Source organism: Herbiconiux dendrobii (assembly GCF_052048175.1).
GTDB lineage: Bacteria > Actinomycetota > Actinomycetes > Actinomycetales > Microbacteriaceae > Herbiconiux.
This window is the reverse complement of record NZ_JBLZQV010000004.1, coordinates 568,906-624,992: the sequence shown is the minus strand read 5'-3', so window position 1 is coordinate 624,992 and position 56,087 is coordinate 568,906. Positions and strand designations below refer to the sequence as shown.

The 56,087-nt window shown below is 71.3% G+C and carries 53 protein-coding genes, 1 tRNA gene and 1 pseudogene (2 of these 55 only partly in view); 37 read left to right on the top strand and 18 right to left on the bottom strand.

Annotated elements, in window-relative coordinates:
* The 16 genes from ACN4JJ_RS15730 to der all read left to right on the top strand — a co-directional run.
* Positions 1-520, top strand: the 3' portion of a protein-coding gene (locus ACN4JJ_RS15730; RefSeq protein ID WP_440710824.1) for an HAD-IIA family hydrolase. Its footprint begins 500 nt before the window's first position; the window shows 520 of its 1,020 coding nt (coding positions 501-1,020); its start codon lies off the left edge, out of view; the stop codon is at positions 518-520.
* 83 nt (positions 521-603) lie between these two features.
* A complete protein-coding gene (locus tag ACN4JJ_RS15725; protein ID WP_440710823.1) occupies positions 604-762 on the top strand; it encodes a hypothetical protein in 159 nt (52 codons plus the stop codon).
* A gap of 5 nt (positions 763-767) precedes the next feature.
* Positions 768-1,571 (top strand): TlyA family RNA methyltransferase, encoded by an 804-nt coding sequence (locus ACN4JJ_RS15720; RefSeq protein ID WP_440710822.1) that lies wholly within the window; start codon positions 768-770, stop codon positions 1,569-1,571.
* Positions 1,572-1,592: 21 nt separating this feature from the next.
* Positions 1,593-2,489: an NAD kinase gene (locus ACN4JJ_RS15715; protein ID WP_440710842.1), complete on the top strand. Its 897-nt coding sequence runs from the start codon at positions 1,593-1,595 to the stop codon at positions 2,487-2,489.
* Complete coding sequence (recN, locus tag ACN4JJ_RS15710; protein ID WP_440710821.1) at positions 2,482-4,203, top strand: DNA repair protein RecN; 1,722 nt, start codon at positions 2,482-2,484, stop codon at positions 4,201-4,203. The genes ACN4JJ_RS15715 and recN overlap by 8 nt, the downstream gene beginning before the upstream one ends.
* Positions 4,204-4,246: 43 nt before the next feature.
* Positions 4,247-5,683: a hypothetical protein gene (locus ACN4JJ_RS15705; RefSeq protein WP_440710820.1), complete on the top strand. Its 1,437-nt coding sequence runs from the start codon at positions 4,247-4,249 to the stop codon at positions 5,681-5,683.
* The gene (pyrG, locus tag ACN4JJ_RS15700; RefSeq protein WP_440710819.1) at positions 5,637-7,382 is read left to right on the top strand and encodes a CTP synthase; all 1,746 of its coding nucleotides are present in this window, start codon (positions 5,637-5,639) and stop codon (positions 7,380-7,382) included. Before ACN4JJ_RS15705 ends, pyrG begins: the two co-directional genes overlap by 47 nt.
* A gap of 1 nt (position 7,383) precedes the next feature.
* Entirely contained in the window at positions 7,384-8,019 is a 636-nt protein-coding gene (locus tag ACN4JJ_RS15695) for an NUDIX domain-containing protein (protein ID WP_440710818.1), read from the top strand.
* Positions 8,020-8,023: 4 nt separating this feature from the next.
* On the top strand, positions 8,024-8,956 hold the full coding sequence (xerD, locus tag ACN4JJ_RS15690) for a site-specific tyrosine recombinase XerD (protein WP_440710817.1): 933 nt from the start codon (positions 8,024-8,026) through the stop codon (positions 8,954-8,956).
* Positions 8,957-9,122: 166 nt separating this feature from the next.
* Positions 9,123-9,956, top strand: coding sequence for a ParA family protein (locus ACN4JJ_RS15685; protein WP_440710841.1), 834 nt, complete (start codon positions 9,123-9,125; stop codon positions 9,954-9,956).
* A gap of 4 nt (positions 9,957-9,960) precedes the next feature.
* Positions 9,961-10,809: a segregation and condensation protein A gene (locus tag ACN4JJ_RS15680; protein WP_440710816.1), complete on the top strand. Its 849-nt coding sequence runs from the start codon at positions 9,961-9,963 to the stop codon at positions 10,807-10,809.
* Complete coding sequence (gene scpB / locus ACN4JJ_RS15675; protein WP_440710815.1) at positions 10,799-11,443, top strand: SMC-Scp complex subunit ScpB; 645 nt, start codon at positions 10,799-10,801, stop codon at positions 11,441-11,443. The genes ACN4JJ_RS15680 and scpB overlap by 11 nt, the downstream gene beginning before the upstream one ends.
* Positions 11,443-12,291 carry a pseudouridine synthase gene (locus ACN4JJ_RS15670; RefSeq protein ID WP_440710814.1) on the top strand — a complete coding sequence of 283 codons (849 nt, stop codon included), beginning with the start codon at positions 11,443-11,445 and terminating at the stop codon, positions 12,289-12,291. The genes scpB and ACN4JJ_RS15670 overlap by 1 nt, the downstream gene beginning before the upstream one ends.
* Positions 12,288-13,382, top strand: a complete 1,095-nt coding sequence (locus tag ACN4JJ_RS15665) for a prephenate dehydrogenase (protein ID WP_440710813.1) — start codon at positions 12,288-12,290, stop codon at positions 13,380-13,382. Before ACN4JJ_RS15670 ends, ACN4JJ_RS15665 begins: the two co-directional genes overlap by 4 nt.
* A 68-nt stretch (positions 13,383-13,450) precedes the next feature.
* On the top strand, positions 13,451-14,119 hold the full coding sequence (cmk, locus tag ACN4JJ_RS15660; protein WP_440710840.1) for a (d)CMP kinase: 669 nt from the start codon (positions 13,451-13,453) through the stop codon (positions 14,117-14,119).
* The gene (gene der, locus ACN4JJ_RS15655; protein WP_440710812.1) at positions 14,109-15,677 is read left to right on the top strand and encodes a ribosome biogenesis GTPase Der; all 1,569 of its coding nucleotides are present in this window, start codon (positions 14,109-14,111) and stop codon (positions 15,675-15,677) included. The genes cmk and der overlap by 11 nt, the downstream gene beginning before the upstream one ends.
* A gap of 83 nt (positions 15,678-15,760) precedes the next feature.
* Here the strand turns inward: der and ACN4JJ_RS15650 are convergent, their stop codons facing one another.
* Both ACN4JJ_RS15650 and ACN4JJ_RS15645 read right to left on the bottom strand, forming a co-directional pair.
* Positions 15,761-16,747, bottom strand: coding sequence for an ROK family protein (locus tag ACN4JJ_RS15650; RefSeq protein ID WP_440710811.1), 987 nt, complete (start codon positions 16,745-16,747; stop codon positions 15,761-15,763).
* A 92-nt stretch (positions 16,748-16,839) separates the two neighbouring features.
* A complete protein-coding gene (locus tag ACN4JJ_RS15645; RefSeq protein WP_440710810.1) occupies positions 16,840-17,421 on the bottom strand; it encodes a TetR/AcrR family transcriptional regulator in 582 nt (193 codons plus the stop codon).
* 409 nt (positions 17,422-17,830) lie between these two features.
* Here ACN4JJ_RS15645 and ACN4JJ_RS15640 point away from each other — a divergent pair.
* A tRNA-Pro gene (locus ACN4JJ_RS15640) sits at positions 17,831-17,904 on the top strand.
* A gap of 108 nt (positions 17,905-18,012) precedes the next feature.
* On the opposite strand, the gene ACN4JJ_RS15635 is transcribed toward ACN4JJ_RS15640, so the two are convergent.
* Positions 18,013-18,609: a TetR/AcrR family transcriptional regulator gene (locus ACN4JJ_RS15635; RefSeq protein ID WP_440710809.1), complete on the bottom strand. Its 597-nt coding sequence runs from the start codon at positions 18,607-18,609 to the stop codon at positions 18,013-18,015.
* Positions 18,610-18,721: 112 nt separating this feature from the next.
* On the opposite strand from ACN4JJ_RS15635, the gene ACN4JJ_RS15630 reads away from it, so the two are divergent.
* Both ACN4JJ_RS15630 and ACN4JJ_RS15625 read left to right on the top strand, forming a co-directional pair.
* Positions 18,722-19,747, top strand: coding sequence for a zinc-dependent alcohol dehydrogenase (locus ACN4JJ_RS15630; RefSeq protein ID WP_440710808.1), 1,026 nt, complete (start codon positions 18,722-18,724; stop codon positions 19,745-19,747).
* On the top strand, positions 19,744-20,295 hold the full coding sequence (locus ACN4JJ_RS15625) for a hypothetical protein (RefSeq protein ID WP_440710807.1): 552 nt from the start codon (positions 19,744-19,746) through the stop codon (positions 20,293-20,295). The genes ACN4JJ_RS15630 and ACN4JJ_RS15625 overlap by 4 nt, the downstream gene beginning before the upstream one ends.
* A 34-nt stretch (positions 20,296-20,329) precedes the next feature.
* On the opposite strand, the gene ACN4JJ_RS15620 is transcribed toward ACN4JJ_RS15625, so the two are convergent.
* A complete protein-coding gene (locus ACN4JJ_RS15620) occupies positions 20,330-20,902 on the bottom strand; it encodes a TetR family transcriptional regulator (RefSeq protein ID WP_440710806.1) in 573 nt (190 codons plus the stop codon).
* 100 nt (positions 20,903-21,002) lie between these two features.
* Here ACN4JJ_RS15620 and ACN4JJ_RS15615 point away from each other — a divergent pair, with 100 nt between their 5' ends.
* The 3 genes from ACN4JJ_RS15615 to ACN4JJ_RS15605 all read left to right on the top strand — a co-directional run bounded on the left by ACN4JJ_RS15615 (position 21,003) and on the right by ACN4JJ_RS15605 (position 23,764).
* A complete protein-coding gene (locus ACN4JJ_RS15615; RefSeq protein ID WP_440710805.1) occupies positions 21,003-21,560 on the top strand; it encodes a cysteine hydrolase family protein in 558 nt (185 codons plus the stop codon).
* A gap of 67 nt (positions 21,561-21,627) precedes the next feature.
* The gene (locus ACN4JJ_RS15610) at positions 21,628-22,566 is read left to right on the top strand and encodes a 5'-3' exonuclease (protein WP_440710804.1); all 939 of its coding nucleotides are present in this window, start codon (positions 21,628-21,630) and stop codon (positions 22,564-22,566) included.
* A 70-nt stretch (positions 22,567-22,636) separates the two neighbouring features.
* On the top strand, positions 22,637-23,764 hold the full coding sequence (locus ACN4JJ_RS15605) for a glycerate kinase (RefSeq protein ID WP_440710803.1): 1,128 nt from the start codon (positions 22,637-22,639) through the stop codon (positions 23,762-23,764).
* Positions 23,765-23,933: 169 nt separating this feature from the next.
* Here ACN4JJ_RS15605 and ACN4JJ_RS15600 read toward each other — a convergent pair whose 3' ends face one another.
* From ACN4JJ_RS15600 to ACN4JJ_RS15575, 6 genes are all read right to left on the bottom strand, one after another.
* The gene (locus ACN4JJ_RS15600; RefSeq protein ID WP_440710802.1) at positions 23,934-24,773 is read right to left on the bottom strand and encodes an alpha/beta hydrolase; all 840 of its coding nucleotides are present in this window, start codon (positions 24,771-24,773) and stop codon (positions 23,934-23,936) included.
* On the bottom strand, positions 24,770-26,062 hold the full coding sequence (kynU, locus tag ACN4JJ_RS15595; protein WP_440710801.1) for a kynureninase: 1,293 nt from the start codon (positions 26,060-26,062) through the stop codon (positions 24,770-24,772). The genes ACN4JJ_RS15600 and kynU overlap by 4 nt, the downstream gene beginning before the upstream one ends.
* A 2-nt stretch (positions 26,063-26,064) precedes the next feature.
* Complete coding sequence (gene kynA / locus ACN4JJ_RS15590) at positions 26,065-26,913, bottom strand: tryptophan 2,3-dioxygenase (protein ID WP_440710800.1); 849 nt, start codon at positions 26,911-26,913, stop codon at positions 26,065-26,067.
* A 48-nt stretch (positions 26,914-26,961) separates the two neighbouring features.
* Positions 26,962-27,792 carry a PaaX family transcriptional regulator gene (locus tag ACN4JJ_RS15585; RefSeq protein ID WP_440710799.1) on the bottom strand — a complete coding sequence of 277 codons (831 nt, stop codon included), beginning with the start codon at positions 27,790-27,792 and terminating at the stop codon, positions 26,962-26,964.
* Between the two features lie 2 nt (positions 27,793-27,794).
* Positions 27,795-29,126 carry a flavin monoamine oxidase family protein gene (locus ACN4JJ_RS15580; protein WP_440710798.1) on the bottom strand — a complete coding sequence of 444 codons (1,332 nt, stop codon included), beginning with the start codon at positions 29,124-29,126 and terminating at the stop codon, positions 27,795-27,797.
* A gap of 184 nt (positions 29,127-29,310) precedes the next feature.
* A complete protein-coding gene (locus ACN4JJ_RS15575) occupies positions 29,311-32,733 on the bottom strand; it encodes a S8 family serine peptidase (RefSeq protein WP_440710797.1) in 3,423 nt (1,140 codons plus the stop codon).
* A gap of 221 nt (positions 32,734-32,954) precedes the next feature.
* Here ACN4JJ_RS15575 and ACN4JJ_RS15570 point away from each other — a divergent pair, with 221 nt between their 5' ends.
* Entirely contained in the window at positions 32,955-33,770 is an 816-nt protein-coding gene (locus tag ACN4JJ_RS15570) for an endonuclease/exonuclease/phosphatase family protein (RefSeq protein ID WP_440710796.1), read from the top strand.
* Positions 33,771-33,780: 10 nt separating this feature from the next.
* On the opposite strand, the gene ACN4JJ_RS15565 is transcribed toward ACN4JJ_RS15570, so the two are convergent.
* The 5 genes from ACN4JJ_RS15565 to ACN4JJ_RS15545 form a co-directional block, all read right to left on the bottom strand.
* Positions 33,781-34,404: an LOG family protein gene (locus ACN4JJ_RS15565; protein ID WP_440710795.1), complete on the bottom strand. Its 624-nt coding sequence runs from the start codon at positions 34,402-34,404 to the stop codon at positions 33,781-33,783.
* Positions 34,405-34,418: 14 nt separating this feature from the next.
* Positions 34,419-35,753, bottom strand: coding sequence for an LLM class flavin-dependent oxidoreductase (locus ACN4JJ_RS15560; protein WP_440710794.1), 1,335 nt, complete (start codon positions 35,751-35,753; stop codon positions 34,419-34,421).
* Between the two features lie 197 nt (positions 35,754-35,950).
* Positions 35,951-36,088: a hypothetical protein gene (locus tag ACN4JJ_RS15555; RefSeq protein ID WP_440710793.1), complete on the bottom strand. Its 138-nt coding sequence runs from the start codon at positions 36,086-36,088 to the stop codon at positions 35,951-35,953.
* 99 nt (positions 36,089-36,187) lie between these two features.
* Entirely contained in the window at positions 36,188-36,535 is a 348-nt protein-coding gene (locus ACN4JJ_RS15550; protein WP_440710792.1) for a hypothetical protein, read from the bottom strand.
* Between the two features lie 201 nt (positions 36,536-36,736).
* A complete protein-coding gene (locus ACN4JJ_RS15545) occupies positions 36,737-38,800 on the bottom strand; it encodes a DUF262 domain-containing protein (RefSeq protein WP_440710791.1) in 2,064 nt (687 codons plus the stop codon).
* A 132-nt stretch (positions 38,801-38,932) separates the two neighbouring features.
* Here ACN4JJ_RS15545 and ACN4JJ_RS15540 point away from each other — a divergent pair.
* The 8 genes and pseudogenes from ACN4JJ_RS15540 to ACN4JJ_RS15505 all read left to right on the top strand — a co-directional run.
* Positions 38,933-39,253, top strand: a pseudogene (locus ACN4JJ_RS15540) (hypothetical protein); the annotation flags it as partial.
* 32 nt (positions 39,254-39,285) lie between these two features.
* Entirely contained in the window at positions 39,286-39,843 is a 558-nt protein-coding gene (locus tag ACN4JJ_RS15535) for a hypothetical protein (protein WP_440710790.1), read from the top strand.
* Positions 39,844-39,936: 93 nt separating this feature from the next.
* Complete coding sequence (locus tag ACN4JJ_RS15530; protein WP_440710789.1) at positions 39,937-40,965, top strand: siderophore-interacting protein; 1,029 nt, start codon at positions 39,937-39,939, stop codon at positions 40,963-40,965.
* On the top strand, positions 40,962-41,996 hold the full coding sequence (locus tag ACN4JJ_RS15525; RefSeq protein WP_440710788.1) for a FecCD family ABC transporter permease: 1,035 nt from the start codon (positions 40,962-40,964) through the stop codon (positions 41,994-41,996). The genes ACN4JJ_RS15530 and ACN4JJ_RS15525 overlap by 4 nt, the downstream gene beginning before the upstream one ends.
* Complete coding sequence (locus tag ACN4JJ_RS15520; RefSeq protein ID WP_440710787.1) at positions 41,993-43,096, top strand: FecCD family ABC transporter permease; 1,104 nt, start codon at positions 41,993-41,995, stop codon at positions 43,094-43,096. Before ACN4JJ_RS15525 ends, ACN4JJ_RS15520 begins: the two co-directional genes overlap by 4 nt.
* Positions 43,093-43,896, top strand: a complete 804-nt coding sequence (locus ACN4JJ_RS15515) for an ABC transporter ATP-binding protein (protein WP_440710786.1) — start codon at positions 43,093-43,095, stop codon at positions 43,894-43,896. The genes ACN4JJ_RS15520 and ACN4JJ_RS15515 overlap by 4 nt, the downstream gene beginning before the upstream one ends.
* Before the next feature lie 64 nt (positions 43,897-43,960).
* Positions 43,961-44,983 (top strand): iron-siderophore ABC transporter substrate-binding protein, encoded by a 1,023-nt coding sequence (locus ACN4JJ_RS15510; protein WP_440710785.1) that lies wholly within the window; start codon positions 43,961-43,963, stop codon positions 44,981-44,983.
* A gap of 175 nt (positions 44,984-45,158) precedes the next feature.
* The gene (locus tag ACN4JJ_RS15505; RefSeq protein WP_440710784.1) at positions 45,159-45,416 is read left to right on the top strand and encodes a hypothetical protein; all 258 of its coding nucleotides are present in this window, start codon (positions 45,159-45,161) and stop codon (positions 45,414-45,416) included.
* A gap of 174 nt (positions 45,417-45,590) precedes the next feature.
* Here the strand turns inward: ACN4JJ_RS15505 and ACN4JJ_RS15500 are convergent, their stop codons facing one another.
* Positions 45,591-45,953 (bottom strand): metalloregulator ArsR/SmtB family transcription factor, encoded by a 363-nt coding sequence (locus ACN4JJ_RS15500; protein WP_440710783.1) that lies wholly within the window; start codon positions 45,951-45,953, stop codon positions 45,591-45,593.
* Positions 45,954-46,020: 67 nt separating this feature from the next.
* On the opposite strand from ACN4JJ_RS15500, the gene ACN4JJ_RS15495 reads away from it, so the two are divergent.
* Positions 46,021-46,929 (top strand): NAD(P)H-binding protein, encoded by a 909-nt coding sequence (locus ACN4JJ_RS15495; protein ID WP_440710782.1) that lies wholly within the window; start codon positions 46,021-46,023, stop codon positions 46,927-46,929.
* Between the two features lie 75 nt (positions 46,930-47,004).
* On the opposite strand, the gene ACN4JJ_RS15490 is transcribed toward ACN4JJ_RS15495, so the two are convergent.
* Positions 47,005-48,792: a DEAD/DEAH box helicase gene (locus ACN4JJ_RS15490; protein WP_440710781.1), complete on the bottom strand. Its 1,788-nt coding sequence runs from the start codon at positions 48,790-48,792 to the stop codon at positions 47,005-47,007.
* A 139-nt stretch (positions 48,793-48,931) separates the two neighbouring features.
* Here ACN4JJ_RS15490 and ACN4JJ_RS15485 point away from each other — a divergent pair, with 139 nt between their 5' ends.
* The 3 genes from ACN4JJ_RS15485 to ACN4JJ_RS15475 all read left to right on the top strand — a co-directional run bounded on the left by ACN4JJ_RS15485 (position 48,932) and on the right by ACN4JJ_RS15475 (position 53,585).
* Complete coding sequence (locus ACN4JJ_RS15485; RefSeq protein ID WP_440710839.1) at positions 48,932-51,583, top strand: phosphoenolpyruvate carboxylase; 2,652 nt, start codon at positions 48,932-48,934, stop codon at positions 51,581-51,583.
* 155 nt (positions 51,584-51,738) lie between these two features.
* Positions 51,739-52,416: a hypothetical protein gene (locus ACN4JJ_RS15480; RefSeq protein WP_440710780.1), complete on the top strand. Its 678-nt coding sequence runs from the start codon at positions 51,739-51,741 to the stop codon at positions 52,414-52,416.
* A gap of 128 nt (positions 52,417-52,544) precedes the next feature.
* Positions 52,545-53,585: a Gfo/Idh/MocA family protein gene (locus ACN4JJ_RS15475; protein ID WP_440710779.1), complete on the top strand. Its 1,041-nt coding sequence runs from the start codon at positions 52,545-52,547 to the stop codon at positions 53,583-53,585.
* Between the two features lie 102 nt (positions 53,586-53,687).
* Here ACN4JJ_RS15475 and ACN4JJ_RS15470 read toward each other — a convergent pair whose 3' ends face one another.
* Positions 53,688-54,320: a hypothetical protein gene (locus tag ACN4JJ_RS15470; protein WP_440710778.1), complete on the bottom strand. Its 633-nt coding sequence runs from the start codon at positions 54,318-54,320 to the stop codon at positions 53,688-53,690.
* A 165-nt stretch (positions 54,321-54,485) separates the two neighbouring features.
* Here ACN4JJ_RS15470 and ACN4JJ_RS15465 point away from each other — a divergent pair, with 165 nt between their 5' ends.
* Together ACN4JJ_RS15465 and ACN4JJ_RS15460 are read left to right on the top strand one after the other, a co-directional pair.
* Positions 54,486-55,154: a response regulator transcription factor gene (locus tag ACN4JJ_RS15465; protein ID WP_440710777.1), complete on the top strand. Its 669-nt coding sequence runs from the start codon at positions 54,486-54,488 to the stop codon at positions 55,152-55,154.
* Positions 55,151-56,087: the 5' portion of a HAMP domain-containing sensor histidine kinase gene (locus ACN4JJ_RS15460; protein WP_440710776.1), read on the top strand. Its footprint extends 674 nt past the window's final position; the window shows 937 of its 1,611 coding nt (coding positions 1-937); the start codon lies at positions 55,151-55,153; its stop codon lies off the right edge, out of view. The genes ACN4JJ_RS15465 and ACN4JJ_RS15460 overlap by 4 nt, the downstream gene beginning before the upstream one ends.

Genomic DNA, 56,087 nt, shown 5'->3' with positions numbered 1-56,087 from the left:
CTGGACGATTCCCGTGGCGCGCGGCATCGCACCGGGCAACGGCACGCTCGTCTCGGCCGTGCACACGGCCGTGGGGCGGCTCCCCGTGGTGGCCGGCAAGCCGGAGAAGACGATCTTCGAGGTGGCCAAGGACCGGTTCGCGGCCTCCAGCGCGGCCTTCATCGGCGATCGGCTCGACACCGACACGATGGGCGCCAAGCGGGCGGGGCTGCGCGCCATCCACGTGCTCACCGGCATCGACCGGGCGAAGCAGGTGCTCGCGGCTCCCAAGGGCTCGCGGCCCGACTTCATCCTCGAAGACCTGCGGCAGCTGTTCGAGCCGTACCCGGTGACCCAGCGCTCCAAGGACGGCTCGGAGACCTCGGTGGGCGACTCGGTGGTGCGGATGAACGGGCACGTGGTGCGGGTGGTGAAGGCCGGCAGCTCGTCGACCGATCTGCTGCGCGCCGGCTCTGCGGCCATCTGGGACTCCGGGCTGTCGATCCACGCGCTCGACGTCGATCCGGCACTGTACAGCTGAGGGCGAACAGCTGAGGGCGTACAGCCGGGTGCGATGCCGCCGCGGCCGACGGCCCTGTCGGGCGTCCGGGGTACGCTGAAGGAGTGAACACAGAACAGGTCGACAACGGCGATGCTCTGGTTTCGAGACTCCGGGTGATCCAAGAGCAGCCGCTCGACCAGCGTGCGACGGCCTACGCCCAGGTGCACGACGAGCTGAAGGCCCGCCTCGAGGGCGGAGACGCCTCGCCATCGGATGGGTAGCGCCGATGGGTAGCGCCCGGCTCGACGCCGTCGTGGCGGCGCGCGGATTGGCGCGGTCGCGCACACACGCGGCCCGGCTGATCGCCAACGGCTACGTGCGCGTGGACGGCGTGAACGTGGTGAAGGCCTCGTTCCCCGTCGAGGAGGCGCAGGAGGTGACGGTCGACTCGATCGACCGCTACGTGAGCCGTGGCGCGCACAAGCTGATCGCCGCGCTCGACGCCTTCCCGCAGGTGCGGGTGGCGGATGCGCTCGCACTCGACGCGGGGGCCTCCACCGGCGGCTTCACGCAGGTGCTGCTGGAGCGCGGTGCCCGACAGGTGATCGCGGCCGATGTGGGGCACGGGCAGCTCGATCCGATCATTCAGCGCGACCCGAGGGTGGTGGCGGTGGAGGGGTTCAACCTGCGCTACGCGACGGCCCAGACGGTGGCCGGGGCATCCGGAGTCGCGGATCCGGTCGACCTGGTGGTGGCCGACCTCTCGTTCATCTCGCTCGGGCTGGTGCTCGCGCCGCTGCAGGCCGTGGCGAAGCCCGATGCCGACTTCGTGCTGCTGATCAAGCCGCAGTTCGAGGTGGGGCGCACCGGCATCAAAGAGGGCATCGTGCGCAACGCCGACCTGCGCTCGGACGCGGTGACCAACGTCTTGTGGGCCGCCTACGACCTGGGGTTGTCCACAGGCGGCATCATTCCGTCCCCCATTGCGGGCACGGCGGGCAATCTGGAGTACCTGGTCTGGTTCAATCGGGAAGCCGGATCACATCCGACAGAATGGTTGGACCGAGTGGCCGAGATGACAGGAGCGTGACGCGTGCCGGATGAGCGATCCATGCTGGTGGTGCTGCACACCGGCCGCCGCGACTCCGTGCTCGCCGCGCAGAGCGTCTGCCGGCAGCTGCGCGACGCCGGGGTGACCCCGGTGGTGGCGCCCTTCGACGACGACGACAACGCCGAGGTGCTGGCCGAGCTGGGCGAGATCGCGCTGCTCGGCGAGGGCGTGTCGATGTTCGACCTCGAGCTCGTGATCGTGCTGGGCGGCGACGGCACCATCCTGCGCGCCGCCGAGATCGTGCGCGGCTCCGCCGTTCCGCTGCTCGGGGTGAATCTCGGGCACGTCGGCTTCCTGGCCGAGAGCGACCGCGAAGATCTGGCCGAGACCGTGAACCGTGCACTGGCCCGCGACTACGAGGTCGAGGAGCGGATGACGCTCTCGGTGCGGGTGAAGGTGGGCGATGAGGTCGTCTACGAGAGCTGGGCCCTGAACGAGGCCACCGTGGAGAAGGCCAGCCGCGAGCGGATGCTCGAGGTGGTGGTGGAGGTCGACGGCCGGCCGCTGTCGAGCTTCGGCTGCGACGGCGTGGTGATGTCGACGCCGACCGGATCGACCGCGTACTCGTTCTCGGCCGGCGGGCCCGTGGTGTGGCCGAGCCTGGACGCGCTGCTGATGGTGCCGCTCAGCCCGCACGCGCTGTTCGCGCGCCCGCTCGTGGTGGGGCCGGACTCGGCCCTCGCCGTGGAGGTGCTCGACCGCACCCAGGGCGGTGCGGTGCTCTGGAGCGACGGCCGCCGGATGTGGGACCTGCCGAAGGGCGCCCGCGTCGTGGTGCGCCGATCGCCGACGCCCGTCCGGCTGGCACGACTGCATCAGGCACCGTTCACCGACCGCCTGGTGCGCAAATTCAACCTGCCCGTGAACGGGTGGAGAGGGCCCAGCGACCGTGATTGAGGAACTCTCCATCCGCGACCTCGGAGTGATCGGCGAGGCCGTTCTTCCGCTCGGTCCCGGCTTCACCGCCGTGACCGGCGAGACCGGTGCGGGAAAGACCATGGTCGTCTCCGCGCTCGGCCTGCTGTTCGGTGAGCGCGGCGACTCGGGGTCGATCCGCTCGGGGGCGGCTCAGGCCTGGGTCGAGGGACGCCTGCTGGTCGACGCCGCGGGCGACGTGGCCGAGCGGGTGCGCGAGGCCGGGGGAGACCTCGACGCCGACGGATCGGCCGGCGGAACGGGGGAGCTCATCCTCTCGCGCTCGGTGGCGGTGGAGGGCCGCAGCCGCGCGGTCGTGGGAGGGCGCTCGGCTCCGATCAGCGTGCTGTCCGAGCTCGGTGCGTCGTTGATCGTGGTGCACGGGCAGTCCGACCAGCTGCGGCTGAAGAGCCAGTCGGCCCAGCGCGGCGCTCTCGACAGCTTCGCCGGGCCCGCGCTCGCCGCCCGGCTGAACGAGTACCGGAGCCTGTACGAGTCGTGGCAGGCGCACACCTCCGAGATCGAGGTGCTCGTGACCGAGCGGGCAGCTCGCATCCGTGAGGCGGAGCAGCTGCGTGCCGCCATCGACGAGATCAGCGCCGTGGCGCCCGTCGAGGGCGAAGACGAGGAGCTGGCCGAGCTGGCCGGGCGCCTCACCAACCTCGAAGACCTGCGGCTGGCCTCGGCCGAGGCGCGCGAGAACATCTCGAGCGAGAGCGGCGAGCTGCCCGACACCATCGGCCTGATCGACGCCGCCCGGCGGAGCCTGGAGCGGGTCGTGCACCACGACGCCGCTCTCGCGCCGATCGTGGAGGCGCTCGCGAACGCCAGCTTCCTCGTCTCGGACATCTCCACGCAGCTCTCCAGCTACTCGGCCGCGCTGGAGACCGACGAGGTGGGACGGCTCGACCAGGTGCAGGATCGGCGCGCCGACCTGACCGCGCTGATGCGGAAGTACGGGACGACGCTGGCCGAGGTGATCGCCTACGCGGCCGACGCCGAGCCGCGCCTGCTGGAGCTCGACTCGGACTCCGACCGGATCGAGCAGCTCACCTCGCTCGTCGACGACGAGCACGCCGAGCTCGACCGCCTCGCCGACGACGTCAGCGCCCTGCGGCGCGCGGCCGCCGGAACGCTCGCCGACGCCGTCACCGAAGAACTGGGCGCGCTCGCCATGCCGAACGCGAAGCTCGTGGTCGACGTGCAGCCGCGCGACGAGCTCGGCTCCACCGGCCGCGACCTGGTGCAGTTCTTGATGCGCCCGCACGAGGGCAGCGAGCCGCGGCCCCTGAACAAGGGCGCGTCGGGCGGCGAGCTCTCGCGGGTGATGCTCGCGATCGAAGTGGTGCTGGCCAGTGCCGACCCGGTGCCCACCTTCGTGTTCGACGAGGTGGATGCGGGCGTGGGCGGCGCCTCGGCGATCGAGATCGGCCGGCGGCTCGCCGTGCTCGCGCGCACCTCGCAGGTGATCGTGGTGACGCACCTGGCCCAGGTCGCGGCCTTCGCCACGAACCATCTGCGGGTGGAGAAAGACCAGGACGGGCCGGTCACGGCATCCAACGTCGTCAAGCTCGACGGTGACCACCGGTTGGCCGAGATGGCGAGGCTGCTCTCGGGCCTGCCCGACTCCGAATCCGGGCTCGCCCACGCTGCCGAACTGCTCGCTACGGCGCAGGGTCTCGCTGTGCCACACTGATACGAATCCGGGGGGACGAGGGGCGGGTTCGGAGATGGCGCGGTTGACGAACAGGGAGCTGGCCGAGCTGGTCGAGCAGCTCCGGGCCGAGAACGAAGAGCTCCGCGCGGCGGTGCGTGCAGACGCGCAGGCCGAGGCCGATGCCGCTGGGGTCGATGCTCCGGATGGGGCGGCACCGCGGGGGACGCGGCGCCGGGGCCGGCAGCGGGGCCGCACCGTGGCATCCGTCGTGCTGGTGGTGATCGGGCTGGTGCTGGCACCCCTGGCGCTCGCCGGGAGCTGGGCGCAAGGGCAGTTGGCCGACACGAATCAGTTCGTGGCGACCTACGGGCCGCTGGCGCAGGACCCGGCGGTGAAGGCCTTCCTCGTCGACGAGGTGATGACGGTCGTGAACGAGCAGGTCGACTTCCCGCAGTCGACCAGCGACGTGTTCGGCGCCGTGAGCGACCTCGGGCTGCCTCCCCGGGCCGCGGCCGCGCTGCAGGCGCTCGAGAGGCCCGCCGCTCTGGGACTGCAGTCGCTGGCCACCTCGGTGGTGACGCAGTTCATCGACTCGCAGGCTTTCGAGGACATCTGGGCGCAGACCCTGCGGCTCACCCACCAACAGCTGATCGCCGCGATGACGAACGACCCCACCAGCGCCCTGCGGATCTCGTCGACCGGCGAGCTGACCATCCAGCTCGGGCCGGTGATCGACGCCGTCAAGGGCGCGATGGTGGCGCAGGGGCTCGCCTTCGCCGACGCCATCCCCTCGGTCGACGTGGGCGTGACGGTGGCGAAGTCGTCGAGCCTCAGCCAGCTCACGCTGATCTACGGGCTCTCGGTGAGCATCGGGCAGTGGCTGCCGCTCGTGGCCCTGCTGTTCCTGGTGGCCGGCGTGGTGGTGGCCAAGCGCCGCACCGTGACGCTGTTCTGGACGGGGCTCGCGCTCGGCGTGGTCATGGTGCTGCTGGGGATCGCTCTGCGGGTCGGGCAGGTGATCGTGGTGGCCTCGACGGCGCAGTACGTGCCGGGGCCCGCCATGGCGGCGATCTACGACGGGGTGACCTCGCTGATCGCCTCGTCGATCGTGGCGCTCGCCGTGCTCGGGTTCACCGTGATGCTGATCAGCTGGGCGCTCGGGCCGTGGCGGCCGGCACCGGCCGTGCGCTCGGCCTTCGTGGAGGGGGCGAACCGGCTCCGGCGCGCGGGGGACCGGCGGGGGATCTCCACCGGGTCGTTCGGGCGGTTCCTCGGGCGGCAGCGCGTACTGACCCAGGTGCTGATCGGGCTCGGAGCGGCGGCGCTGATCGTGTTCATCCGGCCGCTGAGCACCGCGCAGATCATCTGGACCGCGGTGGTGGCGCTGCTGCTCCTGCTGGTGGTGGAGGTGCTGCAACGGCCTCCGCTGCCGGCGATCGTCGTGCTCGACGACGACCTCTCCGGCTCGTCGGATGACGAGCAACCCGATACGGCTGATAGGGTGGAACTCCGTGGATGACGCTGATTACACGGACAAGACGAACGACACGAGATTGACGAAGCACATCTTCGTCACGGGGGGTGTCGTCTCCTCTCTCGGCAAGGGCCTCACCGCCGCCAGCCTGGGAAATCTGCTGACGGCACGCGGCCTCAAGGTCGTCATGCAGAAGCTCGACCCCTACCTGAACGTCGACCCGGGAACGATGAACCCGTTCCAGCACGGCGAGGTGTTCGTGACCGACGACGGCGCCGAGACCGACCTCGACATCGGCCACTACGAGCGCTTCCTCGACATCAACCTGAACCAGGCCGCCAACGTGACCACGGGGCAGATCTACTCGAGCGTGATCGCCAAGGAGCGCCGCGGCGAGTACCTCGGCGACACCGTGCAGGTCATCCCGCACATCACCGACGAGATCAAGCGCCGGATGCGGCTGCAGGCTTCGGATGCCTCGCGCCCCGACGTCATCATCACCGAGATCGGCGGCACAGTCGGCGACATCGAGTCGCAGCCGTTCATCGAGTCGGCGCGCCAGGTGCGCCACGAACTCGGCCGCAAGAACGTGTTCTTCGTGCACGTCTCGCTGGTGCCCTTCATGAACGCCTCGGGCGAGCAGAAGACCAAGCCCACCCAGCACTCCGTGGCCGCGCTCCGCTCCATCGGCATCCAGCCGGATGCTCTGGTGCTGCGCAGCGACCGTCCCGTCTCCGAGGGCAACAAGCGCAAGATCGCGCTGATGTGCGACGTCGACGAGCAGGCCGTCGTGAACGCGATCGACGTGCCCTCGATCTACGACATCCCCACGATGCTGCACGATCAGGGACTCGACGCCTACATCGTCGACCACCTCGACCTGGCCGCAGAGGCCGGCGAGGTGGACTGGTCGGGCTGGCAACCGCTTCTGGACGCCGTGCACGAGCCCAAGCACGAGGTGACGATCGGCCTGGTGGGCAAGTACATCGACCTCCCCGACGCGTACCTCTCGGTGACCGAGGCGCTGCGGGCCGGCGGCTTCGCGCACCGGTCGAAGGTGACGATCAAGTGGATCCCCTCGGACGAGTGCGAGACGCCGGAAGGCGCCGCGCGTGAGCTCGGTGACGTGGACGGCATCTGCGTGCCCGGCGGCTTCGGCGTGCGCGGCATCGAGGGCAAGCTCGGCGCGCTGCGCTTCGCCCGCGAGAACAAGATCCCCGCGCTCGGCCTCTGCCTCGGCCTCCAGTGCATGGTGGTGGAGTACGCCCGGAACGTGACCGGGCTGCCCGGCGCCTCCTCGAGCGAGTTCGACCCCGACACCGAGTTCCCGGTGATCGCCACGATGGCCGAGCAGGTCGACATCATCGCCGGAGGAGACCTCGGCGGCACGATGCGCCTGGGGCTCTACGAGGCCGAGCTCGCGGACGGATCGATCGCGGCCGAGGTGTACGGCGCATCCGTCGCCTCCGAGCGGCACCGCCACCGCTACGAGGTGAACAACCGCTATCGCGAGCAGATCGCGGAGTCGGGCCTGTGGTTCTCGGGGCTGTCGCCCAACGGGCACCTCGTGGAGTACGTCGAGCTGCCGCGCGAGGTGCACCCGTACTACATCGCCACCCAGGCGCACCCGGAGCTGCGCTCGCGGCCCAGCCGGCCGCATCCGCTGTTCGCCGGACTCGTCGGTGCCTCGCTGGAGCGCCAGGAAGCCACGCGGCTGTTCCCGGCGCAGGACGCGGACGCCTGAGATGATCGAGGACGACTTCGCCCCCGTCGATGTGCTGTCGAGCGACGTCGTCTTCGACGGCTACATCTGGGACGTGCGGCGTGAATCCTTCGAGTACGGGGGAACCACCCTGCGGCGCGACTTCGTCGACCATCCGGGGGCCGTGGCGGTGTTCGTCCTGGACGAGGACGACCGCGTCCTGCTGATCAAGCAATACCGTCATCCGGTTCGCCGGCGCGAGTGGGAGCCGCCGGCCGGGTTGCTGGATGCCAAGGGCGAGTCGCCGCTGGATGCCGCCAAGCGCGAGCTGGCCGAGGAGGTCGACCTCCAGGCCGACGACTGGCACGTTCTGATCGACTACTTCACCACGCCCGGCGGCAACAACGAGGCCATCCGGATCTACCTCGCCCGCTCGGTGCGGCCCGCCGGATCGGCCTTCGAACGCGAGGGCGAAGAGGCCGACATGGAGTCGCGCTGGGTCGATCTCGACGAGCTGGTGGAGGCCGTGCTCGCCAGCCGGGTGCAGAATCCGTCGCTCGTGATCGGCGCGCTCGCGGCGCAGGCGTCCCGCGCGCGGGGCTGGTCGACGCTTCGTCCGGCCTCCGACCCGTGGCCGGCGCATCCGTCGACCCGCCCCGGCGACCGAATCTCCGGTTGACGATGTGACCGGGGACGGGGCGACCCATCCGGATGCGCTGGACCGGGCGATCGACGGGTTCTTGCGGCACGTGACCGTGGAGCGCGGGCTCGCGGCGAACACCGTGGCGGCGTACCGGCGCGACCTCGGGCGGTACTCGGAGTGGCTTCGCGAGCACGACATCCGGGAGGCGGGCGCCATCGCCGAGCGCGATGTGAGTGCGTTCACGCAGGACACCCGGGGCGAGGGGGAGTCGGAGATGAGTGCCGCCTCGGTGGCGCGCATCCTGTCGACGGTGCGCGGGCTCCACCGGTACCTCGCCGAGGAGGGCGTGGTGGAGCTGGATGTCGCCCACGAGGTGAAGCCGCCGAAGCTCGCGCTGCGCCTGCCCAAGGCGATCACGATCGCCGAGATGGACCGGCTGCTGACGGCGACCGGGGGTGACGACCCGGTGGCGCTGCGGGACCGCGCACTGCTCGAACTGCTCTACGCGACCGGGGCGCGGATCTCGGAGGTGGTGGACCTCAACGTCGACGACGTGCAGGACGGGGACATGCTGCGGGTCACCGGCAAGGGGAGCAAGCAGCGGATCGTGCCCGTGGGGAGCTTCGCGCGCACGGCGCTGGACGCGTACCTCGTGCGGGTGCGTCCGCTGTTCTCGCCCCGGGGCAAGGCGACCCCGGCACTGTTCCTGGGCATCCGGGGCCAGCGGCTCAGCCGGCAGGCGGCGTGGTTGGTGATCCAGTCGGCGGCTTCCCGGGCGGGGCTCACGACGCACATCTCGCCGCACACCTTCCGGCACTCCTTCGCCACCCATCTGCTGCAGGGCGGAGCGGACGTGCGGGTGGTGCAAGACCTGCTCGGCCACTCCTCGGTGGCCACCACCCAGCTCTACACCCACGTCACCGCCGACACCCTGATCGACGTCTACCAGTCTTCGCACCCCCGCGCCCGCTGAATCACCGTGTGACAACGCTGTGAGCCAGCCGGACGGCCGGTACAATCGATCAAGCCCGCCGGGATGGCGGACAGGAACGAGGAGAGCTTCGGTGCCGACCAGGAACACCAGAACGGCTAAGAAGAACACCCAGGTGGACGAGCTGACCGGGCTCGACCTGCCCAAGATGGGGCCGACGGGTCGACCCGTGACCGAGTTCCCCGTTCCCGCGCCGCTCAGCTCGCACGGGCCCGCGCGCATCATCTCGCTCTGCAACCAGAAGGGCGGCGTGGGCAAGACCACCACGAGCGTCAACGTGGGGGCGGCGCTCGCCGAGTACGGCCGGCGCGTTCTGGCCATCGACTTCGACCCGCAGGGGGCGCTCTCCGCCGGCCTCGGCGTGCTGACGCACGACGCCCCGACCATCTACGACCTGCTGCTCGGCTCGATCAAGGACCCGGCCGAGGCCATCCAGCGCACGAGCGTTCCGGGGCTGGACATCATCCCGGCCAACATCGACCTCTCCGCCGCCGAGGTGCACCTGGTGAGCGAGGTGGCGCGCGAGTCGATTCTGGCGCGGGTGCTGCGCAAGGTCAGCGACCAGTACGACGTCATCCTGATCGACTGCCAGCCCTCACTCGGGCTGCTGACCGTGAACGCGCTCACCGCGAGCCACGGCGTGCTCATCCCGCTCGAGTGCGAGTACTTCGCTCTGCGCGGAGTGGCCCTGCTGGTGGAGACCATCGACAAGGTGCGCGACCGGCTGAACCCCGCCATCCAGCTCGACGGCATCCTGGCCACGATGTACGACCCGCGCACCCTGCACTCGCGCGAGGTGCTCGAGCGCGTGGTCGAGACCTTCGGCGACAAGGTGTTCGAGACCGTGATCGGCCGCACCGTGAAGTTCCCGGATGCAACGGTGGCGGGCAAGCCGATCACCCAGTTCGCGCCCGAGCACTCCTCGGCCAAGGCCTACAAGCAGCTGGCCAGAGAACTGGTCGCCCGTGGCGCGATCGCCTGAGCGGATGACGGCGGGGCCGGGCCTCGCCGCGGTGGTGGCGGAGTCTCCGGGGGAGGCGGCGCCGGGCTTCTCGCTGAGCCTGGACAACTTCGAGGGGCCCTTCGACCTGCTGCTCTCGCTGATCACGAAGCACGAGCTGGACATCACCGACATCTCGCTCAGCCGGGTGACGGACGAGTTCATCTCGTACCTCAAGGGCCTGGACTCGGCCGAGGAGCTGGACCGCGCATCCGAGTTCCTCGTCGTGGCGGCGACACTGCTCGACCTCAAGATCGTGGGGCTGCTGCCGCAGGGCGAGCTCGTCGACGCCGAGGACGTAGCGCTGCTGGAGGCGCGCGACCTGCTGTTCGCTCGGCTGCTGCAGTACCGGGCGTTCAAGATCGTGTCGAGCTGGCTGGCCGAGCACTTCGACGCCGAGTCGACGCGCCGGCCGCGCTCGGTGCGGCTCGAGGAGAAGTACCGGCAGCACACGCCCGAGCTGGTGTGGACGCTGACGGCCGGCGACTTCGCGGCGCTCGCCGCGTTCGCGCTGGCACCGCGGGAGGTTCCCACGGTGGGGCTGGAGCATCTGCACGCGCCGCTGGTGAGCATCCGGGAGCAGGCGGCGCACGTGGTGACGGTGCTGCGCTCGGCGGGGGCGGCGGGCACGATGGTGTCGTTCCGGCAGCTGATCGCCGGGATCGCGGAGAAGGGCGTGGTGATCGCGCGCTTTCTGGCCGTGCTCGAGCTGTATCGGCGTGCGGCCATCTCGTTCGAGCAGCTGGAGCCGCTCGGGGAGCTGACGCTGAGCTGGACCGCCGAGACCTGGAGCGAAGACGACCTGGCGAACTTGGGGGCGGATTATGACAACTGAGGCGGATGCGATGGCCGGGACGGATGCTGCGGCCCAGTTGGAGGGGATCGAGCCCGAGCCGCATGCTCCGGCCGCGATCGACGTCGACCGGGCGCTGGAAGCGATCTTCATGGTGGCCGACGAGCCGCAGAGCCTCGTGTCGCTCGCGACCGCGCTGTCGCGGCCCGTGCCCGTGGTACGCCAGGGCATCGAGCGCCTGGTCGAGGACTACGACGGGATCGCGCCGGGCAGCGTGCGCCGCGGCTTCGAGCTCCGCGAGGTGGCCGGCGGATGGCGGCTCTACGTACGCGGCGAGTGGGACCAGCTGGTGCGCGACTTCGTGCTCACCCAGAACCCCTCCAAGCTCTCGCAGGCCGCGCTCGAGACGCTGTCGGTGATCGCGTACAAGCAGCCGATCAGCCGGGGGGCCGTGGCGAGCATCCGTGCCGTCAACGTCGACTCGGTGGTGCGCACGTTGCTCAGCCGGGGCCTGATCACCGAGGTCTCCACGCAGGCCGAGACCGGCGCCATCCTGTACGGCACGACCGAACTGCTGCTGCAGCAGCTCGGTATCAACTCGCTCGACGAACTGCCCAAGATCTCCCCGCTGCTGGACGACGGCAGCGAGGGATTCGATGAGATCGGACTGACCTGATGACCCCCTTCGAGATTCCGCCATGGGACGACAACGCCCCCGCCGAGGCGGCCCTGCCCGACGGCGTGCGCCTGCAGAAGGTGATGGCCGCCGCCGGAGTGGCCTCCCGCCGCGTCTCCGAGCAGCTGATCGAGGCCGGCCGGGTGTCGGTGAACGGCGAGATCGTGACCGAGCTCGGCCGGCGGATCGATCCGGAGAACGACCTCGTGTCGGTCGACGGCAGCGCCGTGCAGCTGGACCCCACGAAGCGCTACGTGATGCTCAACAAGCCCGTCGGCATCGTGAGCTCGCTCGCCGACCAGCACGGGCGGCCCGACCTGCAGCGCTACACGAAGCAGTTCGAGGAACGGTTGTTCAACGTGGGCCGGCTGGACGCCGAGACCAGCGGGCTGCTCATCCTCACCAACGACGGCGACCTCGCGCACGTGCTCGCGCATCCGTCGTTCGGCGTGCTGAAGACCTACATCGCCAAGGTGGAGGGGCGGGTCACCCCGCAGACCCTGACCACGCTCGGCAAGGGCATCGACCTCGAGGACGGGCCGATCGCCGCCGACAAGGCGCGACTGCTCGACGTGGAGAGCGAGCACTCGATCGTGGAGGTGACCCTGCACTCGGGGCGCAACCGCATCGTGCGCCGGATGCTGGACGCCGTGGGGCACCCGGTGGTCGACCTGGTGCGCCGCTCGTTCGGGCCGCTGAACCTCGGCACGCTCAAGGCGGGCGGGATGCGCGAGTTGACTAAGGTGGAACTCGGCCAATTGCTGACCCTCTCGCGCGACGCGAAGGGGGAGGGCTCGGCCGACGACGAGACGCCCGGCGACGACGTGGCCGTCGATTCCGAGGAGTGAGCGTGGTGGAGAGCCGTCTGACCGGTCCCGTGCGGATCGTGGGCGTAGGACTGCTCGGCACCAGCATCGCGCTGGGGCTGCGCGCCCGCGGCGTCGACGTCATCCTCTCGGACTCGTCGCCGACCAACGTCAGCATCGCCGTGGACTACGGCGCGGGCCGGCACGCCGGTGACGCCGACGAACCGCAGATCGTGGTGGTGTGCGTGCCGCCGGACGTGACCGCCTCGGTGATCGTGCGCGAGCTCTCGGCCTACCCGCGTGCCGTGGTGACGGATGTGGCGAGCGTGAAGCAGCCGGTCCTCGACGCCGTGCGCGCGGCCGGGGGCGACCTGTCCCGGTACGTGGGGTCGCATCCGCTGGCCGGACGCGAGAAGGGCGGGCCCATGTCGGGCCGCGCCGACCTCTTCCTGGGGCGGCCGTGGGTGGTGGCCGGGCATCCGGACATCTCGTACCAGACCGCCTCGGCCGTCGACGACCTCATCCTCGACCTCGGCGCCGTGCTGGTGGAGATGACCGCGGAAGAACACGACTCGAGCGTGGCGCTGGTGTCGCACGCACCTCAGGTGATCTCGACGCTGATGGCGCGCCGGCTGACGGATGCCTCGGAGGCGGCCGTGGGACTGGCCGGCGGTGGCGTGCGCGACGTGACCCGCGTGGCGGCGAGCGACCCGGCGCTGTGGGTGCAGATCCTCGGCGCGAACGCGGCACCCACCGCCGCCGTGCTGCGGGGAGTGCGCGACGACCTCGACGCCGTGATCGCGGCGCTGGACGAGAGCGCCGCTTCGGACTCGTCGTGGCGGCGCAGCCTCGCCGAGATGCTCGTCGGCGGTAACGCCGGCGTGGCGCGCCTGCCCGGCAAGCACGGTCAGGACAAGCGCTACACGCAGTTCGTCGTGATGGTGGACGACGCCCCGGGCGAGCTCGCCCGCCTCTTCGCCGAGATCGGCGAGGAGGGCGTGAACCTCGAAGACCTGCGCCTGGAGCACTCTCCGGGCGCCCAGATCGGCCTGGCCGAGATCGCCGTGCTGCCCGAGGCGGCCGAACGACTGACCGCGGCCCTGCAGGCCCGGGGATGGAGGATCGCCGGATGACGGCATCGAACGACGCAGCGACCACCGACGGGGGATCGGCCGACGGCGCCTCCCGCACGATCGGCCCGATGGTGGTGGCCGTGGACGGGCCGGCCGGCAGCGGCAAGTCGAGCGTGTCGCGGGCGGTCGCCCGCGAGCTCGGCTTCGGCTACCTCGACACGGGTGCCTCGTACCGCGCGCTCTCCTGGGACCTGCTGGACCGCGGCATCGACCCGGCCGACCCGGCCGCCGTGCTCGGCGCCGTCGACGACTTCGACCTCGTGATCGGCACCGACCCCGACGACGGCTACGTGGGGGTGGGCGAGACCGACGTCACCGCCGCCATCCGCGAGCCGCGCGTCACGGCCGTGGTGAGCCTGGTCGCCCGCATCCCCGAGGTGCGCGAGTGGCTGAACGCGCGGTTCCGGATGCTCATGCTGACGACCCCGTTCGAGGGCATCGTGGCCGAGGGCCGGGACATCACGACCGTGGTGGCCCCGGATGCCCCGGTGCGCATCCTGCTCACCGCCTCGGAAGAGGCTAGAATGGGCAGGCGTTCGAAGGAACTGACCAGCGAATCGGCAGCCGAAGTCGGCGAGGCGCTTCGCTCTCGTGACAAGGCGGATTCCCGGGTGGTCGACTTCATGAACGCCGCAGACGGAGTCACCACCGTCGATTCCACGGAGCTCGACTTCGACCAGACCGTTGCCGCGGTGGTGGACGTCGTACAAACAGCGAGGACCTCGCATGGCCGATAGCCAGAACACCCCTGATTCCCCCAAGATCCCGAACTCGCAGAAAGCCGGTTCAGGCGAACCGGACGAGGAGTTCGACGCGCCCGACGACGACCTCGCCGAGCGGCTCGCGACCGTCGACGAGGAGCTCGCCGAACGGCGGGCCGACACCCTGCGCTCGGGACTGTCCGACTACGAGCTCGACGAGGGCGACCTCGACCTGCTAGAGCTGGCCGAGGAGTACCCCGACGGCGTGTTCTACATGCCCGCCCTGCCGGTGCTCGCGATCGTGGGCCGGCCGAACGTCGGCAAGTCCGCCCTCGTGAACCGCATCCTGGGCCGTCGCGAGGCCGTGGTGGAGGACAAGCCGGGCGTGACCCGCGACCGCGTGGCCTACAAGGCCGAGTGGGCCGGGCGCCGCTTCACGCTGGTGGACACCGGCGGCTGGGAGCCCGACGCCTCGGGCATCAACGCCGCCGTGGCCGCTCAGGCCGAGGTGGCCATCGACCTCGCCGACGTGGTGCTGTTCGTGGTCGATTCCAACGTGGGCGCCACGGCCACCGACGAGCATGTCGTGAAGCTGCTGCGCCGCGCCAAGCGGCCCGTGTTCCTCGCGGCGAACAAGGTCGACGACGTGCGGCAGGAGCCTGCGGCATCCGCTCTCTGGTCGCTCGGGCTCGGCGAGCCGTACCCCGTTTCGGCCCTGCACGGCCGCGGTGTGGCCGACCTGCTCGACCTCATCATGAAAGACATGCCCGAGGTCTCCAACGTGGCGAAGCAGGAGGTGGGCGGGCCGCGGCGCGTCGCCATCCTGGGCCGGCCGAACGTGGGCAAGAGCTCGCTGCTGAACAAGGCCGCCGGCGAAGAGCGCGTCGTCGTGAACGAGCTCGCGGGCACCACCCGCGACCCGGTCGACGAGCAGATCGAGCTCGGCGGCAAGGTGTGGACCTTCGTCGACACCGCCGGCATCCGCAAGCGCGTGCACCTGCAGCAGGGCGCCGACTTCTACGCCTCGCTGCGCACCTCGGCCGCGCTCGAGAAGGCCGAAGTGGCCGTGGTGGTGCTGGACGTGACCGAACCGATCTCGGTTCAGGATCTGCGCATCATCGACCTCGTGCTCGAATCCGGGCGCGCTCTCGTGCTGGCCTTCAACAAGTGGGACCTGCTCGACGACGAGCGCCGCCGCTACCTCGAGCGGGAGATCGAACAGGATCTGGCGCACGTCACCTGGGCTCCGCGCGTGAACATCTCGGCACGCACCGGGCGGCACCTGGAGAAGCTGGTTCCGGCGCTCGAGCTCGCGCTCGAGTCGTGGGACACCCGCATCCCGACCGGCAAGTTCAACGCGTTCCTGGCCGAGCTCACGGCGGCGCATCCGCACCCCGTGCGCGGTGGCAAGCAGCCGCGCATCCTGTTCGGAACGCAGGCGGCGTCGCGCCCGCCGACCTTCGTGCTCTTCACGACCGGCTTCCTCGACCCGGGCTACCGCCGCTACGTGCAGCGGCGCCTGCGCGAGATCTACGGCTTCGAGGGCTCGCCCATCGTGGTGAACATGCGCGTGCGCGAGAAGCGCAAGCGCTAGCTCGCGCGTCTGTCGAGACGTCGCTAGTGGCCGCTATTCCTTCGGAGTAGCGGCCATTCGCGACTCCTCGACGTGCGTGGGGGTCAGGGGAGGAGGTCGGCGCGGTGGAGGAGGCCCGCGGCGCCGATGAGGGGGGCCTCGTCGGAGAGGGCTGAGGGGAAGACCTGCACGCCGGGGATGGTGTCCAGCGGCGCGACCTCGGCGATCGTGGCGCGGATGAGGTCGAAGAGGTCGGGGGTGACCCGGGAGAAGCCGCCGCCGATGGCGACCGCCTCGAGGTCGACGAGCGCGCAGACCGAGGCGATGCCCTCGCCGACCGCACGGGCGCAGCGCTCGACGGCCATGCGGGCGAGCGGATCGCCGGACGCGTAGTCGCGGGCGAGGTCTTCGCCGGTGTCGCCGCGCCACCCCTGACCCTGCGCCCACGCGACGATCCGCGGCCCGGCGGCGATGCCCTCGAGGGTGATCGAGAGATCCCGGCCCTCGGCCTCGCGGCTGTGCAGCTGGATCTGCCCGACGTGCCCGGCGTTGCCCGAGCGGCCTCCGGCCAGGCGGCCGTCGATCAGCAGGCCGCCGCCGATGCCGGTGGACACCACCATGCCCATCGCGGTGCGGTAGCCGCGCAGCGAGCCCAGCCAGTGCTCGGCGAGCAGGATGCAGAGACCGTCCAGCCGCAGCACGACCTCGTCGAGGCCGGAGCGCTCGCGCACGAGGTCCGCCAGCGGGTAGTCGTGCCACACCGGGAGGTTCAGCGGCGAGACGGTGCCGCGGTCGAGATGGATCGGGCCCGCGCTGCCGACTCCGGCGCCCAGGATGCGGGCTCCGGCGGGTGCCGCGGAGAGGGCGGCCTCGATGGCCTCGCCGACGGATCGCGCGATCGACTCGCGGTCGTTCGACGCTCCGGTGGGGCGGCGATGGCGGGAACCGGCGAGCATCCGGCCCTCCGCGTCGACGAGGGCGGCTTCGACCTTCGTGCCTCCCACGTCGACCGCGAGGACGAGGGCGTCGGACCGTGTCGGTGAGGAATCGTTCGGTGCCGATTCGGTCGGTGCGGATTCGTTCGGTGCCACGATCTCAGTCTTGCATCGCGGTGAGGTGAGTACCGCATCCGCGGGGACGGGAAACGCCCCCACGGGAGGCGTGGGGGCGTTTCGGGACGGGATCAGACGGCCTGTGCGGCGGGGGGTGGTGCGTCGAGACGCTGGGGAGCGTCGAGCGACCCCCAGGCGGGCCAGCTGGCCATCACGTCGGCGATGCGGGCCTCGGCGTCGGTGTCGTCGCCGGCCGTCCACTGCTCGAGCACACCTACGACACCGCCGGCGATCCAGGCGGCCGCGATCCGGGGATCGACGCCCGGCGCGTAGCCCTGGCTCTGCCAGACCGTGACGGCGACCGAGGCGCGCGACAGCGAGCGGTCGAACAGCTCGCGGCGGAAGCCGGCGTCGACGCGCGTACCGAACATCATCCGGTACGAGGCGCGGTTGTCGCTGATGTGCGTCAGGGCGTGCTGGATGGAGTCGGAGTAGGCCTGCACGATCTCTTCGGGGGAGGGCAGGGACGCCTCGGGCTGTGCGAAATCATCGGGTTGATCGGACACCTCCACCAGGTCGTCGAGCATGCGCGTGAACGAATCCGCCGCGAAGGCGAAGATGTCGGCGTAGTGGCCGTAGAAGGTGGTGCGGTGCACACCGGCGGTGCGGCACAGCTCGGAGATGCTGATCTCGGTGAGGTCGCGATCATTCAACAGATCGAACAAGGCGGTCGTCAGTGCTTCGTGGGTTCGGGCCGCTCGGGGTTCGGCCAGGTTGACGGACGCGCCCTGTCGTCGGGTAGGTGCGGGTAAGGCAGGTGACTGGGGCATGCCTAATTATGCAATGCCGAAACTCGGGATTCGCCTAGTTTGGGACTGTCTGTCCTAAAGTTTTTCCCGAGAGGTGGGAGAGGGCGCTGCGGGGGCCGTCCGGGTCTTCCCCGCAGCGCGCCTCGAGAGCGATTCTATGCATGCGCATTCACTCGCTTCCGCCGTCCCGGGGCTTCCGGGGCAATCCGTTATCGCTCCGTGACTCGGGACGGAGGTGTCAGCGAGCACTCCCGGAAGGCGCTATCATGGACAAGTTGTCTTGAGCGGTTCGCCGGTTCGGGACGGCAAGCCACGGGCTGTGGCGCAGCTTGGTAGCGCACTTGACTGGGGGTCAAGGGGTCGCAGGTTCAAATCCTGTCAGCCCGACGGAAAGCCCCGGAGACCAGAAGGTCTCCGGGGCTTCGTCGTTGTCGCCGTCAGGCTGCGAAGGCGTACCCCTCTCGCCGGCGTCGCCCCGGGCGTCGATGGTGTCGATCAATGCCGCTGGACATTCGCGGGGTTCGCGGAGGGGAGGTAGGGCGCGAGAACTGCCGCGGCAGACTCGCGGAGCACACGGCGCACGGTCTCGCGATCGATGCCGGCCAGGGCAGGGTCCACTCCCGCCACCATGAGGCCACCGCCGGCGGCGGCGAGTGCCACCCGGGCGGCCGGGGTGGGCTGATCGCCGATCAGCAACAGATCGAAACGGTCGGTGAGGGAGGTGTAGCGGTCATCGGCGCGCAGGAGCCGCCCCATCTCCGGATCGCGCTGCAGGGATGCGGCGAACTCGCGGTGGTCGAGCACGAGTTCGACCAGGCCGTCGAGCATCGCGTCGAAGCGTTCGCGAGGGCCGGCTTCCGCCTCGGCCTCCGAGACGATGCGGTCCATCTGCTCCAGTGCCGGAGTGGCGACGGCGATCACGATCTCGTCCTTCGAGTTGTACTGGTGGTACACCGCGGCCTTGGTGACTCCGAGGGCGTCGGCGATCATCTGCAGCGACGTGCCGTTCACCCCGTGCCGGGAGAAGAGGCCGAGTGCGGCATCCAGCAGGCGTCGGCGGCTCTCGCCCCGTGGGCCGGTCGGTCTGGCCATCGGAATTCCTCCTCGTCGTGGTCGGGCGGCACTGAGCCGCTTGCTCTAAAGTAGCCGATCGGCTAGTTTACTGCCACACCGAACGACGATGAAGGAGACGACGATGGTGAGCATGCGCACGACGAAAGTGACGGCACCCGGCGAGGTGCAGGTCGTGGAGGTACCGATTCCGGAGGTCGGGCCCCGTGACGTGCTCGTTCGCGTACGGGCCTGCGGGATCTGCGGCTCCGACACCTTCTACATCTCGATCGGCGGGATCCCGCCGCGCCAGGGGGATACTCCGCTCGGTCACGAGCCCGCCGGTGAGGTGGTCGCGGTCGGAGCGGAGGTCGAGGGGATCACCGTCGGCGCCCACGTGGTGGTGAACCCGATGGCGGCGCCATCCGGCATCATCGGCAACGGAGGCGCGACCGGTGCGCTCGCCGACTTCCTGCTGATCGAGGATGCGGTGCTGGGCACGAGCCTGGCCATCGTGCCCGACCACGTGCCCTTCGAGGTCGCGGCCCTGAATGAACCGATGGCTGTGGCGCGGCACGCCGTGAACCGGGTCGACCCCCAGCCGGGCGACAAGGTCGTGGTGTTCGGCGCGGGGCCGATCGGGTTGGGGGCGACGATCGGCTTCAAGTCGCTCGGCGTCGAGAGCGTCGTCGTGGTGGACATCATCCCGTCCCGTCTGCAGAAGGCGCTCGAGGTCGGCGCCGACGCGGTGATCAACTCCGCCGAGGAGGACGTCGTCGCCCGCCTCGTCGAGGTGCACGGCGCGGCATCCGAACGCCGCGGTGTCGCGAAGCTGGCGAGCGACATCTATCTCGACGCGGCCGGAGCCCCCGCCGTGATCGCGACCGCGCTGGCCGCCGCCAAGCACGGGGCGACCGTGGGTGTCGTCGCCGTGCACAAGAAGCCGGTGGAGATCGACTTCGGCGCGATCCTCGGGGCCGAGCTCACCATCGTGACGGCCATGGGCTACCCGCACGAGATCTTCGAGGTCACCGAGGACATCGTGGCGAACTGGGAGACGTATCAGCTGATCATCAGCGACCGCTTCGCGTTCGACGACGTCGAGGCCGCTCTCGCCACGGCCGGCACCCCGGGGGCGGCCGACAAGGTGATGGTGACCTTCGATCCGGCGTCTTCGTGACCTCGCTCATCCCCGCCTGGCTGCGGTCGCCGTTCCGGGCGCGCCCGGTCGACGAGCGGATGCGCTCCCTGAAGGAGCGCGTCTACGCCTCGTTCACGGGGCTCTCGGTCGTGACCGTGATGGCGCTGGCCGCCGAGCATCCGACGCCGCCGAACGCCTTCGTGACGCTGGCGGCGGCGATCGTCGGCATCTCGATCGCCGGGTTCGTGGCGGAGGCGCTCGCGCACCTGGTGTCGCACAAGAGTCTGCCGGGCCGGGCCGAGACCACCACGATGATCCGGATCGCCGGTGGCGCTTTGGCCTCCGCCTCGGTGCCGCTTCTGGCGTTGCTGGCGGCCTGGATGGGCTGGATCCCGGTCGAGCTCGCTCTGCAGACCGGCATCGGCATCTACTTCTTCACGCTCGCGGCGGTCGCCCTGGTGGCGGCGCACCGCACCGGACTGCCGTGGCGTCAGCAGGTGCTCGCACTCGCCGGGCTGGTGGGGTTGGGCGCCCTGGTCGTGGGCGTGCTGGCGGTCGCCCACGGCTTGGGCATCGGCGGGCACTGAGGCACTTGTGTCTCGGCGGGAGGTGGGCTGAGGATCACCGCTCGGGCAGGCGGCGGAACACCCCGTCGAGAACCTCGCGGAACGGGGTGCGGGAATCGGCGGCCCACTCGCGCCAGGCGAGGTCGAAGGCGGCGAGGGCGGTGACCGCGAGCACCTTCGCGGTGAGCGGGTCGTCGAGCTGCTCGCCGAGCGCTGCGGCCAGACGATCCTCTTGGAGCCGTCGTCGCTCGGCGAGATGAGCGGCCAGCGACGGGATCGACGTCACCATCCGCGCCTTCGCCCGCAGGCGCTCCTGGTCGGTCTCCGCGGCGGCGACGGCCGGCTCGAACGCGCGGCGCAGGTGCTGCCAGGCGGACTCGCCGTCGCCGAGGTCGACGTGGCGCAGCGGGCCCTCGAAATCGAGGGCGGCGGAATGCATCGCCACGATCACCGCATCCTCCTTCGAGCCGAAGTAGCGGAAGTAGGTGGCCCGGGAGATGCCGGCCGCCTTGGCGGCGTCCTCGACGGTCGACTGATCGAAGCCATGCGTGAGGAAGTGGTCGTAGACCGCTTCGGCCAACCGGGCGCGGACGGCGTCCCGGGTGAGTTCTCGGATGCCCGCGGTCATGAGTTCGAGTCTAGATGGTGATATTACGTCGCGTAAGTGAGACGCAGTATCATTGCGTCAGGCATCCGCCCCCTTCGCCTCGAACTCAAGGAGCAAGACCGTGCCCATCACCGAACTCGACAGCACGATCGCCCTCGTCGTGGTCGACCTCCAGGTCGGCACCACCTCGAACCCCACGGCGCACCCCGTCGAGGCGGTGATCGGCCACGCCGTCGATCTGGTCTCGGCCTTCCGCCGCCGCGGCCTGCCGGTCGTGCTCGCGACCGTCGACGGCATGCCGGCCGGCACGACGGCCTACGGCAGCGGTGCGCGCGAGTACCCACCCGCCTGGAGTGCGCTGCGCCCCGAGCTCGACCCTCAGGCCGACGACGTGCTGCTCACCCGTCGCACCTGGAGTGCCTTCGCCGGCACCGAGCTCGACTCCCGTCTGCGCGGACTCGGCGTGACTCAGATCGTGCTGGCCGGACTCGCGACGAGCTTCGGCGTCGAGTCGACCGCTCGCGCCGCCTACGACCTCGGCTACGGCGTCGTGCTGGCGGTGGATGCGATGACCGATCCGAACCCCGACAGCCACGAGGCCTCGGTGGCCCGGGTGTTCCCCGCGCTCGGCCAGACCGGCACCGCCGACGAGATCGTCGCTCTGCTCGCCGCATCCTGATCGCGTCCGGCTTGCGATCCCGCACGTCCTCCGGCGCATCGCGCAGCCGATCGTGCCAGGATCGGGTATGGCCGATCGACTGATGCTGCTGGACACCGCCTCGCTGTACTTCCGGGCGTTCTACGGGGTGCCCGACAGCATCCGGCGCGCGGACGGGACGCCCGTGAACGCGGTGCGGGGGCTGCTCGACATGATCGCGCGGCTCACCGTGGACTACGACGCCGGGTTGCTCGTGGCGTGCTGGGACGACGACTGGCGGCCGCAGTGGCGAGTCGATCTGATCCCGAGCTACAAGGCGCACCGCGTGGCCGAAGAGGTGACGGATGCTCCTGACGTGGAGGTTGTGCCCGACCCGCTCGAGGCGCAGATCCCGATGATCCGCGAGGTGCTGGCGCTCGCGGGGATCGCCGTGGTGGGGGCTGCGGAGCATGAGGCCGACGACGTGATCGGGAGCTACGCGACCGGGGCCGGGCATCCGGTCGACGTGGTGACGGGCGACCGCGATCTGTTCCAGCTGGTCGACGACTCGCGGGACGTGCGGGTGATCTATACCGCCCGCGGCATGAAGAACCTCGAGGTGCTGACCGACGAGGTCGTCGTGGGCAAGTACCGCGTTCTGCCGGAGCAGTACGCGGACTTCGCGACGCTGCGCGGTGACACCAGCGACGGGCTGCCGGGCGTCGCGGGCATCGGCGAGAAGACCGCCGCCGGCCTGCTGGGGGAGTACGGCACGCTGGACGGGCTGCTGGCGGCGGCGGGCGATCCCGACGGCGGGGTGTCGGCATCCGTTCGGGCGAAGCTGGAGGCGGCGGCCGATTACCTCGCCGTGGCTCCGACCGTGGTGCGGGTGGTGCGGGACCTCGCCCTGCCCTCGCTGGAGGAGGCGGGTGCCCGGCTGGCTCCCGTCACGGGCGAGAACCGTGCCGAGCTCGAGCGGCGGGCCGAGGAGTGGAATCTGGGCAGCTCGGTGAAGCGGTTGCTCGCCGCGCTGGACACGCGCGGCTGATCGGCGTGAATAGACTCGGCGTCGTGATTGTTGACGCCGGCGTGACCACCTCTCCTCTCCGATGAGCCCCGTGAGCCGCGCGAGCCGCATCGTGTTCGCCCCGGACAGCTTCAAGGGCTCGCTGGCGGCGCCCGCCGTCGCCGAGGCGCTCGCCCAGGGTTGGCGGGAGCGCGATCCGCTCGCCGAGATCGTGCTGCGGCCGATGGCCGACGGCGGGGAGGGCACCGTGGCGTGCTTCGCGCTGGCCGAGCCCGACAGCCTGCGGATGCCCGTCGAGGTGCGCGGGCCCGACGGGATGCCGTGCGCGGCGGAGTGGCTGCTGCTGCCGGCGACCGAGCGCGATCCCGGAGGGGTGGGCGTCGTCGAACTCGCGAACACCTCGGGCATCGAACTCCTCGGCGAGCGGCGGCTGCCCGACGACGCCGACAGCACCGGATTCGGCCAGGCCATCGCCGCCGCGCTCGACCACGGCGTCTCTCGCCTGGTGCTCGGCATCGGGTCGAGCGCCTCGACGGACGGCGGGCTCGGACTGCTGCGGGCGCTGGGGGCGCGGTTCACGGATGCCGCCGGCTCGCCGGTGGCCCCCGGGGCGCGCGGACTCGCGACGCTCGCCGCGGCCGACCTCTCGGCGCTGCGGGCGCTGCCCGTCGGCGGGGCGTCGGTGATCACCGACGTGACGAACCCGCTGCTCGGGCCGGCGGGCGCCGCCGCCGTATTCGGTCCGCAGAAGGGGCTGGATGCGCCGGGCGTGGAGCGCGCCGACGCCGGGCTGCGGCGGCTCGCGGGGCTGCTCGGTGGCGACCCCGGCGAGCCCGGAGCCGGTGCCGCCGGCGGAACCGGCTACGCGCTGCGCCTGTGGGGTGCGCAGCTCGCGCCCGGCGCCGAGGCGATCGCCGGGCTCATCCGCTTGCGCGAAGCGGTGGAGGGCGCCGATCTCGTCGTGACCGGCGAGGGGCAGTTCGACGCGCAGTCCCTGGCGGGGAAGGTGCCCGGGGCGGTCGCCGCGATCGCTCGTGCGGCCGGGGTCGGCGCCGCCGTCGTGGCGGGTCGGATCGCGCCGGACGCCGACTCCTCGGGCTTCGCGCACGCGCTCTCGCTGACCGAGCTCGCCGGCAGCCCGCAGCAGTCGATGGCCGAGCCCGCGCGCTGGCTGCGCCGCGCCGGCGCCCTGCTCGCCGAGGCGTCGCTCCGCGTCTGAGCCGGCCTTCCGCGGCCGACGCGGCACACCGCGGCCGACGCGGCCTACCGTGCATGAGCCGGCCTACCGTGCATGAGCCGGCCTTGCGCGGCCGACTCGGGACTTTACGACCGCATCGGCGTCGCCTGCCTGCCTGCGTGCGCGGCGGCGGCGGGTGGAGGGTCGCGTGTCAGGAGAGGGGCGGCACGGGTGGCGGGGCGGATGCGATCAGGCGGAGGACCAGCGCGCCTGCCGGGGAGTGCGGGTCGATGAGGGCGAAGTGGTCGACGCCCTCGAGGGGGTGGTAGGCGATGCGGCGATCCCGGGCGGCGTAGGTGCGGCTGAAGGAGACGGGCACATCGGGGTCGACGGTGCCGTGCACGAGCGTGGTGGCCGTACCTGCGGCGGTGGGCGGGGCGAGCCGCATCGGGTCGGCGGCGGCCAGGCGGTCGGTGAACCCCGGGTGGTCGCGGTGGAGGAGCTCGCCCACGGCGTCCTCGCTGAGGCGGAGGTGCTCGGCCTCGCCGAGGTCGAGCACGCCGGCCAGCGCGATCACGTGCGCGACCCGCGCCTCGGGCACGCTCTGGCTCCAGAGCGCCAGGTGGCCGCCGGCCGAGTGACCGATCAGGGTCGTGTCCGCGGCGCGGAGCGGGTGCCCGAGGGCGGCGCCGTCGAGGCCGGACCCGGCACGCCGCTCGCGCTCCAGGAGATCGCCGACGAGACCGGGCACCGTGCGGATGCCGAGCAGCACGTCGTCGAAGGTTCCGGGGTGACCACCGCCGTCTTCGCCGATGCGGCGGTACTCGATCAGCGCGACGGCGTGATCGCCCGCGGCGATCGCCTCGGCCAGCGGGCGCAGGTGCACGCGGTCGTAGCGGGCGCGCCAGAACCCGCCGTGCAGGGCGAGCACGAGACCCCGGACCGGCCCGTGCGGCGGCAGGTACAGGTCGGCCACCTGCGAGGGGCCCGGCCCGTACCGCAGCACGTGGTCGGGCTCGCGAGCACGGCGGCTCAGGACATCCGTCGTCATACCGGTCGAGCGGCCGACGCGAGCGACTGCCGGATGGCGTCGATCACGGTCTCGACCTCGGCGAAGCTGGTCGACAGGGGCGAGAGGCCGAGTCGGATGCCCGCGGGCGGCCGGAAGTCGGGGATCAGGCCGTTCTCCCACAGCTCGGCGACGAGCGCCTTGAAGGAGGGGTGGTCGATGGTGATGTGACTGCCGCGCACCGCGCCGTCGCGCGGGGTCGAGAGCGTGACGCCGAGCGGCGCGAGCTTCTCGTCGTACTGCGCGATCGCATACTCGGTCAGCGCGAGCGACTTGGTGCGGATGGCGTCGATGCCCACCTCTTCGATCAGGTCGAGCATCGACTGCATCGCGAGCATCCCCATCACCGGCGGCGTGCCGCTGACGAAACGACGGATGCCCGCGGCCGGCTCGTAGCCCTGTGCCATCTCGAACGGGCGCCGGTCGCCCATCCAGCCCCAGATCGGCTGGGTGGCCGCCTCCTGCAACCCGGTGGCCACGTAGAGGAAGGCCGGCGAGCCCGGGCCGCCGTTCAGGTACTTGTAGGTGCAGCCGGTGGCGAGGTCGACACCCCAGGCGTCGAGCTCGATCGGGATCGAGCCGGCCGAATGGCACAGGTCCCAGAGCACCAGCGCGCCGTGCTCGTGGGTGAGCGCCGTGATCGCCGGCACGTCGGCGACGTGCCCGGACCGGTAGGCCACGTGGCTGAGCACGACCACGGCCGTCTGCGGGCCGAGCACCGCGGCCACGTCGTCGAGCTGCACGCCGAGGGCCGCATCCGCATCGATCCAGCGGATGCTCGCGCCGGTCTCCGCGGCCACGCCCTCCGCCACGAAGCGGTCGGTGGGGAAGTTCGCCCGGTCGATCACGATCTCCGAGCGATCGGGGCGGGCGGCGAGGGCTGCGCGCATGAGCTTGTAGAGCGAGACCGTGGTCGAATCGGCGACCACGGTCTGGCCGGGGGCGGCGCCGAGCGTCGCCGCCGCGATCCGGTCGCCGAGCGTCTCGGGCAGGCGCATCCAGCCCTCGTCCCAGCCGCGGATGAGCCGCTCGCCCCACTGCTGCTCCAGGAAGGCGGTCATCGCGGGCACCAGCGCCTTGAGCGGCCGGCCGAGCGAGTTGCCGTCGAGGTAGCCGCGCACGGAGTCGTCGTCGGTGCCGACGAAGGCGTCGCGGTAGCGGCGCAGCGGGTCGACGCGGTCGAGGTCGGCGGCGGTCGGGCCGGTGACAGTCGGGCCAGGGGAGGTCGGGCCGGCAGCGGCGGACGTGGTGGTGACGGGGTTCGTGCTCATACTCAGCGTCCGATCTCGGTGCGAACCGCGAACAGTTCGGGGAAGAAGGTGAGGTCCAGCGCCCGCTTCAAGAAGTCGACCCCGCTGGAACCGCCGGTGCCGGTCTTCATGCCGATGGTGCGCAACACCGTGCGCAGGTGCCGGAAGCGCCAGAACTGGAAGTTCTCCTCGAGGTCGACCAGCTCCTCGCAGGCCTCGTAGATCGCCCAGTGCGTCTCGGAGTTCTCGTAGATCTCGATGAACACCGGCAGCAGGGCCTCGGTCATGGTGTGCGCCACGGTGACGTCGCGCTCGAGGATCTCGGCGGGGATCGCGAAGCCCTTGCGCGCGAGATGCCGCAAGAACTCGTCGTACACGCTCGGTGCGTGCAGCAGCTCCTCCAGCACGGCCCGGGCCCCGGGCTCGGCGTCGAACACCTTCAGCATGCCGGCGTTCTTGTTGCCGAGCGCGAACTCGACGGCGCGGTACTGGTACGACTGGAAGCCCGAAGAGTTCGCGAGCGAGTCGCGGAACTGCGCGTACTCGCTCGGCGTGAGCGTGGCGAGCACCGACCACTGCTCGGTCATCGTCTTCTGGATGTGCTTGACCCGCGCCAGCTTCTTCAGCGCCGCCGCGAGGTCGTCGGCCGCGATCAGCGCGCAGGCCGCCCGCAGCTCGTGCAGCACCAGCTTCAGCCAGAGCTCGGTGGTCTGGTGCTGGATGATGAACAGCAGCTCGTCGTGGTGCACCGGGTCGCTCACCGGGTTCTGCGCGCTCAGCAGCGTGTCGAGCGACAGGTACGAGCCGTAGCTCATGCGGTCGTGCAGGTCGGTGACGACGGTCGGCTCGATCTCGCGGGTGTTGTCGGTCATGAGGCGATCATAGATCACTTAAGTGACGCGCGTCAGGATTGTGTTCTATTAGCGAAGATCGCGCACGAAGGCGGCGCTCGGTTCGGCGAGCTGCTCGTGCAGCGTGCGGAAGAGTCGGCTGCTGCGCTCGCCGGGCCAGTCGGCGGGCAGCAGTCCCGGCGGCAGCCCGGGATCCACGTAGGGGATGACCCGCCAGCTGTCGATGCTCCGGATGTAACGCCCGAACGCCTCGCGGGGTTCGAGTCCCCCCGCCGACGGGGCGGCGTCGGCCTCGTGCTGCGCGAGGAACTCCTCGTGATGGGCGCGCAGGGCGCCCAGGTCCCACCAGCGGGCCACGGCATCCGCGAGGGAACCCTCGACCCGGGGCGCCTCGCTGATCAGCACGGTCGCGTATTCGCGCAGGCCCAGGTCGGCGAGGATCTCCTCGACCTCGTCGGCGAGGTACTCCGGGCCGATCCAGAGCGCCGGCGAGATGGTGCCGAAGCCGATCCAGTGCAGGCGGCGGCGCAGCTGATGGCGCTGGTCGCGCCGGTTCTCGGGGATGGAGAACGAGAGGGCGCACCAGGCGCTGTCCGGGGTCATGGTGCGGGGGTGGTAGATGCGGCGGTCTCCGCGCTCGAGCATGCCCGTGGCATCCGGAGCCAGGGCGTAGCCGGCCACCTTGCCCCGGGCCTCCGGAACCAGCAGCTCGCGCTTCTTCACCCGGGCCACCGCCGTTCGCGCCCGCGGTGCGGAGACGCCGAGTGCCGCCATCAGTTCGAGCAGGTGCGGCAGGGCGATCCAACCGCCGAGCTCGCGCAGCGACACCCCGACGGTGGTGCGCAGCAGCGAGGTGGCGCTACCCGGCCGCGAGTCGAGGTCGTCGAGGATCTCGGCCACGCTCAGCGGCCCCGGGCCCAGAGCTCGTCGATCGGGATCTCGCGGTTCAGGATGCGTGACGCCGCCCGGTGGCCGGAGCAGAGGGCGGCGGTCACGGTGGCCGGATCGTCGGTCCAGGTGGCCTCGCCGGCCAGGTGCAGCACGCCGCCGACCGGGGTGGCGAGATCGTCGTGGTCGGCCGTCGTGGAGCCCACCGTCATGTAGGCGTAGGAGCCGTGCGCGAAGGGGTCGTCCTGCCAGGCGGTGCGGTGCACGTGCACCGGGGCTGGAACGGCGTCGCCGTAGAGGCGGCGCAGCTGCTCGAGCACCGAGGCGGTCACCTGCTCGTCGCTCCAGTCGCGCGTAGCCACGGCGGCCGGGCCCGCGGCGAAGGTGAGTAGGGTCGGCGTGCCGTGCAGGGCGGTGAGGTCGTACCAGGAGTGCCACCAGGCGGCATCCGGACCCTGCTGGCGGATGGCGTAGACGCCCTCGGGCCAGAACTTCTCGTCGAAGCGCAGGAACACCTTCTCGAAGGCGTTCATCTGCAGCCGGCCCAGGGCGGCGGCGACCGGATCGGGGAGGGCCGGCTCGATCGCGAAGCCGTCCGACTTCAGCACGCCCACGGGCACGGTGACCACGGCGGTGCCGGCCGAGAACTCGCCCTGCGCGGTGGTGACGACGACACCGTCGGCCGACCAGCCGACGCGGGCGACCAGGTGCTCCAGACGCACGTCGAGACCCACGGCGAGGCCGTCGGCGAGTTGCGCGTACCCCTCGGGGAACACGACCTCGTCGCCGTCGATCGAGTCGTCGTCGAGGCCGTGCGCCGCGAGATCCTCGATCCAGGCGCCGTACTGCTCCTCCGAGCGGTGCTCGAGGTACTCGCGCACGCGGGCGGCGCGCGGCTCGTCCCAGGCCTGCCGGGCGATCGCCTCCTCGGTGACGTCGCGGTACGAGGCATCCGGGGCCGACGACGCGACCACCGTGGCGAGCGTGGCGTCGACGGTGTGGATGTCGTCGGCGAGGGCTTCGGCAGCCTCGTCGGAGAGCCGCGTCCCATCCGGAGCGTAGTAGGCGATGGGGCGGCTGTCGGGCTGGTAGCCGCCGACGGTGAACTCCACGGTGCGCAGACCGAAGGCCTCGGCCGCCGCAGCGACGGGGCTGCCGTCGATGCCGTGGATCCAGGAGGCGCCGAGGTCGGTGGCCTCGCCGTCGCTCCGATCCGTCCACACCCGCCCGCCGACGCGGTCTCGGGCCTCCAGAACGACGACCCGCCGGCCGGCGCGCTGCAGCAGCCGGGCGGCGGCCAGCCCCGCGATCCCCGCGCCGACCACGACCGTGTCGAGGTGCTCCATGGTCCGACCCCTCTCTGCGGGAGGTCCGTTCCGCCCGCCGCTCCCACCCTACGAGTCCGCGCCCCCGGTTCGGGCCGTCTCAGGTCGCAGGATCGCATGGAAACGGGGCGGTTTGCACGCGATCCTGCGACCCGGGCGCACGGATGAGGGGCCGCCCCTCGCGGGACGGCCCCTCACCTGATGATCAGTTGCGCGCGGCGCGACGGCGGATGATCAGCACGGTCACCAGGCCGGCGGCCAGCACGATCACGGCGATGATACCGATGCCGAGAGCCGCGGAACCGGTGGCCGCGAGGCCCGCTGCCGCGCTGCCGCCGTCACCCGGCACCGGTGCCGGCGGGGTGCCGGGGTCGGTCGGCGCGGGCGTCACCGTCGGCGTCGGGGTGGGCGTCGGCTCCGGGGCGGCCTGGGTCGTGACGACCGACACCAGCGTGTAGGCGCCGGTGTCGCCGTAGGCGACCGCGCCCAGGAAGCGGGCGGGCCCGTCGAGCCCGGTCCAGGATGCCGCGTACTCGATCGGCTGGCCCGAGACCACGGCGAGCGTGGCCGGGGTGGCCGTGAGGTCGCCCGTGGCGTCACCGGTGCCGAGCGCGTACTCGACGAGGTCGAACGTCGCCTCCGACTGACCCGAGGGCGCGGCGTAGACGTCGGCCCGCACCTGGTAGGTGCCCGGCTCGGGGTTCTCGATGTCGACGCGCTCGTCGGCCGATCCGGTCGCCGAGACGTACGACTTCGCCGGCTTTCCGGCGTCGTCGAGCAGATCGACGTAGAGGTCGAGGTCGGCCGTGTCGTCGATCGCATCCAGATCGAAGCGCGCGAAGCTGGTGCCCTCCTCGATCGTCATGGTGGAGGTGAACTGCTTGCCCGCGGGCAGGGTACCCGAGTGGCCGTCGGCCGCGCTGGCGTCCTCCGCCAGGTCGCCCTCGACCAGGCCGGTGACCGACAGCGGCAGTTCGCCGTCGATGCCCGGCGTGATCGGCACCGTCACGCTGCCGGTGTTGCCCTCGCCACTGACCTCGTAGGGGGCGGCGATGGCCACCGGGCGCACCGCGATCGGGCTGCGGACCTCGCCGCCGGCCTCGTTCGTCCAGGTGAGGTACCCCGACGCGAACTCGTCCAGCGGAGCATCCGTCACCGCGAAGCTCACCGTGTAGCTGGCGGTCTCACCGGGGCCGCTGAAGCTCAGCGTCGACGGGGTGACCGTGGTGTCCACACCGTCGACCGAGACGTCGGCGGTGTAGGTGCCCGCGGCGGTGGAGGTGACCGTGCGGGTCACCGTCTGCACGCCGGCCAGGGAGCCGATCGCGATGGAGGCCTGGTTGAGGTCGGAGGGGTCGATCGGATCGATGCCGGTCGGCTCGGTGAAGACGTAGCCCTCGCCCTCGAGGAAGGCGATCCAGTCGGGCACACCGCTGTCGTAGACCAGACCCGGGTCGAGCATCCGGGTCGGGTCGACATGGCCGGCACCCTGCGCGAAGACGTCGCGCGACTCGCTGCCGTCCTGGTTCACGGTGTCGTAGGCCGAGGTCATCATCGACGACTTGATCGTCGACACCGAGGCCGTGGGGAACCGGGTGAGGTAGAGCGCGGCGAGACCGGCGATGTGCGGGGCGGACATCGAGGTGCCCGACTCGAACTGGAAGGTCGCGTCGTCGCCCTGGGCGTTCGCGCCGTCGGCCAGGATCGAGACGCCGGGCGCCGAGATGTCGGGCTTCAGCACGTCGGCGCCATCCGCCTCCGCCGGTCCGCGCGACGAGAAGCCGGCGACCTGAGGGGTGGGGCGCTCGACGCCGGAAGTGTTTCCCTGCACGAGCGTGACCGTGGCGCCGGGGGTGGCGGCGTAGGCGTAGATCGCGTCGTAGGCGTCCGAGTCGATCTGGATCGAGGGCACCGAGTGGTCGTCGGCGTGGTCGGCGTTGGGGAAGGGGTTGACCAGCAGCATGCCGGCGCCGCCCGCGCGGGCGACCTCCGCCGACTTCGAGACGCGCGCCGTGACGCCCGCCTCGCAGACCACGACCTTGCCCGCGGTGAGCGCGGGGTCGAGCGAGTCGGCGTCGCAGATCGTGGCGGCATCCGCCTCGACCCCGTCGCCGGCCACGTCTGCGCTCAGCACGATCGGGGCTTCCACCGGTTCGTGCACCGTGATGGAGGAGCCGGCGAATTTCTGGCCGTCACCGAGCTCGGCCGTGGCCGTGTAGGTGGGGATGGAGGAGGCCGCCACCGTGGTGTACCACGGCGAGGCGTGGTCGAGGGTGGAAGCATCCGGGCCCGAGTTGCCGGCCGAGGCCGACACGAACACGCCGGCCGCCGCCGCCCCGAAGAAGGCCTGGTCTTCGAGGGCGAAGGTGGAGGTGGCCGAGCCGCCGCCGATCGAGTAGTTGATCACGTCGACGCCGTCGGCCACGGCCTGCTCGATCGCCGCGAGGATGGACTCGGTGTAGCAGCCGTCGTCGGTCTCGACGCCGTTGCCGTTCCAGCACACCTTGTACTCGGCGACCTTGGCGGCCGGGGCGACGCCCGAGATGTCGCCGAAGTCGTAGTCGCCGATGGTGGCGTCGACATCGGCGTTGCCCGCCGCGGTCGAGGTGGTGTGCGATCCGTGGCCGTCGCCGTCGCGGGGCGACAGGTACTCGGGCCGGTCGGGGGTGCCCACGAGGTCGTAGAGGGCCGTCGGCAGGAACCAGCTCGCGCCGATCAGCTTGGTGTTGCACTCCTCGCCGGTCCACTGCTGGTCGGCGTCGGCACCTTCCTGGCAGATGCCCGAGTAGGTCTGGCCGTCGGACTTCTCGAACACGATCCGGCCGTCGGCGAGATACGGATCGGCGCCCGCCGCGCTGCCGAGCTCGTCGCCGGCGAACGAGGGGTTCTCGGGCGCGATGCCCGAGTCGATGTCACCGACCACGATGCCGGCTCCCGCCGCCTGCTGGCCGCCGAGCTGCGCCCAGACCCCGTCGTCGCCGGTCAGTCCGAGGAAGTCGGTCGACGAGACCTGGCCGGTCTCCGGAAACGGAGTGAGGGCCGCCGCGTCCACGGGGGCTGCGGGGGCCGCAGCGGCCGCGGCGACCGCGGCCTGGGCCGCACGGTCGAGGTGCTGCACCTCCGACTTGGTCACCGCCGCCACGTCTTTGCGGGCGGCGAGGGCCGAGGCCTGGTCGCCCGTGAGGTTCGCCGAGAAGCCGTTCAGCGTGAGCGTGTAGCTGTAGTCGACGGATGCGCCGACCGCGCTCGCGACGGCGGACTGCGTGCTCTGCAGGTGGGCCGAGTACAGCTCGACCGCAGGGGCGGAGGCGTCGAGCTGGCGTGCACCGTCGGGCGCGGTCTTCTCGAAGCCCTTGTCGCCGGTGTAGGTGGCGGCTGGCTCGTCGACGAGCGTCACGATGTAGGTTCCGTCGCCGTACGTCACCGGAGCGGAGGGGCCGGTCGCGGGCTTCGTGGCCGATCCGGCGGGAACGGGGAGAGCGGAGGCGGGTGCGAAGGCGAACGAGCCGGCGGCGATCACCCCGGCAACGGCGACGACGGCGCCGAGGGCCGTGGCGCGGCCTCTGCGGCCACCTGACCCTCTCCGCGCGATGATGGGGTGCGGTGGCAACGCAGGAGTACGGCGCACGTAGCTCAGCTTTCTTCGTAGGGACACGCCGATCGTGCTGTCCGAACTGCAGGGGGCGCAGCGGTGAACATGTGGATCGGGTGGGAATGTCCTCCGATTATGCGGAGATTTCGGGTGCCGCGGAAGTCTTTTACTTTTCCGAACCATCCCGTACTATCACCCCCGTTCGAGGGGGCGTGGCCTGCGGTGGCAAGGCGGGCCGGGACGCCTAGTCTCAGAGGATGACCGATCCGGCGCTCATCGCCCCCGTCGCCGCGCCCGACCTGCACGTGGCCACCGTGAACATCCGGCGGCGGATGGGGATGCGGCCGCGCAGCGCCGACCGCTGGTCGGTGCGTGCGCCGGCGCTGGCGACCCTGCTCGCCACGGAGCGGCCGCACCTGATCGGGACGCAGGAGGTGCTGCCCGACCAGGCCCGGGTGCTCAAGGCCGCCCTCGGCGAGGACTACCGCCGGATCGGCTACGGCCGCGACGCCGACGGTCAGGGCGAAGGATGCCCGATCTACTACGACGGCACCCGTCTCGAACTGCTGAGCTGGAGCCAGCAGGCCCTCTCGGACACCCCGGACGAGCCCGGGTCGACCAGCTGGGGCAATCGCACGCCGCGCATCGTGGTGGCCGCCGATTTCCGTGACCGGGCCACGCAGAAACGCTTCCTCGCGGTCAACACGCACTTCGACAACTCCTCGCGCCGGTCGCGGCTGCGCGCCGCGGAGGCCGTGCGCGCGCTCGTGGCCGGCCAGGGGCTCCCCGCCGTGATGACGGGCGATCTCAACAGCGGCGAGGGCACCACCACCCTGCAGGTCTTGCTCTCCCTGGGTGAACTGCAGGACGCCTGGATCACCGCGCAGACACGTCTCACTCCCGAGTGGGGCACGTTCCCCAACTACAATCGCCCCCGGCTCGGCCGCAAGCGCATCGACTGGATCGTGGTGACGCCCGACGTCACCGTGGAGCGCATCGGGATCAACACCCGCCGCCCCGGAGGCGTCTGGCCCTCCGACCACCTTCCCGTGCAGGCCGTGCTGCGGTTCTAGCCCGGTGCGGTCAGGGCGCGACCGGCGGGGTCGTGCTCATCTCCAGACCGGGGGAGGCCTGCATCCGGGCGGGTGGCGTGTAGGTGCGGAAGGCCTCGACGAGCTCGTCGATCGAGTCGGAGAAGCGCAGCATGCCGGTGTAGCGCGGGTGCGTGAAGCCGCGGTCGCGCATCCCGTCGACGAGCGCGATCAGCGGGTCGTAGTAGCCCGCCACGTTGAGGAAGCCGCAGGGCTTCTCGTGGATGCCGAGCTGGGCCCAGGTCCATTGCTCGGTGATCTCCTCGAGCGTGCCGGGGCCGCCCGGCAGCGCCAGGAAGGCGTCGGAGCGCTCGGCCATCATCAGCTTGCGCTCGTGCATCGTCTCGACGATGTGCAGCTCGGAGACGGCGGCGTGCGCCACCTCGCGCTCGTGCAGCGAGAGCGGGATGACACCCGTCACGTGGCCGCCCGCGGTCATCGCGGCATCCGCCACCGCCCCCATCAGGCCGACGTGCCCGCCGCCGAACACCACGCCGATGCCGCGCTCGGCCAGGGTGCGGCCCACCTGCCGGGCGGCCTCCAGGTAGACGGGATCGTTGCCGGTGGCCGATCCGCAGAACACGGCGATGGTGAAGGGGCGGTGCTCGTCGGTCATGGGATTCCTCCGGTTCAGTAGCGGGCGAGGCCCAGGTGGTCGCGTAGCTGCGTTCCGCTGTATTCGGTGCGGAAGACGCCCCGGCGCTGGAGTTCGGGGACGACCCGCTGCGTGAAGTCCTCCACGCCGGTCGGGTAGTGCGTGGGAACGGCCAGGAAGCCGTCGCAGGCGTCGGCCTCGCGCCACCGCTGCATCGTGTCGGCGATGGTGGCGGGGGACCCGATCATCTTCAGGTAGCTGCCCTCGGCGAAGTAGCGGGCGGTCTCGAGGACCGACAGTCCGTCGCGGCGGGCCACCGACACGATCGCGGCGCGGTGCGACTTGCCCGCGTTCGACTCGGGCAGCTCGGGCATCGGGCCGTTCAGGTCGTGCCGGCGGAAGTCGTAGCCGCCGGACAGCGGGATGAGGTTGCTGATGGCGAGGTCTTCGGGGATGAGCGCCATCATCTCGTCGCGGAGCGCGGCGGCCTCCTCGTCGGTGGCGCCGACGATCGGGGTCATGCCCACCAGCACCTTGATGGTCTCCGGGTCGCGGCCGAAGGCGGCGGCGCGGGCCCGGATGTCGTCGCGGAACGCGCGCGCCTCGTCGAGGTCGGACTGCAGCGTGAACACCACGTCGGCGGTGCGGGCCGCGAGGGCGCGCCCGGGCTCGGACGAGCCGGCCTGGAAGATGACCGGCCGCACCTGCGGGCTCCGGCCGAGGGTGAGCGGGCCGCGCACGGTGAAGTGCTCGCCCTCGTGCTGCAGGAAGTGCATCTTCTCGGGGTCGAAATAGGTGCCGGATTCCTTGTCGCGCACGATCGCATCCGGTTCCCAGGAATCCCAGAGGCCGGTCACGACGTCGACGAACTCCTCGGCCCGCTCGTAGCGCGCGGCGTGCGCGAGGTGGGCCTCGAGGCCGAAGTTCTGCGCCTCGTCCTCGTTGAACGAGGTGACGAGGTTCCAGCCGGCCCGGCCCTTGCTCAGGAAGTCGAGCGAGGAGAACCGTCGGGCGGTGTTGTAGGGCTCGTTGAAGGTGGCCGTCGAGGTGGCGGCGAGGCCCAGGTGGGTGGTGTGCATCGCGAGGGCCGGCAGCACCATCGTGGGGTCGAAGTGGATCGAGCGGGGGTTCGCCACCCCGTAGGTGTCGCCGTTCAGGATGTCGTTGCTGCGGCGCACGGCCGCCCCGTCTTCGAAGAAGATGGCGTCGAGCTTGGCCGTCTCGGCGAGCTGGGCGGCCCGCACGTAGTGGTCGATGTCGAGATCGAACTCGGGGATCGCGTCGGGCAGGCGCCAGGCGCCGAGGTGGTAGCCGGGGAAGAGGAACAGGGCGAGGTTGAGCGTCTTGGCGGGCGTCGAGTCGTCGGTCATCGGGAGGAGTCTTTCTGGATCGGCACAGCAGGGATCGGGCAGGACGACGGATGTCGCTGCTACCGATTGCCGTGTGCGATCGCGCCCCGGTTCCAGCGCGACGGGTAGCTCGAGGACTCGTGCTCGGTCATGCTGGCTCCTTCCCGGATGGCGGTGGCTCGTGATCAGCACTGTACCCAGGCCAGGTTTCGGGCGGATTACGCGAACGCGATGCATCGGCGGCGCTGCATCCTGCGCCGGCCGAAGCGGTCGCTCGGCGTGCCCGAGATGGGGCCCGAGACCAGGAAGCCGACGGTGAGCGGCAGCCAGACGCCCTGCAGCCGGATGATCAGCATGAACTGCAGGCCGCCGCGGCCGATCGAGGGTGGTGTTGCTGAGGGCCACCCACGTGTAGCGCGAACCATATGCCTGAGGCCGGCTCGGGGCGGCCCGGATCAGTGTTCGGCGACGGAGTCCAGGAAGGCGCGCAGCTCGCTGATCTCGGCCTCGATCGACGTGCCGGTGGTGACCGCGAGCTTGTTGGCCAGCCAGCTGATGCACACCATGGCCGCCGCGGTGATGTCGCCCGCATCCGGAAGCTGCTCCTGCGGGTACCGCTCGCCGGGGGTGAGGATCGACAGGGCTTGGCCCAGCGCCTGCAGATTGGCCTCGTTCGAGGCCCCGGCGCTCTGCGAGATGACGGCGTCGAGCAGGGCGGTGGCCGCCAGCTGCCCTTCCGGCGGGATCCGCATCGTGCGGGCGTCGGCCGCGCCGGCGCGGGGTTCGGATCTCTCGTCGTGCATGGCGTGCCCCGATCGCTCTGGTGCGCCACCCGGGTCGCACCGGCGCCGCCACCCAAGACGTCGCCTGGGTCAACCGTAGCCCCCGGGCGGGGTGGACGGCCCAGTGGATCGCCTGACGGCGCGAACGCGTCGCCCCGTGTCGCCCACTGCGCCACGTGGTGGCTCCGAAGAACTCGTTACATCACGCCGCCGAAGATCCCGTTACATCACGGCGCCGAAGTAGGAGTACTTGACGAACACCTCGGGGGCGAACCCGGCCTCGTCGAGCACGCCCTGCACGGCCGTCAGCATGTACTTCGAGTCCCAGCCCATGTAGAGGTGGTGGGACTCGTCGAGCGCGTCCCAGTGGCCGTTCCAGGATCGGGCCTCGTAGACCGGGCCGCCGCGGCGCGCGCTGAAGGCGACGACGCTCTCGCGGGAGTCGGCCCAGAGGCGCTTGAAGACGCGGTTGAAGAGGTACTTGACGTCGTACACCTCCCAGTGCTCGCCGCGGTACTCCACGTAGTCCCACTCGCGCTCCCAGCCGCGCGGCCAGCCGCTGCGGCGGATCGCGTCGAGGACGGGGGTGAGGTCGTCGTCGTCGATGCCGCGGAGGGCCGGGCGCGCCCACACCCGCAGGAAGAGTTCGCTCAGCTGCACCGTGCGCGCCGCGATGGCCGCCGTGCCCCAGGCCGGGGCCTCGGCCAGCTCGTGGGTGAGGCCCACGGCGCTCTCGGAGTAGATCGCGCGCTTGGCCGGGAAGGAGCGGTCGAAGGCGCGCTCCGCGAGCGGCTGCTCGAGCAGCGTCAGGTTGCCCAGCGTCTGCGCGAGCGCGCGGTGGCTGTTCTGCTCGTCGTCGCTGTACTCCGACCAGCGGCGCACGCCGTCGCCGGTCCAGTCGTCACCGGGGGCGAGCGGCACGACGTGCTCGAGGTCGAGCCCGTCGAGCGAGGCGAGGTCGGCCAGGCGGCCGAGCACGTACGGGGCGTGCGGCAGCTCGGTGAACTTCAGGCCCACCCGCACGCGCTCATCCGAGGGGGTGATGCGCGCGATCGCCCGCACCAGGCTGTCGTCGCCGTCTTCGCGGGCGCGGCACAGGCGCGCCACCAGGCGGTCGTTCGTGAGCCCCACGACCGTGCGGCGCAGCAGCAGCGACTGCACCGACTCCAGGGTGCGGATGAGGGTGATGGCACTCGAGCCGCCGTGCGCGTAGTCGTCGTAGGCGCGCATCACCAGGGGATACATGCCGCGGCCGAAGGCGGTGAGGTAGCCGAGGTGGCGGGCGATCTGCGGATCGGCTTCGCGCTCCGGATCGAGCAGCGTGCGATACGTCTCGGCGTACTCCCGCCAGCGGCTCGCGTGGGCGCGCAGGGTGTCGATGTCCAGCCGCGGGAACTCCTGCCGGAAGGCGTCGTAGACGCCGCGGCCGCCGGTGACGACGACCTCGCGGCCGGTGGTCATCACCAGGTAGTCGCGCCAGAACTGGGCGATCGACTCGCCCGTGTGCTGCTCGATCGGCAGCCAGTACTGCTGCTCGATCTCGGTCTGCTCGGCGTGCGAGAGGCCCATCAAGACGTAGTTGTGGATGAGCTCGTGGTCGCGCAGCGGCTCGCCGGTGGAGTTCAGGCTCTCGAAGATCTGCTGGGCGTTCGCATCCGGCCCCAGGGTGATCGCCACGTGCTCGAGCTTCTGCAGGCCGCGCCAGACGCGGCGCACCTCGTCGGGCCGCACCTGGGAGCGGAAGAAGGCGTAGTTGTCGTCGAAGCGGGAGTCGCGCAGTTCGCCGGCGCCGGTGGCCGCGCCGTTCCGCCCGAGCACGACGCTCTCGAACACCTCGGCCCAGGCGCGGTGCGGTCGCAGTTTGGTGCGGGAGGGGTCGTCGGCGCGAACGAGCACCCGGGCGAGTTCGGCGGCCAGCTCCGGATCGGCGTCGCGAATGGTGTGCTGGAGAGCCGCGACCAGCAGCATCAGTGTGGTGATGCGCTGCTGGCCGTCGATCAGCACGAGCTCGGCGTCATCCGTCGCCGTGTCGGGCTCGCCCGTGTCGGACCCGCTCGTGTCGGGCTCGCCCGTGTCGGACCCGGTGGAGAGGATCGACCCGATGAAGTGGGTCTGCCGGTCGTCGGTGTCGGAGACGGCGCGGATGTCGGCGAGCAGCTTCTCGCAGCCGCCGATGTCCCAGCGGTACTGGCGCTGGTAGACCGGGACGACGATGGTCGTGCGTTCGGCGGAGAGCCAGGCGACGGTGTTGACGGCGGTGGCTTCGACGTTCGTGGCAGTGACCATATCGGCCGAGTTTACTGGACGAGAACGCGCCGTGATCGGGTGAGGCGTCTCCCAGGGTGCCACTGTTAGGCTGACCTAAGTTGGACCTGTTAAAACGTGCTGGTCCTCCGACGAAAGGACATGACGACCGTCATGGCATACATCAAATCAGCAGCGCTGGAAGAGACCGGCTACGTCGTTCTCGACAAATACGACCGCGAGATGGATCCCCGGGAGTGGCTCGACATCGAGTACAACGACTGGAAGTCCTCGGGCGACACCCGCTTCGCCCCGCTGGCCTCGGCCAAGGGCGAGATCGAGTGCAACGGCTTCTGGAACCACAAGCCGCCGCGCACCGACAAGGACGGCGTGTGGATCGACTCGCAGACCGAGAAGGCCCCCGACCTGACCCGTCGCGCCCAGGAGCCGGGTGCCAACGTGGGCCGGTGCCGCGTGATCGAGCTGCAGCCGAACACCTACGCCGACTGNGCACCGACAAGGACGGCGTGTGGATCGACTCGCAGACCGAGAAGGCCCCCGACCTGACCCGTCGCGCCCAGGAGCCGGGTGCCAACGTGGGCCGGTGCCGCGTGATCGAGCTGCAGCCGAACACCTACGCCGACTGCCTCTACAACCTCCACCAGGACGACAACAACCGCCTGAACCCGGATGGTACCGGCTGGGTCGTGCGCGGGTTCTTCAACCTGACCGACGACAAGGACAGCTACTTCGTGCTGCGCCACAACCGCACCGACCCCGAGGGCGAGGTACGCATCGCGCTCCCGGCCGGCGCGCAGCTGATCGTCGACACCCAGCGCCTCTGGCACGCCGCCACCCACCCCGGTGACACGGCGCGCTACTGCCTGATCACGTCGTGGGAGTCGGGCCCCGAGCTCGACGCCTACATCGAGAAGTACAACGGCGTCTCGCACGTCGAGAGCGTCGCGGTTCCGCAGGACGAGCTCGACGCCGGCCAGGCCGAGCAGACCCGCCGCCTCGCCGCCCGTGCCGCCGCGCTCGCCGCACGCGGCCAGCAGGAGAAGCTGGTGATGAGCGAGGCCTGATCCTCCGCTCGCGCCTCTCGAGGGCCCCGGTCGCGCTTCCGCGTGGCCGGGGCCTTCGTGTCGCCGCCGGGGAGCATCGTGCATAATTAGGTAATGCTTACCTACGTTGCTCGAACGGATGCCGATCGACGCGCGTGCCCGGCGTACCGGCCGTTCCGGGCCGAGGTGCGCCGGATCGTGCAGCTGAGCCCGAGCTTCCGGCGGGTGACCTTCGGCGGGCCCGAGTTCGACCGCTTCGGCACCGCCGGCCTCGATCAGCGGGTGAAGCTCGTGCTGCCGTTCGCCGGTGCTGCCGGCACCGGCGCATCCGGTGCTCCCGGCATCGAGGGCCGCTACGGCGACTGCGGCTGGTTCGACGGCGACACCCTCGAGGCCGGCACCTGGTACCAGGCCTGGCGCGAGCTGCCCGAAGAGCAGCGCAACCCGTTCCGCACGTACACCGTGCGCGCCATCCGCCCCGCCACCACCGAGGCGCCTGCCGAACTCGACGTCGACTTCGTGGTGCACGCCGGCGCCGACGGCCACACGGCGGAGGGGCCCGCCTCCGTGTGGCTGGAGACCGCCAGGGTGGGCGAGGAGATCGTGATCGTCGGACCCGACGACCTCAGCCTCGACTACCGCGTCGGCCTCGACTGGCACCCCGGCGAGGCGATCGACTACCTGCTCGCCGGCGACGAGACGGCCGCGCCCGCCATCGCGAGCATCCTCGAGTCGCTGCCCGCCGGCACCCGGGCCCAGGCCTTCCTCGAAGTGCCGCACGCCGGCGACCGCCTGCCGATCGCGGTGCCGGAGGGCGCCGACGTGACGATCACCTGGCTCGCCCGCGACGACGAGGGCGATCCCACCCTGCTCGAGGCCGTACGCACCTGGACCGAGACCAACCGCGACCGTCTCACTCCCGCCCTCGCCGCCCAGGCCCAGGAGCTCGCCGACATCGACGTCGACGTCGAGATGCTCTGGGACTCGCCCGAGGATGCCACCGGCCGCTTCTACGCCTGGCTGGCCGGCGAGTCCGCCGTGATCAAGCTGCTGCGCCGCCTGCTGGTGAGCGAGATCGGCGTCGACCGCCACCGCGTGGCGTTCATGGGCTACTGGCGGCTCGGCAAGGCCGAAGGGCAGTGACCGCGGCCGCTCCGGCGGCGCCCGTTCTCGCGCGGCGACGGCTCACCCGCATCCTGGGCCTGCTCGGGATGCTCGTCGCCGTACTCGTGGCCGTGGGCCTCAGTCTCTTCCTCGGCTCGCGCAGCATCGACCTCTCGGCGGTGCTCGACGTGCTGGGCGGCCGTCAGGGCGACGCCGTCGAGCAGATGGTGGTGCTCGACCTGCGGGTGCCGCGCACGATCATCGGTCTGGTCGCCGGAGCCGCGCTGGGGCTCGCGGGAGCGCTCATGCAGGGCCTCACCCGCAACCCGCTGGCCGACCCCGGTCTGCTCGGCGTGAACGCCGGCGCCTCGCTGGCCGTCGTGACCGCCATCGCGGCCTTCGGCGTCACCGCTCCCTCGGGTTACATCTGGTTCGCGTTCATCGGCGCGGCCCTCGCGGCGGTACTGGTCTATGCGGTCGCCTCCGGCCGCAACGGCCCCACTCCGCTCAGCCTCACCCTCGCGGGTGCGGCCGTGACCGCGGTGCTCACCTCACTCATCACGCTCGTGCTGCTGCGCGACCTCGACACCCTCGGGCAGTACCGCTTCTGGTCGGTCGGCTCGCTGGTGGGCCGGGATGCGGGCACGGCCCTCGCCCTCGCGCCCTTCCTGATCGTGGGCGCGGTCGTCGCTCTGCTGCTCGGCCGCAGCCTGAACGGTCTCGCGCTCGGCGACGACGTGGCGCGCGGTCTCGGCCAGCGGGTCGGCCTCACGCGGATGATCGCGGGAGCCGCCATCATCCTGCTCTGCGGATCGGCGACCTCGCTCGCCGGGCCGCTGGTGTTCGTCGGCCTCGTGGTGCCGCACGTCGCCCGGCGGATGATCGGACCCGACTTCCGCTGGATCCTCGCGTACTCGATGCCGCTCGGCGCCATCCTGCTGGTGCTCGCCGACACCCTCGGGCGGCTGATCGCCCAGCCCGCCGAACTCGAGGCCGGGATCGTGGTGGCCGTCATCGGCGCGCCGGTGCTGATCGTGCTGGTGCGCCGCGACCGGGCGGTGATCCGGTGACGGCCGCCGAGGTGCGCCCGCCCGGCGGCGACGCCGCATCCGGTCGCGGGCCCGACGGGGGCGCCGCATCCGGCGACCGGCGGATGCTCCGGGCCGTGCGCCGCATCGGCCTCGCCCGCTATCTCGTCGTGACGGCCGTTCTGCTCGCCCTGCTCGTGGTGTTCGCCATCCTCGCCCTGATGCTGGGCGACCGGGTGATCGCGCCCGGCGACGTGCTGGCCACGCTGTTCGGGCAGGGCTCGGGCGGCGACCGCTTCGTGGTGCTCGGGCTGCGCCTGCCGCGGCTCGCCATGGGCCTGATGGTGGGGGTGGCGTTCGGGCTCGCGGGGGCCGTGTTCCAGAGTCTGCTGGGCAATCCGCTGGCCAGCCCCGACATCATCGGCATCTCGCAGGGCGCCAGTGCGGCGGCGGTCGGCGCCATCCTCGTGTTCGGCCTGAGCGGGCTCGCGGTGTCGGTCGCGGCCTTCGCCGGCGCCCTTCTGGTGGCCGCGCTGATCACGATCCTGGCCTCGCGCAACGGCGTGGCCGGCTCGCGATTCGTGCTGATCGGCATCGCGCTCGCCTTCCTCGCCCAGGCGCTGATCGGCTATCTGCTCACCCGATCCGACGTGCGCGACGCCCAGTCGGCCCTGGTGTGGCTGGTCGGCAGCATCGGAACCGTGCAGCCCGAGGAGCTCGTCTTCACCGCCCTCGGCGTCGCCGTGCTGATCCTCGGTCTCGCGCTGCTGGCCCGACGGCTCCGGATGCTGCAGCTGGGCGACGAGACCGCCTCCGGCCTGGGGGTGCGCATCACCCGCACCCGCTTGCTGCTGACTCTCGTGGCCGTGGGGCTCGCGGCCGTCGCCACGGCGGCGGTGGGCCCGATCGCCTTCGTGGCCTTCGTGTCGGCGCCGATCGCCCGGCGGCTGCTCGGCGGCACGGCGACCGCGCTCGTCACGAGCGCCCTGGTGGGCGCGGTCGTGGTGACGGGCGCCGACGTCATCGCCCAGCACGCCCTGCCGAGCCTGCAGGTGCCGGTGGGCATCGTGACGGGCATCGTGGGCGCGCCGATCCTGCTCGGGCTGCTGGCCCGCGGCAACCGAACGAGAGGTACCGCATGAGTTCGCACGAGCTGCGCGCCGAGGCGCTCTCCCTCGGCTACGACGGCCGGCGGGTCGTCGACGGGCTCGACGTGGTGGTGCCCGACGGGCGGGTGACGGTGATCGTCGGCCCGAACGCCTGCGGCAAGTCGACGCTGCTGCGCGCACTCGCCCGGCTGTTGAAGCCCGAGGAGGGCGTGGTCACCCTCGACGGCACGGATGTGCACCGGTACCCGAGCAAGAAGCTCGCGACCGTGCTGGGACTGCTGCCGCAGCAGCCGGTGGCGCCCGAGGGCATCACGGTGGCCGACCTGGTGGGCCGCGGCCGCTTCCCGCGTCAGGGGCTGTTCCGGCAGTGGACCGAGGAGGACGACCACGCCGTCGCCACGGCGCTGCGCTCCACCGACACGATCGGCATCGCCGACCGGCGGGTGGAGGAGCTCTCGGGCGGGCAGCGGCAGCGGGTCTGGATCGCGATGGCGCTGGCGCAGGAGACCGACATCCTGCTGCTGGACGAGCCGACGACCTTCCTCGACGTGACACACCAGATCGAGGTGCTCGACCTGCTGCACGAGCTCAACCGCACGCGCGGCACGACCGTGGTGATGGTGTTGCACGACCTCAACCTCGCCGCCCGCTACGCCGACCACCTCGTGGTGATGTCGCAGGGGAGCATCGTGGCCGAGGGGGCGCCACGGGAGGTCATCTCCACCGAGATCGTGCGTACCGCGTTCGGGCTCGAGGCGCTCGTGATCGAGGATCCGGTGAGCCGTTCGCCGATGGTGGTGCCGATGGGGCGGTTCCACCGCAGCGCGGAATGACCTACCATGATTAGGTAAGGCAATCCTTATCACAGCATCTTCACCCCGACACTGGAGGACAACAGTGCCCAGAATCCGTCTCCGACTCGCCGCGGTCGCCGCGACGACGCTCGCCGCCGCCCTCGTGCTCTCCGGATGCGCCTCCGGCTCGACCGGCGCTCCCGCCACCGACGGCGCTTCCGGTTCCGCCTCGGGCGAGGCCGTCACCATCGAGCACGCCTTCGGAGAGACCACCGTTCCGGCCGACGTGCAGAACGTCGTGACGCTCGGCTGGGGCTCGACCGAGGCCTCCATCGCGGTCGGCGTCGTCCCCGTCGCCATCCCGTTCGACTCCTACGCCGGCGACGACGACGGCGTGCTGCCGTGGGTCGCCGAGGCGGTCGACGCCGCGGGCACCGCGATGCCCGAGGTGCTGCCCGAGTCGGCCGACGAGCCGCCCTACGAGGCCATCGCCGCCGCCGACCCCGACGTCATCCTCGCCGTCTACTCCGGCATCACGCAGGAGCAGTACGACACCCTCAGCCAGATCGCGCCGACCGTGGCGTACCCGGACGTGGCCTGGAGCACCCCGTGGCGCGACGTCGTCACCACCGTCGGCAAGGCGCTCGGCAAGACCGCCGAGGCCGAGCAGGTGCTGGCCGACATCGACGACGAGGTCGCCGCGGCCGCCGCCGCGCATCCGGAGTTCCAGGGCAAGACCATCGCCGCGGTCTGGGATCTCGCCGGAACCTTCTACGTCTACAAGCAGGCCGACCCGCGGGTGGAGTTCCTGTTCGACCTGGGCTTCGAGAACGCCCCGGCCGTGGACGCGCTCGCCAACGGCGACTCGACCTTCTTCTACACGCTGAGCTACGAGCAGCTCGACCAGCTCGACTCCGACGTGGTGCTGAGCTACACCGACACGCAGGCCGAGGCCGACGCGTTCCTGACGGCGCCGCAGACCTCGGTCATCCCGGCCGTGAAGTCGGGCCACGTGGCGTCGCTCGTCGGCACGCAGTACATCGCCGCGGTGTCGCCGCCGAACGCGCTGTCGCTGCCCTGGGGCCTCGACCAGATGGTGGACGCGCTGGCGGCGGCCACGAAGTAGTAGCCTCCGGTCCTACCCCACCCGAAGAGCCCTCTCGCTTCGCGAGGGGGCTCTTTTCGTACCCGAGCCATCGACTACGACCTGAGAACAAGCGAATCATCCATCGCCATAGTGAGAAATAATCATAGTATGGGACGTGGCGCCATCGGTTCTGGTGGTGCGAGTAGGAAGGGCCATGCTGATGCTCGATTCCCCCTCCTCTGAGCCGTCTTTCACCGGGGGCGATGACTACCCGGGCAAGGTCCTCGGGCTCGTTGGAGTCATCACCGCGGTTCTGCTCGGGGTCATCGGGTTGGCGATCAGTATCGCGGCCTACGTCATATCCAGGAGGGCCGGGCGTCGGAACACGCTCGCGATCATCGGAATGGCGATCGGCGCATTCACCGTCGCAGCGTGGGTCACCGCGTACACCGTGATGAACATCGTCTGGTGAGAATGTCGAGCCGGAGTTGGCTGGAGCGAGCGTAGCCGACCTGCTCGTCGGGGCGATGTCGGTGCGTTGGGTGGAGACACCGAAGGCGAGAGCAGTGGTCATGGTTCCGTGGCCGACCGTGTCGAGCAGTGCGGTAAGTCCTTCAGGAGCCCGACTCGGAGGCGATCGGTCGGGTCAGGCCGGAGTCGCTGCAGTCGAGACCTCGGCTGATCCGTCCCCCGTCCGGGACTTGGGGGTGCGCTTGCGCACCTCGCGGAGGACGATCTGCTCGGGGCAGACCGTGGAGAGGAAGTCGCCCACCGAGAGGGCGAGGCGCTCGCCGACGAGGGAGTAGAGGATGCGGTTGGCGTCGCGGCGCTCGGCGACGAGGCCGGCCTGGCGCAGCACGCCGAGGTGACGGGAGATGGTGGGGCCGGAGGCGTTGAAACGCGAGGCGATCTCGCCGGCGGCCAGCTCGCCGTCTTTCAGGTCTTGCAGGATCTGCCGACGGGTCGGGTGGGCCAGTGCGCTGAAGATGTCGGAGGCTGCATCTGTCATGGTTGCAATCTAGCACAAGAGCTAATTACAGTGTAGCTTCGTTGCTAATAAGCGAAGGAGAGACATCATGAGGGTAGCGATCACCGGGGGCACCGGATTCGTGGGGCGGCACCTCGCCGAGCGGCTCGGAGCGGAGCAGACGGTGATCGTCTCGCGCCGCACCGGCGTGGAGATCGACGACGTCGACGCCCTGGCCGCCGCGTTCGCCGGGTGCGACGCGGTGGCGCACTGCGCCGGCATCAACCGCGAGATCGGCGAGCAGAGCTTTGCGCGGGTGCACGTCGCCGGTACCCGCGCCGTGATCGAGGCAGCTCGCCGTGCCGGCGTGAAGCGCGTCGTGATGCTCAGCTTCCTGCGCGCTCGCCCGGACTGCGGATCGGCGTACCACGAGACGAAGTGGGCCGCCGAGGAGCTGCTGCGGCACTCGGGCCTGGAATACACGGTGCTCAAGGCGGGCATGATCTACGGACCGGGCGACCACATGGTCGACCACGTCACGAAGGCCGTGCGCACGCTGCCGGTCTTCGCCACGGTCGGCTACCGCGAGCGCCTGGTGCGGCCGGTCCCGATCGAGGACGCGGTCGACGTGCTGGTGGCCGCCCTCGAGGGCCGGATCGCCGAACCCACCGTCGCGGTGATGGGCGCGGAGACGCTCACCCTCGGCGAGGCCGTGCGCCGCATCGCCCGCGTGGCCGACCGCCGGCCGGTCTTCTTCCCGGTGCCGGTGTGGAGCATCCGGGCCCTGGCCCAGCTCACGGAGTGGACCATGCGCACCCCGCTCGTGGCGAAGGCCCAGGCCCGGATGCTCGCCGAGGGGGTGGATGAACCGCTCCCGTTCGCCCCCGAGCTCCCCGAGCCGCTCCGCCCCACGCGCCGCTTCACCGAAGCCCGCATCCGCGAGGCTCTCCCGGCCGGCCCTTTCACCCGAGCCGATCTGCGGCTCCCGCCCTGCCGCCCCGCCGCGCCCGCGACCTGATGACCGCGGGATGCCGCATCTCGTGGTGCCCCGCGGTTACCCGGAAGTGGGGTGGGGCGGGGGAGTGCGCAGGCGTCAGTCGCGCGGGTTCTTCCAGCGCGGCTTGTCCTCGCGCTTGGCGGACGAGCCGAAGCGGTCGGGCTTCAGCTCGATCAGCTGGCCGCTGATGCGAGTGTCGCGCAGGCGCTCCAGGGTTCCGGGCGGCAGGTCGGCCGGCAGCTCGACGAGCGAGAAGTCGGGCCGGATCTGGATAGCACCGAAGTGCTCCCGGCGCAGGCCTCCCTCGTTGGCGAGGGCGCCGACGATCTGGCGCGGGTCGACCTTCTGCCGCTTGCCCACCGAGATGCGGTAGGTAGCCATCGCGCCACCGGCCGGGCGGCTGCGGCGCTCGGGGCGCTCGCCCCGGTCACCGCGGTCGCCGTGGTAGCCGCCGCTGCGCTCGGAGCGGTCGCCGCCCCGGTCGGGCCGGTCGTCGCGGTCGAAGCGTGCGCCGCGCGCCGCATCCGGCTCCAGCAGCAGCGGGGTGTCGCCCTGCGCCACCACGGCCAGCGCCGCGGCCACGTCGGCCTCGGGCACGTCGTGGTGCGACACGTAGTGCCCCACGATGTCGCGGAACACCTGCAGCTGCGCCGGATCGGCCAGCGCCGCCGTGATCGCGTCGTCGAAGCGGGTGAGCCGCGTGGCGTTGACGTCGTCGACGCTCGGCAGCTTCATCTCGGTCAGCGGCTGGCGGGTGGCCTTCTCGATCGAGCTCAGCATCCGTCGCTCGCGCGGGGTGACGAAGCTGATGGCGTCACCCGAGCGGCCGGCGCGGCCGGTGCGGCCGATGCGGTGCACGTACGACTCGGTGTCGATCGGCAGGTCGTAGTTCACCACGTGCGTGATGCGCTCCACATCGAGACCGCGGGCCGCGACATCCGTCGCCACCAGGATGTCGAGCTTGCCCGACTTCAGCTGGTTGACCGTGCGCTCGCGCTGGGCCTGCACCACGTCGCCGTTGATGGCGGCGGCGGCGTAGCCCCGGGCGCGCAGCTTCTCGGCGAGCGTCTCGGTCTCGTTCTTGGTGCGGGTGAACACGATCATGCCCTCGAAGTTCTCGGTCTCGAGGATGCGGGTGAGCGCGTCGACCTTCTGCGGGTACGAGACCACGAGGTAGCGCTGGGTGGTGTTCACCGAGGTCGTGGTCTTGCTCTTGACCGTGATCTCTTCGGGGTCGTGCAGGTACTTGGCCGAGATGCGGCGGATCTGCGCCGGCATCGTGGCCGAGAACAGCGCCACCTGCTTGTCGTCGGGGGTGTCGGCGAGGATGGTCTCGACATCCTCGGCGAAGCCCATCTTGAGCATCTCGTCGGCCTCGTCGAGCACCAGGTACTTCAGCTCGGTGAGATCCAGCGTTCCCTTGTCGAGGTGATCCATGATGCGGCCGGGGGTGCCGACCACGATGTGCACGCCGCGGCGGAGCGCGGAGAGCTGCTGGCCGTAGGCCTGGCCGCCGTAGACGGGCAGCACGTGCACGCCCTTCAGGTGCGCCGCGTACTTCTCGAAGGCCTCGCAGACCTGCAGGGCGAGCTCACGGGTGGGCGCGAGCACGAGGGCCTGAGGGGTCTTCTGCGCGAGGTCGAGGCGGGAGAGGATGGGTAGCGCGAACGCGGCGGTCTTGCCCGTTCCGGTCTGGGCGAGGCCCACGACGTCGCGGCCGGAGAGGAGGGGAGGGATGGTGGCGGCCTGGATGGCCGAGGGGGTCTCGTAGCCGACGTCCTTCAAAGCCTTGAGGACGGCGGGCTCGAGGCCCAGATCGGAGAAGGTCTGCTCGGTGCGGGGAGATTCTGTCTCGCCCGAATCCGCGGTTGCTGATGAAGCCATTCCTCCACGGTAGTCGTCGCGGGTGTGCGCGGGCGCGGAAACACGGGTTCCGGGCCAGGATACGCCCGGATCCGTCCCTGATTTCCCCACCTGCGGCCCTCGCCACTAGCGTTGCAGGGTGACCGACGAGACCGAAGTCCTGCCAGGAACCACCGATCACAGCCGAGCGCGCATCAGCGGCGAGGTCGACCGCGATCTGCGCGCCGACATCAGCCTCCTGGGCTCCCTGCTCGGCCGCGTGCTCACCGAGGCCGGTGGCGACGAGCTGCTGGCGGATGTCGAGAACCTCCGTGGCCTCGTCATCCGCGCCTACGAGCGCGACCACGACGCCTCGATCGAAGACGCCGAGGCGCTGGTCGAGTCGTTCACCCCCGAGCGTGCCGAGCAGGTCGCCCGCGCGTTCACCTGCTACTTCCACCTCTCCAACCTCGCCGAGGAGCACCATCGGGTGCGCGTGCTGCGCGCTCGCTCGGCCGCAGGGCCCGCCTCCGCCGGCACCGACACCCTGCCCGCCGCCCTCGAGCAGCTGCGTGAGGAGGTCGGCGCCGAGGCGACGGCCGAGCGGCTGCAGGGCCTGCGCTTCCACCCGGTGCTCACCGCGCACCCCACCGAGGCCCGCCGGCGTGCGGTGGCCTCCACCATCCGCCGCATCAGCGAGCTGCTGGATGCGCGGGTGCCCGCCGATCCGGCCTCGGCCACCGGCGCCGAGAACGAACGCCGCCTGCTCGAGCAGATCGAGGTGCTCTGGCGCACCTCGCCGCTGCGCACCACCCGCCCCACCCCGCTCGACGAGGTGCGCACGGCGATGTCGATCTTCGACCAGACGCTGTTCCAGATCGTGCCGCAGGTGTACCGTCTGCTCGACGACTGGCTGCTGGGAACGGATGCCGGCGTCGCCGACGCCGAGGCTCCCGCGTTCCTGCGGCTCGGCAGCTGGATCGGCGCCGACCGCGACGGCAACCCCTTCGTCACCGCGAGCGTCACCAAGGAGGCGGCCGCGATCGCCGCCGAGCACGTGCTGCTCGGCCTCGAGCACGCCGCCACCCGCATCGGTCGCACGCTCACCCTCGACGAGTCCGAGACGCAGCCCGACGACGCCCTCCGCGCGCTCGCCGCCCGGCAGGAGGAGCTCGCGGCATCCGTCACCTCGCAGATCGGCACCCGCGCCCCGAACGAGCCGCACCGCCGGGTGCTGCTCGTGATCGCCGAGCGCATCGCGGCCACCCGCCGCGGCGACGAGGCCCTGGCCTACGCCGACCCCTCGGCCCTTCTCGACGAGCTGCGGATCGTGCAGAACTCGCTGCGGGCCGGCGGTGCCCGGCGCAACGCCAACGGTGAGCTGCAGAACCTCATCTGGCAGGTGCAGACCTTCGGCTTCCACCTCGCCGAACTCGAGGTGCGCCAGCACTCCAAGGTGCACCGCGAGGCGCTCGCCGACGTGAAGGCCGGCGGGGCGCTCGCCGACATGACCATCGAGGTGCTCGAGGTCTACCGCACCATCGCATACCTGCAGAAGCGCTACGGCGTGGATGCCGCGCGCCGGTACATCGTGTCGTTCACGCAGTCCTCCACCGACCTCGCCACCGTGTACGAGCTGGCCGACGCGGCACTCGGATCGGCCGAGGCCGCGCCCGTGCTCGACGCCATCCCGCTGTTCGAGACCTTCGACGACCTGCAGAACTCCACGCGCATCCTGAGCGAGATGATCGAGCTGGCGCCCGTGAAGGCGCGGCTGGCCGCCACCGGCCGCAAGCTCGAGGTGATGCTCGGCTACTCCGACTCCTCGAAGGACGTGGGGCCGGTGTCGGCCACGCTCGCGCTCTACGACGCCCAGTCGCGGATCGCCTCGTGGGCGAAGGACAACGACATCGTGCTCACGCTCTTCCACGGGCGCGGGGGAGCGCTCGGGCGCGGCGGCGGCCCGGCGAACGAGGCCGTGATGGCGCAGCCTCCCGGATCCGTCGACGACCGCTTCAAGCTCACCGAGCAGGGCGAGGTGATCTTCGCGCAGTACGGCGACAAGACCATCGCGGCCCGGCACATCGAGCAGATGGCCGCGGCCACGTTGCTGGCCTCTTCTCCGGCGAACGAGGAGGCGAACCGGGCGGCCGCCGACGAGTTCGCGCCCGTCGCCGCGACGATGGACGAGGCATCCCGCACCCGCTTCTTCGAGCTCGTGAAGGCCGAGGGCTTCGCGCCCTGGTTCGCGCAGGTCACCCCGATGGAGGAGGTGGGCCTGCTCGCCCTGGGCTCCCGCCCCGCCCGCCGCGGGCTCTCGGTGTCGTCGCTGGAAGACCTGCGCGCCATCCCGTGGGTGTTCGCCTGGACGCAGGCCCGCATCAACCTCACCGGCTGGTTCGGGCTCGGCACGGCGCTCGCCGCGGTGGGCGACGAGGCGCTGCTGCGCGACGCGTACCGGCGCTGGCCGCTGTTCGCCTCGATGATCGACAACGTCGAGATGTCGCTGGCCAAGACCGACCTGCGGATCGCGGAGCGGTACCTCGCGCTCGGCGACCGCGACGACCTCGCCGCGCTCGTGCTCTCGGAGATGCAGCTCACGCGGGAGTGGGTGCAGCGCACCAGCGGGCACGGCGAGATCCTCGACGACAAGCCGGTGCTGCAGCGGGCCGTGCGGCTGCGCAGCCCCTACGTCGATGCGCTCTCGCTGCTGCAGCTGCGCGCGCTCCGGGCGGTGCGCGCCTCCGGCAGCACCGACCCGCAAGACGCCCCGCACCGCCTCCTGCTGCTCGCCGTGAACGGCGTCGCCGCAGGCCTGCAGAACACGGGCTGACCCCCGCCGCACCCTCGCGTCGCGTCGCGTCGCGTCGCTTCGCCTCGCCGACCCGTCACGTGGTGCCGTTTTCGCACCCTCAAAGCGGGACGGAGTGACGGGTCGGCGGAGATCTGGGGGGATGCGGGAGGCGCGAGTATTCTGGAGAGCTCATCATGAGTTCACTTTTCCTGCGATCCTCCGAGAAGCGGCCCGGGCGGCGCCCGTGGGGCCTGCCGCTCGCGCTGTTCGCGGGGGTGTCGGTGTTCGCGCTGACGGCGCTGACCGCGCTCGCGCCGCCGCCGCAGAGCACGGCGATCGCCTCGGGTGATGCGGTCGGCGCCGCCGGTGCCGGCTCGCAGTCGCTGTCGGTGACGGCGGATGCCGGCCAGCTGGTCGTCACGCGCGACGGCTACCAGGCCACGGAGGGCGTCGAGTCCTTCGTCGCCGGCAGCACGAACGAGGACTGGGCGAAGCTCGTGCTGATGCTCGCCGGCTTCCCGGTGAGCGACTCGAACGTCACCGTGATGCTGCGCTGGATGCGCCAGGAGAACGGCCCCGACGACTGGTGGAACCGCAACAACCCGCTGAACAACGGCTGGGGCTCGGGCGGCGGCAGTGGCCTCGGCAGCTACGACACGCTGGTCACGGCGGCCGAGAACGTGGGCAACGCACTGCACGGCAACTCGGGCTACTCGGCGATCGTCGAGGGCTTCGCCGCCTCCGCCCCCACCGAGCAGATCGAGGCCGCGATCTGGGCATCGCCCTGGGCCAGCAGCCACTACGCGAACGGCTCGCACTGGTCGTACACGCCCGTGCCGGTGATCGCCTCGCCGGCCGGCACCTGGGGGTAGCCTCTCCGCGCTCCTCCTGGGCGCCGGCGGCCCGGCCGGTCCGGGGCGGCTCAGGTGCAGACGCCCGGTCCGGGCGGAACGGCTCATCAGACGCGGGCGCTGTCGGCGGGGTCGCGTAGCGTTGAGGCATGTCGAATCCTCTCCGCACCGGCGTCCTGGGCTACGGCCTGGGCGGCCGGGTCTTCCATGCGCCGCTGATCGCGGCGGATCCTGCTTATGCCCTGACGACGATCGTGACGGGCAACCCCGAACGGGCCGCACAGGCGAGTGAGCGGTACGGGGCCGACGTGGTGGTTCCGGATGCCGACGCGCTCTTCGCGCGCGCCGGGCAGCTCGATCTGGTCGTCGTCACGAGCCCGAACGACACGCACGTGCCGCTCGCACACCGCGCCCTCGACGCCGGGCTCGACGTGGTGGTCGACAAGCCGTTCGCGCTCACCGCCGCCGAGGCGCGCGAGGTGATCGCGCACGCGGATGCCGTGGGGCGCCGGGTGGCCGTGTTCCAGAACCGGCGGTGGGACGGCGACTTCCTCACCGTGCGGGCGCTGATCGCGAGCGGCGAGCTGGGCGAGGTGCGGCAGTTCGAGTCGGCCTTCGAGTGGTGGAAGCCCGAACTCGGCGCCAAGCAGTGGAAGAACGAGGCCACGCCGGCCGAGGGCGGCGGCATCCTCTACGACCTGGGTCCGCACCTGATCGACCAGGCGCTGCAGCTGTTCGGCGAGGTCGACGTCGAGGGTGGCGGCGTGCACGCCGAGCTCGACGCGCGGCGGGAGGGCTCCGTCAACGACGACGACTCGTTCGTGAGCCTCACCCACCACAGCGGTGTGCGCTCCCGGCTCTGGATGAGCGCCGTCTCGCCGGCGAACCGGCCGCGGTTCCGGGTGGTCGGTTCGCGTGCGGTGTTCGAGTCGTGGGGGCTGGATCCGCAGGAGAACCAGCTGCAGGACGGTCTCGGCACCGACGACCCGGCCTTCGGCCTCAGCGAGGAGAACCCCGTCGGCGTGCTGCGCGCGCCCGGCGAGTCGCGCGAGGTCGTGCTCGAGCGCGGCGACTACCCGGGCTTCTATCGCGACCTGGCGGAGTCACTTCGCACGGGCGCCCCGCTCCCGGTCGACCCGCGCGACAGCGAGCAGGTCCTCCGCATCATCGAGCGGGCCCACCGGCTCTGAGTCGGGAGAGGACTCGGGGCGCGTTCCCGTCCGGCCGTGCGCGCCCCTTCGAGAGGGCGCGCACGGCCGGACGGGATGCATTCGGCTCTGAGGAGTCCGTGCTCAGGAGCCCGTGCCGCCGCCCGTCGGGTGCTGGCCGTCGTCGGGCGAACCGGCCGGCGGTGTCGGGGTGTCCGTCGGCGGAACGGGGGCATCCGTGGGCGGAGTCGGGGCGTCCGTCGGCGGAGCGGGAGCATCCGTCGGGGGAGTCGGGGCGTCCGTGGGCGGAGTGGGCACGCCGTTCTCACCTGCGGGAGGCGCTTCCGGGGCCGCGTGACCCTCCGGTCCGCCCGCGAGCGGGCCCGTTCCCCCGGGTGCCGCCCCACCGGGACCGCACACCCCGCCGGATTCCGGGCCGGGGGAGGGAGCGCCGGCCTGCGGCGTCGTCCCGTCGGTGGGGGCTGCGGGAGCGGCGGGGGCTCCGGTCGGCGGCACGGGCGTGACGGTGTCGTCGTTCGAGCCGGTGCCGGCGCCCGGGGTGGGTGACGCCGTCGGCGACACCGCGGCGGAGACCGCCTGCGCGTCGGCCGGGCCGCCCTGCGCGGCGAACGCCGCCGTGGTTCCGAGTAGCCCCAGGCCGATGACCCCGCAGGTCACGCCGATCGCGACGCGGCGGCCGATCGCGTTCCTCCGGGGAGGCTCGGGTGCATTCTGCGGGGGTTCTCCGGGGCTGAAGAACGGGGTGAGATCTGACATGGGCTTCTTTCCGATCGGTCGACGGCGCGGAACGGTGCGCCGGCCGGAGCGGGAACGGCTCCGGTGCATCCCACTGTCGAAGCCGAATCTGAAGCTCGACTTAAGCTTCGATCGTTTCCAGCCAACCTCCAGCCGGGCCCGCAGACGCCGTCGTACCGTTCAGTCATGACAACCCCGGCCCGCATCCTGGTGATCGAGGACGACGAGACGATCCGGCAGTCCGTCGCCGCCTCCCTCGCCGACGAGGGATTCGTCGTCGCCGCGCGCGAGGACGGAACCGCCCTCCCCGACGACCTCGCATCCTTCGCCCCCGACCTCGTGGTGCTCGACTGGATGCTGCCCGGTCCGAGCGGAATCGCGCTGGCCGGCACCGTGCGCGTCACCACCGGCTGCGCGGTCGTGATGCTCACCGCTCGCGACGAGGTGGACGACCGGCTGCGCGGCTTCGCCGAAGGGATCGACGACTACCTGGTCAAACCGTTCGCGATGGCCGAGCTGGTGGCGCGCGTGACGGCCGTGCTGCGCCGGCGCGGACGGATCCCCGCCGTGATCGAGATCGCCGACCTCGTCGTCGACGTCGACGGCGCGCGCGCCCGGCGGGCGGACCGGCCGCTCGAGCTCACGGCGACGGAGTTCCGCCTGCTGAGCTTCCTCGCCCAGAGCCGCGGCCGCACCCTGTCCAAGGGCCAGATCCTCACGCAGGTGTGGGGCTACGACGACCTCGACGCGAACGTCGTCGAGGTGCACCTCAGTTCGCTGCGCCGCAAGATGGAGGCCACCGGGCCGCGGCTCATCCACACGGTGCGGGGCATCGGCTACCGGCTGAGCGCATGAGCACCCGTGAGCGGCCGGCGACACCGGTCGCGGCGTCCCTGCGAACCGGATCCCTGCGCACGCGCACGGTGCTGTCGGTGCTGGCTCTGCTCACGGTGCTGCTGGTGGCGCTCTGCGTGAGCGTGCAGCTGGTGCTCGGAGAACGGCTGCGCGCGCAGATCGAGGACCGTCTGCACGACCGGGCGGCCGCGGCCGCCGCGCTGATCGGAACCGTCTCGAACGACGACCTGGCCGATCGCCTCTCGGCGCAGGGCGTCTCGGTGCTCATTCAGAGCCCGGACGGGGGCTCGGTGGTGGCGGGCCCGACGCCCGAGCAGCTGAGGGCCGGGCCCGGTCCGGCAGGACCGGGCCTGCTCGATGGCCCAGGCGCCTCGAACGCGCCCGCCGGCACCTCCGGTTCGGAGCAGGACGCACCGCCGAGTCAGGAGGCGAGCGAGGGCGCCGCCGGCACCGGTTCGGCACCGGCCGCCGGCGCCGTCGGCATCACCTCCTCGACCATCACCGCCTCCGACGCGCAGATCGTCACCCTCCAGTCGGATCTGAGCGACGGCACCGTCCTCACGCTCACCGTGGACGCGAGCAGCGTCGCCCAGACCCTCGATCAGCTGCGCTGGATCATGATCGCGGCCTCCGCCGCCGTCGTGATCGTGGCCGCCGCGGCACTGACCCTCGTGGTCAGAGGGTCGCTGAGGCCGCTGGAATCGATGACGGCCCTCGCCCGGGACATCGCGGGAGGCGATCGAGGCCGCCGCCTCCGGCCGGCTCGCCCGCGCACCGAGATCGGGCGGGTGGCCGCCGCCTTCGACGAGATGCTCGATGCGGTCGAGGGCGCCGAGCGCGCCGCCCGGGCGGCCGAGCGCACCGCGCAGGAGGCGGAGGCGGCCGCCGTGCGATCCGAACAGCTCGCCCGCGAGGCCGAAGCGCGCGTGCGGG

Excerpts from the sequence above, each read along its gene's own strand:
- ACN4JJ_RS15695 (WP_440710818.1), top strand. The coding sequence starts at position 7,384 with ATGATCGAGGACGACTTCGCCCCCGTCGATGTGCTGTCGAGCGACGTC.
- scpB (WP_440710815.1), top strand. The coding sequence starts at position 10,799 with ATGACAACTGAGGCGGATGCGATGGCCGGGACGGATGCTGCGGCCCAG.
- ACN4JJ_RS15720 (WP_440710822.1), top strand. The coding sequence starts at position 768 with ATGGGTAGCGCCCGGCTCGACGCCGTCGTGGCGGCGCGCGGATTGGCG.
- ACN4JJ_RS15570 (WP_440710796.1), top strand. The coding sequence starts at position 32,955 with ATGACCGATCCGGCGCTCATCGCCCCCGTCGCCGCGCCCGACCTGCAC.
- ACN4JJ_RS15545 (WP_440710791.1), bottom strand. The coding sequence starts at position 38,800 with ATGGTCACTGCCACGAACGTCGAAGCCACCGCCGTCAACACCGTCGCC.
- kynU (WP_440710801.1), bottom strand. The coding sequence starts at position 26,062 with ATGAGCACGAACCCCGTCACCACCACGTCCGCCGCTGCCGGCCCGACC.
- ACN4JJ_RS15490 (WP_440710781.1), bottom strand. The coding sequence starts at position 48,792 with ATGGCTTCATCAGCAACCGCGGATTCGGGCGAGACAGAATCTCCCCGC.
- der (WP_440710812.1), top strand. The coding sequence starts at position 14,109 with ATGGCCGATAGCCAGAACACCCCTGATTCCCCCAAGATCCCGAACTCG.
- ACN4JJ_RS15635 (WP_440710809.1), bottom strand. The coding sequence starts at position 18,609 with ATGGCCAGACCGACCGGCCCACGGGGCGAGAGCCGCCGACGCCTGCTG.
- ACN4JJ_RS15560 (WP_440710794.1), bottom strand. The coding sequence starts at position 35,753 with ATGACCGACGACTCGACGCCCGCCAAGACGCTCAACCTCGCCCTGTTC.
- ACN4JJ_RS15470 (WP_440710778.1), bottom strand. The coding sequence starts at position 54,320 with ATGTCAGATCTCACCCCGTTCTTCAGCCCCGGAGAACCCCCGCAGAAT.
- ACN4JJ_RS15480 (WP_440710780.1), top strand. The coding sequence starts at position 51,739 with ATGAGTTCACTTTTCCTGCGATCCTCCGAGAAGCGGCCCGGGCGGCGC.
- ACN4JJ_RS15685 (WP_440710841.1), top strand. The coding sequence starts at position 9,123 with ATGGGGCCGACGGGTCGACCCGTGACCGAGTTCCCCGTTCCCGCGCCG.
- ACN4JJ_RS15715 (WP_440710842.1), top strand. The coding sequence starts at position 1,593 with ATGCTGGTGGTGCTGCACACCGGCCGCCGCGACTCCGTGCTCGCCGCG.
- cmk (WP_440710840.1), top strand. The coding sequence starts at position 13,451 with ATGGTGGTGGCCGTGGACGGGCCGGCCGGCAGCGGCAAGTCGAGCGTG.
- ACN4JJ_RS15530 (WP_440710789.1), top strand. The coding sequence starts at position 39,937 with ATGCTTACCTACGTTGCTCGAACGGATGCCGATCGACGCGCGTGCCCG.
- ACN4JJ_RS15550 (WP_440710792.1), bottom strand. The coding sequence starts at position 36,535 with ATGCACGACGAGAGATCCGAACCCCGCGCCGGCGCGGCCGACGCCCGC.
- ACN4JJ_RS15515 (WP_440710786.1), top strand. The coding sequence starts at position 43,093 with ATGAGTTCGCACGAGCTGCGCGCCGAGGCGCTCTCCCTCGGCTACGAC.
- ACN4JJ_RS15500 (WP_440710783.1), bottom strand. The coding sequence starts at position 45,953 with ATGACAGATGCAGCCTCCGACATCTTCAGCGCACTGGCCCACCCGACC.
- ACN4JJ_RS15670 (WP_440710814.1), top strand. The coding sequence starts at position 11,443 with ATGACCCCCTTCGAGATTCCGCCATGGGACGACAACGCCCCCGCCGAG.
- ACN4JJ_RS15495 (WP_440710782.1), top strand. The coding sequence starts at position 46,021 with ATGAGGGTAGCGATCACCGGGGGCACCGGATTCGTGGGGCGGCACCTC.
- ACN4JJ_RS15565 (WP_440710795.1), bottom strand. The coding sequence starts at position 34,404 with ATGACCGACGAGCACCGCCCCTTCACCATCGCCGTGTTCTGCGGATCG.
- ACN4JJ_RS15630 (WP_440710808.1), top strand. The coding sequence starts at position 18,722 with ATGCGCACGACGAAAGTGACGGCACCCGGCGAGGTGCAGGTCGTGGAG.
- ACN4JJ_RS15610 (WP_440710804.1), top strand. The coding sequence starts at position 21,628 with ATGGCCGATCGACTGATGCTGCTGGACACCGCCTCGCTGTACTTCCGG.
- ACN4JJ_RS15475 (WP_440710779.1), top strand. The coding sequence starts at position 52,545 with ATGTCGAATCCTCTCCGCACCGGCGTCCTGGGCTACGGCCTGGGCGGC.
- pyrG (WP_440710819.1), top strand. The coding sequence starts at position 5,637 with ATGACGAGCAACCCGATACGGCTGATAGGGTGGAACTCCGTGGATGAC.
- ACN4JJ_RS15680 (WP_440710816.1), top strand. The coding sequence starts at position 9,961 with ATGACGGCGGGGCCGGGCCTCGCCGCGGTGGTGGCGGAGTCTCCGGGG.
- ACN4JJ_RS15600 (WP_440710802.1), bottom strand. The coding sequence starts at position 24,773 with ATGACGACGGATGTCCTGAGCCGCCGTGCTCGCGAGCCCGACCACGTG.
- ACN4JJ_RS15505 (WP_440710784.1), top strand. The coding sequence starts at position 45,159 with ATGCTGATGCTCGATTCCCCCTCCTCTGAGCCGTCTTTCACCGGGGGC.
- ACN4JJ_RS15580 (WP_440710798.1), bottom strand. The coding sequence starts at position 29,126 with ATGGAGCACCTCGACACGGTCGTGGTCGGCGCGGGGATCGCGGGGCTG.
- ACN4JJ_RS15465 (WP_440710777.1), top strand. The coding sequence starts at position 54,486 with ATGACAACCCCGGCCCGCATCCTGGTGATCGAGGACGACGAGACGATC.
- kynA (WP_440710800.1), bottom strand. The coding sequence starts at position 26,913 with ATGACCGACAACACCCGCGAGATCGAGCCGACCGTCGTCACCGACCTG.
- ACN4JJ_RS15620 (WP_440710806.1), bottom strand. The coding sequence starts at position 20,902 with ATGACCGCGGGCATCCGAGAACTCACCCGGGACGCCGTCCGCGCCCGG.
- ACN4JJ_RS15555 (WP_440710793.1), bottom strand. The coding sequence starts at position 36,088 with ATGCTGATCATCCGGCTGCAGGGCGTCTGGCTGCCGCTCACCGTCGGC.